We start from the raw sequence: 57,671 nt of genomic DNA on the forward strand, positions 1-57,671 counted from the left end.
TTTACTGATCCTAATTACAGATGTGGACGGTATCTACGATAAGAACCCAAATACTTATTCTGATGCGAAACGATATCAGCGTCTGGACGCGATTCCTCCAGAAATGCAGGCTTCCATTGAACAGACATCCGGTTCCAAGGTCGGTACGGGCGGCATGTATTCAAAGGTACTGGCTGCTCAAACTGCGCTTGAGTTAGGGGTGCCTGTATTCATCGGTACAACGAATGAGCGATCAACCTTGCTTGAGATTGCCCGAGACAATGGAGCAGGAACGTATATAGGAGACGAAGCAACAGAGGTGCAGCGCAAAACGAAGCAATGGCTCACGCATCATGCAAGAGCGACTGGCAGCCTTATAATCGATTCAGGTGCAGCAGAAGCTTTGCTTGAGCATGGGAAAAGCCTGCTTCCGATCGGAATCACAGAAGTACATGGCACTTTTTCCACGTCCGCTGTCGTGGAAATCAAGACAACAGATGGAGATATAATCGCCCGCGGTATCAGTGATATTTCATCTGCTGATTTGCGCGAAATGCTCACAAATCGCGAGACTGATCCGTCTTCCGTTTGGCATAAAGCTGTAGTCCATCGAAATTATATTGTATTCCTATGAAAGCCGCCAAGCCTGCCTGCTTGGCGGCTTGGGTGTATAATGAAGACCAGAAAGGAGTGGCAATGATGAAAGTAATCATGCTTGTCCAAACAATGTATAAAAATCAACTGCTTCGCGAAGGCGGTACATATGAGATCCCGGAGGAAACAGCAGCTCGCTGGATCAGAAGTAAAATCGCAAAAGCAGCAGATTAAGGAGTGATCATATGGATTTAGGATTAAAAGGCAAGACAGCACTGGTCGTAGCAGCCAGCAAAGGGCTAGGTAAGGCGACAGCCTTGCAATTAGCCAAGGAGGGCGCCTCTGTTCATATTGTCAGCCGTAATGAGCAGGCACTTAAACAGACACGAGATGAAATAATGAAAGAATCCGGGAATGATCTTGTTGCTTATTCGGTCTGTGACATAACTGATGCACAAGATATCATCCGCGCAGTCGAGGCAGCTAAGCTGCATACCGGATCAGTTGATATTCTTGTTAATAATGCTGGCGGACCACCGGCTGGTAAATTAATGGATTTCGCCGATGAAGACTGGCAGCAAGCTTTCGAACTGAATCTATTGAGTTTCGTCCGTTTCATTCGAGCTGCAGCTCCGATCATGAAGGAAAATCGAGGCGGCCATATTCTTAATATCGCTTCATCTTCCATTAAGCAATCAATCGATAACTTACTGTTATCAAATACATTCCGCGCGGGGATTGTCGGCTTGGCGAAATCTCTTTCGCAAGAACTGGCACCAGACAATATCCTGATCAATACGCTTGGTCCTGGAAAAATACATACCGATCGAGTCGATAAGCTGGATCAGAAGACTGCTGATCAACTAGGCAAAAGCTTGGAGGACGTTCAGCAGCAAAGCCAAGCATCTATCCCGATGGGGAGATACGGTACGCCTGAAGAATTTGCTAACATGGCCGTTTTCCTATGCTCTTCTGCCAATTCATATATTACCGGCCAAGCTTTCGTCGTGGATGGCGGAATGGTCAAAAGTATTGGTTAAGACTTTGCTTTGATTCGGTAATGACTTAAAGCAAGCAGCGGGAAGATATGCGGATAGCTCTCATAGCGAATATAAAATTGTCCAGGAAGACCAATTCCAGTAGGATAGTCAATCGAGGTTTTCAGCAAAGGCTCTGACAACAAAAAAGTGATGCCTTGCTGTACCTCCTTACTATCCTGTTCGCCGCTGGCTATTAAGGCATCAACGGCCCAAGCAGTCTGGACGATCGTACTAATCGGCAAGTCTACATATGTTCCTACTTCAGCGCTTCGGCACGATTCTCCCCAGCCGCCATCCTCATGCTGGACGGCTTTCAGCCAATTTACAGCACGCTTTATATGCTTTTCTGTCGGTTTTACACCAACTGCTGCAAGGCCAGTCAAAGCAGCCCACGTCCCATACAAATAACAGACTCCCCATCTTCCATACCATGAACCATTTAATTGCTGGTGTTTATAAAGCCAGCGGACAGCCTTTTTCATACTGGAATGATCTTTTTTCAAACTTGCATATGTTCCTAGGAATTCCATCACCCGGCCAGTCAAATCCGGAGTAGAAGGATCAATGGCTGCATCTTCTGCATTTTCAATCGGAAGCTTACCTAATACCCACCAGTCTGTATCCTTCTCGAAAGCTGCCCAGCCGCCGTCTTTATTTTGCATCGCCAACAGATAATCTGATCCTTTTTTCCAAGCTCGCTTAACAGTAAGGTTATGACGTGCCTGTCTTGTGAGGGCTCGAAGTGCGGCAGATGTATCGTCGTTATCTGGATGATTTGTATTGATATCTGAAAAACCCCAGCCGCCAGGCTCTGTACCAGGCTGATGAATCTGCCAATCTGCTTTCTTAACATGCTGCCGCTGCAGTAGATAATGATTGGCTGATTGAATCATATGATGTTTGGCAGGGGCGCCTGCCTGCTGAAGTGCATAACTGAGTAAAGCGGTATCCCAAACTGTTGATGTTGAATTTTCGACGTGGATACCGTTGCAGTTCTCATTGACAAGTCCGTGTATGCCTTTTAATGCCTGCTGTATTTTTGGACTGTTTTCCTCATATCCGAGCGCTAGATAAGCGTAAATCATGAAGAAAGTGGCACTTGCATAGCTGTATAGAGTCCCATCTAATTCGATTCTTTCTCCCATATATTGTTCCGCATATCTATAGCCGGCACGGTGCAGACGGGCCGGCAGCCGGGCGAGACGGCTCCATTCATCTGTGATGGTACGAAAGGGCGATCGAATATCCGTTAAATCATCCCATTCATCTTCATACAATAAATGCTCAAGCTGGACGCTATGCCGGCTGATTCGTTTAAACTTTTTATTCAGCAAAAGCAGCATCGGTACAAAATGGATTCTGGCATAAGAACTGAATTGAAAGAAATTTATTGGGAATGTGGTCGGTACAAGCAGCGCGGTCATAGGGAACTTCAAAAAAGGCGGCCATGGTATCATCCCGTGCACTGCCAGCATGAAGCGGATCATAAAATGGGCTTTGTTAATTCCTCCGTTCGTGCTGATAAAGCGTTCTGCTGCCCGCAGCTCTTGAGCGGTGACTCCAGAAAAACGCAGTGCAGCATAAGCCAATACAGTAGCCGATAAGTTGCCGTTTCTTTCGCCAGGATATGCTGTCCAGCTGCCATCGTCCCGCTGCTTTTTTAATAAATGGACTTTCAGCTTCTCTACAGTATCTGGTTCTTTGCCGAAAGAAGTGAAGGTGATTATATAGAAGCAGTCTGTCAAAATTGCACCTTCAAAGCACATACGCCAAGATCCATCCTCCTGCTGTAGCTCTTCAAGCTTACTTATACGCTTCTCAATTGCCATCTTCACATCTTCCATGTTGACCTGGCTCATGATACAGCTCCTTTTCCCGAGAGTTATTGAACGGAAAATATACTGCAATATGATAAAATATGCAGAGAATAGCTAATTATGACTCGTGCATCTATGTCCCAGCTAATAGGAGGATTATTATGCGAGCAATTGTAGCGGCAAGTACAGGCGGTCTGGATGTATTGGAATACAAAAAAGTTACTGTGCCTGAGCCATCAGCAGGTGAAGTAAGGATAAGGGTGTTAAAAGCAAGTGTTCATTTTGCTGATATAAAAAAGCGAAAAGGCATGAAAGGAGCAGGAAATCCAGGCATACTTGGATTGGATGCTGTTGGAATCATTGATAAGGTAGGACAAGATGTCAAAGGGATTCAAGTTGGAGAAAGAGTTATTGCATTCGTAAAAGAAGGTTCTTATGCGGAGTATGCCATAGCAAATGCAATGCTCGTTTATCCAGTTGCAGATCAAGTTGATACAGCTGTTGCTGCTGCCTGTCCGGTTCCTTCCTTTTTATCTTTCATGCTGCTCGAGCGCGTTGGGAGACTAGGAAACGGAGAAACAGTGCTTATTCATGCTGCATCAGGCGGGACAGGCCTTACATTGGTTCAGCTCGCAAGAAAGCTAGGTGCAGGCAAAATAATAGGGACAGTGAGCACAGATCATAAAGCGGATTTGCCTTTGAAGCTTGGTGCTGATCATTGTATTACTTATGATAATCTATCAGAGTCAGTCCAAAGCCTGACCGATGGAGCTGGAGCCAACCTCATTTTAGATTCGCTAGCCGGCTCTGTAATGGAAGAGAGTTTTACGTGTCTCGCGCCTTACGGTAGATTAGTAAACTACGGGAATGCTAGCGGTACTGCTGGTTCTATAAAAACATCAGATGTCCACGCAAGCTGCCGGTCACTGCTCGGCTATAGCTTAGGGACGACTCGTAAGAAACGACCAGAAGATTTAAAGCACATCGCTGAACAGGTTATCAGTTTTGTGGAGATGGGAGATATCACTTTCCCAAGCATACAAGAATTCAAGCTCGAGGATGCGAGTAAGGCGCATCAGCTAATGGAAAGCAGGACACATGCAGGAAAAATCATTCTGCGCATCGCAGATTAGAGACATACAACGGGGGAAATAGAGAAATGAAGTTGGTATCATGGAATGTGAATGGAATAAGAGCTTGTGTTAAGAAAGGCTTTCTTGGCTATTTTAAGGAACAAAATGCAGATTTTTTCTGCTTGCAGGAAACGAAGCTCCAGGATGGCCAGATTGAATTAGATCTGCCAGGATATTATCAATATTGGAATTACGCAGAGCGCAAAGGGTACTCAGGTACTGCTGTTTTCACGAAGCATAAACCTCTCCATGTCACATATGGACTCGATGAGGGCGTTATTGAACCTGAGGGCAGGATCATTACCTTGGAATATGACAATTTCTATTTAGTTACGGTGTATACACCGAATTCCAAACGTGATTTGGCGCGATTGGCTGAGCGTCTGGAGTGGGAAGATAGGATATTATCTTATGTTCAGGAGCTGGATAACCGGAAACCTGTCATCCTATGCGGTGATTTGAATGTTGCCCATCAGGAAATAGATTTGAAAAACTATAAGACAAATCACGGCAATTCCGGCTTTACGAAAGAAGAACGGGAAAAGATGACTGCCTTCCTTGCTTCCGGTTTTGTAGATAGTTTCCGATACCTTTATCCGGACCGTGAGGACGCGTACAGCTGGTGGTCGTATATGAATCAAGTAAGAGAAAGGAACATCGGCTGGCGTATCGATTATTTCATCGTCTCTGAACGTTGGAAAAACAAAATACAAGAAGCAGAAATACATGCTGATACAATGGGCAGCGACCATTGTCCGGTATGCTTGTATATAAAGGATGAAGACACCATGTGATGGTGTCTTTTCTTTATGCTCCGAACAATATTTTAAATAATCTGATAGTTTGTTACACTAAGATAGGATACATACACATACATTATAACGTGCAGGTTAAGTAGGATATGCAATAAGGAGAGATGCTTATGTTTCGCAAAGTTATGCGGATTTTAACCGCAGGACTGCTGCTTTTTGCTTGTATGGTTCCTCATACGCATGTCCACGTAGCCGGAAAAGAGGATAGGATGAAAGATAGATTATCAGAATATCTGGCAAGTGAAGAACATCTGCAAGGAGCTGCCTTTGCAATCCATATTACAGAAGAGCATTCAGGTAGGACAATTTTTGAAAAGAGTGCTGACCAGCGTATGCGCCCTGCATCCAATATGAAGCTTCTGACTGCTGCAGCAGCACTGGATGAATTAGGGGAAGAGCATAGGTTCGAAACGATAGTTGCAACAGATGGCCAAGTAAAGAACGGGCAGCTCAATGGAAACGTGTATTTGATTGGTAAAGGGGACCCTTCCCTTACATATGAAGATGTACAGCAGCTTGCAAGTCAGCTGCATGAATTAGGGATAAAGAAGATTAATGGTGATATCGTTGCGGACGATACGTATTTTGATCGGGAGCGTTACAGTGAAGATACAACCTGGAAAGATGAATCAGCTTATTATGGAGCAGCAATCAGTGCACTGACAGCAGCGCCTGATAGTGACCATGATACGGGAACAGTGAAGGTCATGGTAGAAGCAAGTTCGCCTTCAGGGAAACCGACGGTAAATGCGGTTCCAGAAACAGACTATGTATCGATACAAAACGATGCTGTCATTGTATCCAGTAATGAAGAAGCAGAATTAGAAGTGAAACGAATCCATGGAACGAATGATATTGTCATTTCTGGCTCGATTGCTGCAGGCGATAGCGAGCGGGAATGGGTAGCGGTCTGGGAACCAACAGAATATGTTTTGCATCTGTTTCAAGATTATGTGAAAGCATCCGGTATCCAAGTCACAGGTACTGCGAAAACTGCAAAAGCACCAGCAAATCGAACCGAGCTTCTGCGAAAGCAATCTGCTCCGCTCAAAGAACTGCTTCTCCCATTTATGAAACTGAGTAATAACGGGCATGCAGAAATGTTCCTCAAGCATATCGGAAGCAAGGAAAAAGCCGGGAACTGGGAAGATGGTATCAATTTAATGGAAAATTACCTGAGTGACATACAGCTGCCAAAGGAACAAATGGTCATAAGAGATGGGTCTGGTCTGTCACATGTGAATGGTATAACTGCAAGGCAGCTTACAACACTGCTTACACAAATAAAACAGGAGTCTTGGTTTCCAGCGTTCAAAACATCGCTTCCGATTGCAGGAAAGGCAGAACGCATGGTCGGCGGAACACTCCGCAATCGCTTTGTTGACACGGAACTCGCAGGAAAGATTAATGCTAAGACGGGCACACTTACAGGCGTTAGTTCGTTATCAGGGTATATGGAAACAAAATCAGGGGAACATGTTGCTTTCTCCATTCTGCTGAACGGACTGTTGGATGAAGAGGAAGGACCCCGGATAGAAGACCAGATATTGAAAATTGTTTATGAAGAGTTGAAAAGTATGCATACAAATTGAAGGTTATAGACAGGATATCAGCAAGCGGACAGCGAAATGTTCTAATTAGGAAGGGAATAATAGCGGAAGAAATCGTGCAGTAACGGAGAAGAAAGTGAGAAAGCTCGGAGCAGACGGACTTATCCTGTCGCTCCCGGTGTGTTTCTGGTTTCTGAAGCTAGATATTAGGAAAGAAGGAGATAACGTTGAAACAAAGCCGCATGGAAGCAGAGCTATATTGTATCCATTGTCGCGAGGAGTCTCCATTTACGATTACGTACATCAATGATAAGCTCAAAACGATTTGTTGTACGCAATGCCATCATGCTATTGATGTCAGACTGGATTTGCAAAAAGAATTCAAGGAAGAATGGCAAAATCGCATTCTTTCGAAACCTTCCCGAATGACGACGGAGTACAAAGATGACCTAAGCCAATTTCTCTTTACGCTGCCGATCCGGCTGGCGAGCAAGCCATATCGATTATATCAGGACATAAAAGAGTCGCGCATCATCATGCGGGATTTCAAGGATGTCAAGCATTGGTAAAGCGCCTGGACTTATGTTCAGGCGCTTGTTTTTTGCCCTTAGCAGAAGACGGAAGCTCTCGATAAGGAAACTTTGTAGTAGTACCGAATATATAACTCTATTCAAAATCACACTTTCCATTGAGGCCTTTTTGTCATCATATTAGCCTAGGTATAAGAATTATCGATAACCTGAAATGCATATTATATGATATTATATCGACACACGATATATATCGCATGTCGATATAACAAAGGAGGTGTAACAATTGAAGAAAACAGAGGAATTACTGCCTTTAACGCATACCACCTACTACATTTTAATGGTGCTGCGGCAGCCGCTGCATGGCTACGGCATAATGAAAGAGGTGGAAGTTATCAGTGAGGGGTTAGTGAAGCTTGGCCCAGGGACACTTTATGGAGCGCTCCGCAAATTAGAGAAGCTTCAGTTGATCACACAAGTGGAGCAGAAGGATACTAAAAAGTCTTATCAGCTGACGGATAACGGCAGAAGATTATTATTCGCTGAATATGAGCGGCTTCGCAAGCTTGTTGAAATCAGCGAAAAACAGTTAGGGGAAGAAATATGACAGAGAAAAAGAAGGTAAGAAAATTGTTTTGGGCATGGGAAGACCAGAAAGAAGAGGTTTGGCTCCAGCGAATGGCGCAGGAAGGCTGGGTGCTTGAACAATACAGATGGTTCACGTACACCTTTAAAGCTGCAGCACCTTTGAAACTAGTGTATCAGCTGGATTACAGACTAGGCATTCCTGACAAAAGTTATTTCGATTTATTCGAAATGGATGGATGGCATATGGTCAGTTCTTTTGGAGGCTGGTACTATTTCTGCAAAAAAGATGATGGAACAGATAAATTAGAGATTTTTACAGATGTCCATTCAAGAGCTGCTAAATACATACGTTTATCTAATTATCTTTTATTTATTCTGGCAATGCATGTGCTATCTTTCTGGTTACCGGCAATTACGAATCCAAGCCATATGCCTTTCTGGATAGGGGGAACTATTGCTCCAATAGCTATAATAGGTATTTTTGGTGTTTATATACTAAGAAGAAAAGCAAAGAAGCTAAAAGAGATTTTAATATAGAAATAGAGGTTATTCTGATCGGACAGAATAATCTCTATTGTTTTGGATAGAAATTGAAAGAAAAGCGAAATGCGTCGAAAACGACCGGAGGAGCCGGAGAAACAAAAAAGAAAAATTAATAAAAATACAAAATAACTTCAATTAAGCTAAAAATTGAAATGAATTGATGTAATTGAAATATATTTAGGCTTTTCTTTGATTTCTATCCATTTGACATCACAGAGAGAGTACGTCATAATGTATTTATCTCGAATTCGAGGTAATTCCATCATCAGGCTGGAGTGATAAAGATGAATCATTTAAAAGGTATTCACCATGTAACGGCAATTACGAGCAGTGCAGAAAAAAACTATGAATTCTTCACATATGTACTTGGCATGCGTCTTGTTAAGAAAACAGTGAACCAAGATGATATCCAAACATATCATCTGTTTTTCGCGGATGACAAAGGCAGCGCAGGAACAGATATGACGTTCTTCGATTTCCCTGGCATACCGAAGGGTACACATGGTACGAATGAAATCTACAAAACTTCATTCCGCGTGCCATCCGATGCTGCCCTGGATTATTGGGTAAAACGATTCGATCGTCTAGAAGTAAAGCATCATGGCATCAAAGAGCAGTTTGGAACCAAGACTTTATCTTTCGAGGATTTCGACGAACAGCAATACCAGTTGATCAGCGATGAAAATGATGAAGGTGTGGCTTCTGGAACACCATGGCAGAACGGTCCTGTACCTTTGGAGTTTGCTATCACAGGGCTCGGTCCGATTTTTGTCAGGACGGCACATATTGATTATTTCAAGGAAATGCTCGAAAAAGTACTTGTTTTCCGTCCAGTTGCACAGGAAGGGTCCTACTATTTGTATGAAGTAGGAGAAGGCGGTAATGGTGCAAGCATCGTTCTTGAGCACAATACAATTCTGCCAGACGGAAGACAAGGATTTGGCACAGTTCACCATGCTGCTTTCCGTGTCGAGGATCGAGCAGTATTAGAGGAATGGATTGAACGGATGCATAGCTTCCAATTCCAAACTTCCGGATATGTCGATCGACACTTCTTCGAATCGCTGTATTCCAGAGTAGCACCAGGGATTTTATTCGAATTTGCGACTGACGGTCCTGGTTTCATGGGTGATGAACCATACGAAACGCTAGGAGAAAAACTTTCCTTGCCGCCATTTTTGGAGCCAAAACGTGAACAAATCGAAAAGCTTGTCCGTCCGATCGATACTGTACGCAGCACAAAACAACTTGAAAAAGAATGATAAACCGACATCTGCTTATTTAGCAGATGTCTTTTTTTTAGCAGATTTCGTCAGGTAAGCGTATAATAAAGATGTAGCATTCATCCCATACAGAAGGAAGGCTTTTTTATGAAAGCAAAAGACTTCATGATAACAGATGTAATAGCAGCGAGCGAACAAGATACGGTCAAGCAGGTTTTAGAGACGTTTGTTAACCGGCGGATCAGTGGAATGCCGATACTGGATAAAGACCGGCGTATTGTAGGCGTCGTCAGTGACGGAGATATCCTGCGAGGGATCCAGCCGAAGGATACAGTCGTCTTCAACTATTTGCTGACTGTAAGCTTTAAAGCAGAGAAAATAGATAAAATTGTTGATGAATTAAAAGATCATCCTATATTGAATCTTGCTAAAAAACGAGGAATCGTCACCGTCCATGAAGAGGATGAAATGGAAGAAGTCGTGAACATACTGGCAAAACACCGGTTTAAAAAGATACCGGTTCTGAATGACCAAAAGCAAGTTGTGGGGGTAATCAGCCGCGGTGATGTTCTGCGTACGATTCATTCTAACTTACTGAACGCACTTTGATGGTAAAGCACTGACTCCAAAGAAAGAGTCAGTGCTTTTTTATGTTAGAATAGAAGTTATGAGCTTGATAGATTAAAGGAGTTTTATCTATATATGAGTATGATAGTTATATTGGCGGAAAAGCCCTCGGTTGCGAAGAATATCGCCGATGCATTGAAAATAAAAACAAAACAGGATGGGTTTTACGAGGGGCCTGGTTATATTATCACATGGGCATTCGGTCATTTGCTGCAGCTGTTTGATGCGAAAGACTATGATGCTGCTATGGCAAGATGGAAACTGGATAATTTTCCGTTTGTACCAGATGCTTTCCAATATAAAATCAAATCGAGTCCGCGCAATCGTGACGCTGCCGATCCTGGTGCGAAGAAGCAGATAGCAATCGTAAAGCGTCTCATGCAAAGAAGAGATGTAGAGAAAATTGTATCCGCATGTGACTACGACCGGGAAGGGCAACTGATTGGTGACAGCATCATCAACTATATCAAACCGGACAAGCCCGTTTACCGGCTGCTGTTGAATGAATGGACCGAACAGGAAGTACTTCGCGGTCTTCAATCACTCCGGCCGAACACAGAGCTCAGACCACTTTATGATGCTGGAATCGGCCGTCAGTGGGCTGATTGGGTTATCGGAATCAACCTTACCTCGGTAGCGACACTTCGTTATCAGAGCGGCCGCGGACAGGTTTTAAATATCGGGCGTGTACTGCTGCCGACATTGAAAATCATCTATGATCGTGACAAGGAAATCAGTGAGTTCAAACCAGAGCCTTATTTCAAGTTGCTTGCAACTTTCCGAACACCTGACAAGAAATTCTATGAAGGTGTTTACAAGGAAGGGAAGACGGACAAGTTTAAGGAGAGGGACCCGCTGCAGGATATCCTGCAGCGCATTCAAGGCAAACAAGGACAGATCAAGGACAAACAGACGGAAGAGAAAAAGGAATTCTGTCCGCCTCTGTTTAACCTCTCTGGTTTGCAAGGATATATGACAGCAAGATACAGCGGATGGACATCTGATAAGGTGCTGAAAGTGGCACAAACGCTATATGAGAAGAAGTATATAACGTACCCTCGTACATCCAGTACAGCTTTGGAGGAAAGCCTAGTATCCAAGGCTGCTGGCGTATTGAAGAAAGTAGCAGCAGGATTGCCTTATGAATCGGAAATCAAATTCAGCCGTTCGAAACGCGTGTTCAATAATAGCAAGGTATCCAGCCATAGTGCGATCATACCGACATATGTTCTGCCTAAGAGACTTACGCCTGATCAGGAGCTTGTATACAATGCGGTTAAAAACCGATTTATCATGCAATTCATGCCTGTCGCAGTGTATGAGGAGACGACTTTAGAAACCATCATTGCGGATGTCTCTCTATCTGGCAGTTTTATCTCAAAAGGCCGTATTCAGCTTGTAGATGGCTGGAAGAAGGTCGAGAAGCAGCAAACAAAGGAAACCTTGCTGCCGGATGTCCAGGAAGGCATGCTGGTGGATACATGGGAAACAACCGTCACTTCCCATATGACGCAGCCGCCGAAGCCTCATACGGAAAGAACGTTGTTGCGAGTTATGGAAACGTGCGGTAAAGGAAAACAGGATGAAGAGGATGTCGTCGAAGTACTGCGTGGTTTCAGTATCGGGACAGCAGCAACAAGGGCAGAAACAATCAAGAAGCTGAAAGACATTCACTATATTAGTAATAAAGGGAAAGAACTGCACGTAACCGATACCGGTAAGAAGCTGGTTGAAACGTTTCCGGTTAAGCCTTTGTTCGATTTGAACTTTACCGGAAGGCTCGAGAAGACGCTAGCTGATATAGAGGATGCGAAAGTCGGCCGGGAAGATTTTCTGGAGATGATTTTCTCCTTTACGAAGGATGCAGTGCAGACGATGAAACAAGACGAAGCAGCACCGATCCGGACTATTGAGAAGCAAACAATCACCCATGAAGTTCTCGGCAAGTGCCCAGCTTGCGGCGGAGATGTTGTAGAAGGGTATAAAGGATTTGGTTGTAAAAACTATAAGAAAACATGCAGCTACATCATTTGGAAGAATGATAAGTTCCTTTCGGCAGTGCGGAAGAAGCCAACGAAGACGATGGTGAAAGCACTCCTGAAAAGCGGTACAGCTCATGTAAAAGGTATGACAAGCAAACGCGGGAAGAAATTCTCGGCTTATCTTTCTTATGAAAAGAATCCAGACAATGACTATTACAGCTGGAAAATGGAATTCGAGAAGAAATAAAGAGAGCGATGTGTGGAACCCACACTTCGCTCTTTTTAGAATTCTTCGTAAACCGCTGGATCTTGATCAGCGATACGTCCATCTGAAGCTGTTAAGCTGTTGATCTTCTCCATATCTGCTTGATCCAATTCAAAATCAAAGATAGCAAGATTCTCTACCTGGCGGCTAGGGGTAGCAGATTTAGGTATAGCGATGCTTCCCAGCTGATAATGCCAGCGCAGTACAATCTGTGAGACACTTCTGCCATGATTCTGGGCGATTTCAGCAAGCAATGGATGCTCCAGCAGATTCGTTTTTCTGCCGAGCGGACTCCATGACTCTGTTACGATGCTATTTTCTTCATGGTATTGTCTTTGTTTCTCCTGGTTGAAGAATGGATGCAGTTCGATCTGATTGATAACAGGGAGTTCACCTGTTTCTGCCTTAAGTCTCTCTAAATGCTCCGGCAGGAAATTGCAAACACCGATAGAACGGATCAAGCCCCATTTACGAGCATCAAGCAAGGCCTGCCATGCTTCTACATAATGATCTTGTTTCGGGTTCGGCCAATGAATCAGATAGAGGTCATAATAATCGAGACCTGCACGGTAAAGGGATTCCTGTATCGTCGTAATCGCATTATCATGCTGATGATACCGACCTGGAAGTTTGGAGGTGACCAAAATCTCATCACGCGAAATACTGTGCTGCTTGATAGCCTGTCCGACAGTTGCCTCATTTTCATAATTATAAGCCGTGTCCAATAAGCGGTAGCCTGCATCGATAGCGCTGCGGATGGCCTGAACACCTCCACTGCCTTTCAAGCTATATGTACCGAAGCCTACAGCAGGAAGAATCGTACCGTCGTGCAGTTTCTTGGTAGGGATATGATTTTGCATTCTATACTCTCCTTTCCAATTCTATATTTTCAGCCTAGCATAAAAGGGAAAGATTGTCCTAAGTCAGCACCTTGCTCGAAATAAACATAGAGAGCACTTAGAATATTATTGATTAAAGCTTAAGCTTGATAGGAAAACAGCTTCTAATTAACCAGTTGTTCGCTTATACTTAAAAATACGGAATATCAGGAAGAACGTACCATGTCGAAAGTATGAGTTCAGGGAAATGAGGAAGCGTTTTGACAACTATTACGAAGCTTGAGTCAAAAGTGAAAGAATTATCAAAACTGCTAGAAGCCCTTAAAGAATTGAATGCTGCAATCGATTTGCAAGATATTTCTCAGGGGATACTCGATCAAATGGTAATGATCTCGGAAGCAAAAGGGGCATTATTATGGGTGCTTGAAAAAGAGAAGAACCGGGTAGTGGCAAAAGTGTCTTACGGAATTCCGATTGATTCATTACCAAAGCAAACCCTATCAGATGGGGAAGGCATCGTTAAAAAAGTGATGATGACTGGCAAGGCAGAAATGATAACAAATACGGAAAGTGTTATCGACAGCTCTGCTGCATATCCCAGCCTTGCTACCACCATACTTACTGTTCCACTTCAGGCAAAAGGGCAAGTTTTAGGTGCCATTCAACTCATGGATAAAGAAAACGGAAGCCACTTCGATACTCGAGACAGGGAGCTTGCTGCGATATTGGCGGAGCAGTCAGCCTTAGCTATGTATAACAGTCAAATGTACGATGAACTGTATAAGATGTTTGTCAGTATGATTCGTATGCTTGCAGAAGCACTGGATGCGCGTGACCCGCTTACAAAAGGACATTCAGAGAGAGTAGCCCGCTATGCCTGGCTGATCGGAAAAAGAATGAAGCTGGATGCCCAAATGTGCTTCGAGCTATATCAGGCTGCTATCTTACACGATATAGGGAAAATCGGTATTGAAGATCGAATTCTGCGGAAGACAACTGGACTTACCGAAAGCGAGTACGAGCTTATGAAGACGCATACCGAAATAGGTGCCCGTATACTGTCCGCCATCCAGCCGAACCGTTTCTTTCAGAAATCGATTGATACAGCGATGCTCCATCATGAAAGGATGGATGGCAGCGGATATCCAAAGCAGTTAAAAGGGAAAGAGATACCTTTATTTGCCCGCATCGTCGGCGTGGCAGATGCGTTTGACGCAATGACTACTGATCGCACCTACAGTGAAGGTATGTCAGTCCGGGATGCCGCAGCTGAATTGATTCGCTGCAAAGGCAGTCTTTTCGATACGGATATCGTTGACATATTTATCGAGATTCTTGAAAATTGTTCTTATGATCTTCAATTATTCCCAAATACAGATGATATGTAATAGTCAAAAAAAACCGCCTGGATAAGTTCCAGGCGGTTTTCATTTATTCAATTCTTACTGATGCAATGTCATATTATCTAGCATCCGCTTTTCTGATTTCATTTTGACTTGGTTTTGTGACTAGGTAAATCACATACCCGATAAGTGCTCCAACAATTGCTGGTATTAACCAGCCAAGACCAAGACTGTACATTGGCAGATTATCTGTTAGGAAGTTCTGTACTCCTGGTATAGGAAGTTTCGCAGCATTCAATCCTTCCATCAAGCTGACAGCGAAAGTGAAAAGCAAACTGATTAAGTAAACAGCTCTGCTTCCAGCAAAAGCATCATGCAGGAAAGTCAGGAAGATCAAGACGATTGCCAGCGGATAAATGATAGTCAATACTGGTACGCTGAAGGTGATGATGTTAGCCAAACCAGCATTTGCAACGACTGTACTAAATAAAGAAAGCACTATAGCGATAACTGAATAAGAAACTTTAGGAAGCAGACGGCTGAAGTAACTGCTGCAAGCAGTAACCAAACCGATACTTGTCGTCAAACAGGCGCCTAGTACTATCAATCCAAGCAAAACATTACCAAGTCTTCCATAGTACACTTCAGAAACTCCCGCCAGCACGGCACCGCCGTTATCCAGTAATCCAATTCCAGCTACACTGGTTGCACCAAGGTAGGAAATGGAAGTGTAGATCAAAGCAAGAAGTGCTGCTGCTATTAAGCCAGCTTTCCATGTAAATCCGAGAATTGCTTTACGATCGGTGACTCCGATATTTTTCACGGAATTGATGACTATGATACCAAAGACGAACGCTGCCAATGTATCCATTGTCAAGTAGCCTTCCTGGAATCCTTTGAAGAAAGCGTTGCTGCTGTATGCTTCCGTTGGTTCCTGAGGACTGCCTATCGGGTTGACAAGTACAGTAATGATCAATACTGCTATGGCAATCAGCAAAGCAGGTGTCAAGTATTTACCGACTATATCGACAATCTTGGCTGGTTTCAAAGAGAAGAAACAAGTAATTCCGAAGAATAAGATCGAATATATAATCAATGGCCATGGTCCGGGATCACCAGTTAAGAATGGCTGAATGCCAATTTCATATGATACAGTACCTGTACGCGGCAATGCAAAAAGCGGACCAATAGATAAATACAGAACGATTGTGAACACATAGCCGAATATAGGATGAACCCGGCTGGCTAAATCCTGCAAATCATTCTTACCGGAGAAACCAAAAGCCAATATCCCTAGCAGCGGCAAGCCTACACCGGTGACAATGAACCCTAGATTTGTGGTTAATACATTCGTTCCGGAACTTTGACCGAGCAAAGCAGGGAAGATTAAATTGCCTGCACCAAAAAATAATGCAAATAACATGAACCCTGTTACGATAACATAAGAAAACGGAATAGATTTTTTCACAGTGTTTACCTCCAAGATGAACTACGATTTCTAATTAATCAGATAATTTAAAAGAAAAAATAATTAGAATATTTAAACCTTGTTAGGAATTCTACCATAGTTCTTTTGTGGCAACAACTATAAATAATATTACATAAGATGTATATTTTCTGCTGCATTCGGCATATATAAGTAAAAAAGCCATTTGGAGGCAGTAATCGTGGACTTTACAGAAATGGATATATTCTACGCCGAACTAAAAAGACTTGAAGACGAGTTTAAACGATGTCCTGAACCGCAAATTCGCAGTTTAATTCATGATGATATCCTTCTGATAGAACAAGCTATTGCAAGTGCGGAGAAAGCATAAAGAAAAGGCGAAAAACACATCGGTGTTTTTCGCCTTTTTTCAGCTTTCTTGATTTCTTTGAACCGGTTGGTCCACAATCAAATCCTGTTTCTTCACACGCTCACTCAGGTATCTTACATAGCGATGATCTGTAACGAGGAAAGCGAGTTCTTCCCGTTTCAGATGCTTTTCAGCTTCCTCGAAGGAATCGAATCCGATTTCAGCAGGCTGCTGATTTTTCATAATATAAAATTTACGGTTTTGCTGTACAATGAGGAATTTGTCATTCTGCTCATTGACATACAGCGTCCCAAGATCGTTCTCGGGTACGTTGAATCTATTCTCTGTGGCATCTGGTCGCAATGTCTGCAGGTCGAAGGCATTCTTTACGAACAATTCAAATGCTTCATCAGTCAATGAAGCTCCGGAAGCTTTCTGGTGGCCGCCTCCACCGTAATTACCCGCAATAGCCGATACGTCTACATCGTCATGGATAGTCCTCAGACTCAATCGTTTTGTCCCCATCATGATCATAACGATCAAATCAAGATGCGGGAACGTTTTACCTAAGTCGTTACCCAATTCGGAGAGATAAGATTCGGCATGAACGACCCCGGCCAGATATGTACCTATCTTAACAGGAACAACTTGTTTTCTTTTCTTACGAATATAACGAGCTGTTTGTGCATCTTGTACTTGAAGCAGCTTCTCCTCCAAGTCGCTGAAGACGAATGTATCATTATGCTGCAGCCGTTGAATCATCTCATCAGCAAATTCTTCTATGCTTTGCAGGAAGAGCAGTGCATTCAGCTGCTTGGCAGCTTCATTATTCCGTTTCTCCCATTCCCATGTATCATACTGGCGGACAAGCTCGACAAATTCGCTTACTGCCTTTGTTTTTTCCAGATATCCTTCTTTAACAAGAACGTCATACAGCATACTTGTCGCTGACGTAAGTGTTCCATCTTCTTCCTTTGTCGCAATCCATGCCCAATCGTGGGCATTCAAGTGCTCACTTGTTTTGTGATGGTCCACAAGTCGGGCTTTTCCGCCTGATTGGATGAAATCGCTGATAGCAGCTTCATTTTCTTCATTCACAGCCAAATCCGTCACCCATAGTTCTTTCTCATGCTGTGTTTCATCAGCCAGGAATCTCTTTACTTCTTCGTTCAGACTGCTGATGGAATTATAGCGGATTTCAACATCCTCACCAAAAGCAAGTGTGGCTAAAATACCGCAGCCGACACCGTCCAGGTCATTATGTGTCAATAGTTTATACAATGTCTTCACCTCAATTACTAGTATAAGTATAACCCAGCGGAATTATCGGCTTCAAGCATGATTCTATTACAGTTCTTGTTTGAACAGTCTGAATCGGTGAAGTAGGAGCAAATAAAAAGTGGCAGAGACAAGTAATACACTGCTGAGCAGTACGTAACCATTAGAGATATACGTGTCCAGTGTCATATAAAGGAAGATCGCACATGATGCCATACAAACGATGGCAATAAGCAGCTTATAAAACCTGGCAAAACTAAAAGGAAAGCGCACAGCCTGGTAAAGACTCGCAAAGTGGAGTATTGTCCCGAGCACCTCTCCTAAGTTAAGCCCGAGTATGACTCCATTCACACCCATGCTTGGCTGAGAAGCAACGAAGTAGATCATCAGCAAGCTGGCAAGCGCCGCAATTAAATTATTGTAAAGCACGACACTGCTTTTCCCTATACCAATAAGAACTGCCTGCAGCGGAATCTGCAAATAACTGAGCATGAAACAGAAGATCATCTTCTGAATAAGCAGTCCAGCTTCTTCAGAGTGATAAAACAAACCTGTCAATTCGGTCGCGAAAAAGTAAAGAAACAGCGCCCACGGGATACAAATCATCATTGTAACGTTTATCACTTGGTTGATGTTACTGTACATCTGATGAAATTGACGACGTGCATATAAGTCGCTGATAGAAGGGAGCAGATTGGTCGATAAGGAATGAGTGATGAACGTCGGTACGAATACTAGCGGCATGACATAGCCCATTAAGAGCCCATACGTTTCGGTAGCTGTTTCTGCTGTAAGCCCTGCTGTCAGAAAGCTATGGGTAATAATTATTGGTAATAGAACCCCAGCAAAGCTATTGACCAAATGACTGCCGGTATTGGGCAATGCGACACGAATCAAATCTCTTGTATGCTGTTTACCGTCACGGACGAGATCCCGGATAATATGAAAGAAACGCCATTTGAATTCCTTTTGCCTGTTGAACGCTATGATCAATACACCTAAAGAGATTGCTTCGCCAATGACCATGCTGATCACAGCACCTGCAGCAGCAACACCTAAACCGTAAGGGAGCAAGTATTGAACGAGCATATACGTAACTACAAGCTGTACACTCTGCTCCAGGATAGATGCGAAAGCTCCAGGTGACATATACTGTTTGCCATGAAAATAACCTTTCAAGATAGAAGAAATCGCGACAATCGGTATAATTGGGATGATAGCTGTGAATGTGTATATGGCACGTTCATCTGCAAATAAAAGTCCTGGAATATAATGGACCAGTCCAAGCAGCAGCAAGGATGTGATAACTCCCAATGTCCCCGTTATCAGAAAGGAAAGGGAAAGGACGTGCCGCAGTCTTGTCCGATTATTCGTCGCATTATTCTCTGCCACCAGGTTGGCAACCGCTACTTCCAGTCCGAAGCCTGTAATTGCAATCAGCAGACCGGTTATCGGCATAGCCATCATCGCCAGTCCGATTCCTTCTGGTCCCAAAAGCCGTGACAAAACGATTCCGTTTATGAATCCGATCAGCTTACTGTAGCAAGCAGCAACCGCAAGGATGATCGTACCTTTCAATAATGATTGTTTACCCACATTGGTCACCTCAACTTGTCCATAGTTTAGATGTATGTGAGTAAGATGCTGTTTATGAATAGAGGAGTAAGCTACAGTTCCAATTAAGTAAGCTATATAAAGGTAAGTACCTATTAATCGATCTTATGTTTAATTTAGAGCTAAACAATCTTGGCCAATTCCGGGCTAGGTTCAGATAAGCTCTTTTTTATTGCTTTTAACGCATGAGAGCCAGCACCTAAAAGTTGTTAGCCGAACTGACCAGCGGAGCTTGTTACTTATCGGATGTCTCTTGATAAAGAAACTGACAAGTGATAGGTATGATTTCGTATTGATTCTTCTGCATCCTTACTCAGATAGGCCTGTTTTTCATAAAGGTTTTGACAGCTAAGGGCTACACAATTAACATAATAATCAGAATTATTAATTATATTTAAGGAGGCGAAAAATTGCAGATATCTGAGATCATGAACAGCGGTATTCTGTGGGTGTTCTGTCTGCTTGTCGTATCTATCGTTATTTTTCAAGGAGTCGTATTCATGCGATCTGCGTTTCAGGTGAAAGCCAGTGTTGGTATGACAGATCGAGAGGCCCGGAGTGCAATGAAGACAGGTGCTATTGCGGCAATTGGTCCTGCCTTAGGCAATATTATCATTGCCGTGTCACTGATGACGTTGATCGGGAATCCGCTTACGATGATGCGCAGTGCAATTATCGGATCCTCCGCTACCGAATCACTCGGTGCCCAAATGGCTTCGACAGCTTATGGCACAGAGCTAGGATCGGCAAACTTCGGTCCTGAGGCGTTCACAACCATCGCTTGGACATTGTGCATTGGCGGTACAGGGTGGTTAATCGTCACGTTTTTCTTTACGAAGTCGTTAGGCTCTTTCCAAAAGAAGATTACAGCACGTAAAAATGGTACGAAGAAGATGGTTATTATCTCAACCGCAGCCATGCTGGGCGCGTTCGGTTACTTCGCTGCAAATGAGGCAGTGAAGAGCAGCGGGCATACCTTGATCATCCTGACAAGCATTCTGATAACAATCGGCACCTTATTGCTAGCTAATAAGTTTCATCTGAACTGGCTGAAAGAATGGGCATTAGGCTTTGCTATCATCGGCGGACTGACCGTCGGCTACTTTATAGGTTAAGAAAGGGAGGGAAAGGAAAATGGCTAAAACAGCAGAACAGGTCATAGTACAGGAACAGCTGATGGAAACACAGCAGCAATCATTTGATGCTTTTCATGTAAATGCCCATTTCTGGGGCAGGCTCACGATTGGCTGTGTGATCGTATTATCGGCAGCATTGCCGCTTTACCTATCTTTCGTCGAGGGCTATCATCCTGGATGGCAGGCCATATTCGCAGCCTTTCTCGCATATATCGCCTTAGTTGGATTTGCCTGGGTAGTGGAGCCGGTCAGTTACTACGCAACACTCGGGGTCTCTGGTACGTACCTTAGTTTCCTGACAGGTAACATCGCTAACATGTGTCTTCCGTCTGCGGCTGCAGCTCAGCAAGTGATTGGCGCGGAACCAGGTACGAGAAAAGGAGAGGTAGCAGCAACTCTTGCTATAGCGGCAGCCAGCTTTATGAATATTGCCGTGCTTATTCCCGTCATTTTAGGAGGATCGTATATCCTATCCGTCATCCCGGAATCCGTTCAGGCTGCGTTCGCCTATATCATTCCTGCTATCTTTGGAGGCATGATTGCTCAATTGGCTATGAGAAAACCGCTTTTCGGTGTGATCGGCATCGTTTTCGGGATCCTGATGACACAGCTCCCCATCCCTATCTTCTTTAAAGGCTTAGTCTGTATGTTCCTGACAGTCATTATCTGTGTACTTTTGGAAAACAAGCAAGCATCTAAATCTAATAATAAAGGAGAGATGGTTCATGAGTAAAAAAGAGCTGGTTCGTAATCTGGAGGAGTTAGAGCACGTCACAGGAAGTTTAGCACTTGATATATGGCAGCATCCTCAAATCGCTTATGAAGAGACTTATGCGAGTGCAGCACAGAAGGGTGTGCTGGCAGATGCCGGTTTCCTCATTACAGATAACATCGGCGGTTTGCAAACTGCTTTTTATGCGGAATACGGGAGCGGGCATCCTATCATCGGCATATTAGGTGAATTTGACGCTTTGCCAGGTCTGTCCCAATCAAGCAAGCCCTATAAGGATCCTGTCAGTGAAAACGGACCAGGTCACGCGTGCGGCCATCATTTACTCGGAACAGCTGGTGTAGAGGCCGTGCTTGGGCTGAAGCAGCTTATCGATGAAGGAAAGGTGAACGGTACAATCCGCTATTATGGCTGTCCAGCTGAAGAGGTGCTCTCTGGCAAGACATTCATGGCAAGAGAAGGTGTATTCAACGACCTGGATTGCTGTCTCACCTGGCATCCAGGAACGAGTAACGTCGTCCACAATTATAGTACCCAAGCAATGATCTCCATCAAATTCCGTTTCCATGGTATACCGGCTCACGCAGCAGGCGCACCGCATGCCGGACGAAGTGCGCTTGATGCCGTGGAAATCATGAATATCGGGGCCAATTACCTTCGTGAGCATCTAGTGGATGGCACACGTATCCATTATGCTATCACCAACGGTGGCCAAGCGCCGAATATCGTTCCGGATGAAGCCGAAGTATGGTATTACCTTCGAGGTGAGAACCGGGATCAAGTAGAAGATATGCTGATGCGAATGTATGATATAGCAAAAGGAGCAGCATTGATTACTGGCACCTCAACTTCGCATGAACTTTTAGCGAATTGTTATCATATGCTGACAAATGATACATTGGATACGCTGAATTATCGCAATATGGAGGATTATCCGATGGAAAGCTTCACTTCGGATGAAGTTGCTTATGCTGCTATTCTGCGTAAGTCAATGGATCCAAAACTCATTGAGGAATCCCGTCGCCTGTTAGGCCTAGATTCTAATGACATACTGCCGACCAAGAATTTTTATAACATGACGATGAAAGATACGACGATGCCCGGCTCGACAGATGTCGCCGATGTAAGCTGGATAACACCACTTGCCAGCATCGGTACGACTTGCGGGCCGATTGGCACCCAAGTACACGCTTGGCAAGCTACAGCAGTATTCGGAACGAGCATCGGCCTGAAGGGCATGCATTATGCTGCAAGAATCATGGCTTTGACCGCATATGATCTTCTGACGGAACCGGCACTTGTTGAGCAGGCAAAAGCAGAATTCGCAGAAGCCACTGTCGACAAGCCTTATCAAGCTGGTCTAGATGGGACTGTATTAGCCCCGGGAACAGAACGTAAAGAGCAATTAATCTAATTGTAATTGACTTCCATTTCACTTTTGATATACTGTAACCAACAAACACGAGAGGATGATGGGTGGCCGATGATTGATTAATCTTGTTTTTAACGAATTGAAAAGTCATTTTCAACGCGTATAAAATAGGATTAGTCTGCCCATTTTCAAACTGAACGGAAACGTATACCTCTCCAAGGACGTATGTGTATTTCTGGTACGGCTAATCCTTCCAATTTATTTTGGGAGGATTTTTTTCTGTCCTCCTATGTTAAGGAGCGATTACTTATGAAAGAATTAATCAAAGTACAGCAAATGACCTACAAGTATGGTGAACGTCTTATCGTACAGCAAGCAAATGCTACAGTACACCAAGGTGATGTGATTGGTATAACCGGAAGGAATGGCGCAGGTAAAAGTACATTATTGCAGCTTATGGCAGGTAGTAAGCCTGTGACAGAAGGTTCAATATGGACGGCGGATTCGATAGGGATAGAATTAGTGGAACAGGAAAGAGAAAATTATTCTTCTGAATCAGTTCAGTTTGAAGCAGCTGTACTGCTCGGCAAATGGCGAATTCCATCCATTTCTTACCATAAAATGAGTGGAGGAGAGAAGCTGAAAGCAAGACTTGCGAACGGCCTTTCCAGCAGGGCAGACGTATTGCTCCTTGATGAACCAACTAATCATTTAGATGAAGACAGTGTGAACTTGCTTGTGGAAGAAATCAAAAAAACCAACAAAACAATTCTGATCGTTTCTCATGATCGCTATTTACTAGATCAAGTGGCTACAAAGATATGGTCTATAGAAGGACAGAGGCTTCATACTTTTGCAGGAAATTATACTGCTTATACAGATCATAGACAAAAAGAAAAAGCGGCACAGCAGCATGCCTATGAAAAGCAGCAGAAACGCATCCAGCAAGTAGAGAGTCAAATTGCTTCCCTGCAAAATTGGAGTACAAAAGCACATGCACAATCTACCAAACAAGAAGGCGCCAAGGAATATTATCGTAAAAAAGCAAAACGAATGGATAAGGCTGTGAAATCAAAGCAAAAGCGACTGGAAAAGGAATTAGAAAAAGAGAAAATCGAAGCAGCTGTACCTGATCATGGGGTATCCTTCGAATTAAGCTCCTCCCGTAAAAGGGGAAAACGATTTCTGGAATGTATAAATGTAACCAAGCAATATGATGATAAGATACTTTTTCAAGATGCTAATTTCACCATCAAGCATGGGGAAAAGATCGGTTTGCAAGGGCCAAACGGCTGCGGAAAAACAACCTTTTTCCGGATGATAACCGATAATGAACCGTATGCAGGAGAAATATGGATTTCGCCAACAGCTAACATCGGCTATCTCTCACAGGATGTCTATGATCTGCCCCTGAATAAGACACCTGGGGAGATCTTTCACAAGGAAACATTTGCTGAGAGGGGAAAGGTACAAACGCTGCTTCTGAATCTTGGGTTCGATAAAGAAAGCTGGATGCTTCCGATAGAAGGAATGAGTATGGGAGAGCGTGTGAAATTGAAGCTTATGCAGCATATCCTGGCAGATAAGGATGTACTTTTGCTAGATGAACCAATAAACCATATGGATCTTCCATCCAGGGAACAATTGGAACACACACTCACAGCTTACAGCGGGACACTTCTCGTTATCTCCCATGATCGCTATTTCAGAGAGAAAGTGACAGATACGCAGTTAATCATACAGGAAGGAAAGATAAGCAAGAATCTCAGTACAACAGCAGCTAAATCAGAAACAGAAGATGATATTCTTCTGATGCAGCTTGAAAATGAACGGCAGGAAGTATTAGGGAAGCTGAGTATGCTGACACCTGGAGATACAGCGTACAAGGATTTGGATGAGCGTTTTAATCAACTGACAAAAAGAATTAGACAACTGAAGAATTAGATGAAAAATAGAAGAGTCGTGTATTCAAAAACATGACTCTTCTTTCCTGCGACCTTATGTAAACAAAGAAGTACCACCAACTATTAAAAGGGCAAGTGGTCAGTTATAATCGATCTCTTCACATAAACTCTGTATGTTCAAAACACTAATTGACTACCGTAAACGGGAGTGTTTATATATGTAAAACATCAGTCCTATATAAAAGGTAATAGTCAAGTTTTCCTAAATTTAAAAGAAATTCTAATATTGAACCATCTTATAATGGAGTATGTTAAACTTGGGGAAAAATAGATATGGAGGTCATAATAACAGGAAATACTACCGCTTACTTTTAGTATATAGTTTACTGCCGATTCCCCCTCATAGTTTTCGGAATATTAATTATATTTGAACCTTCCTACTTCATTTAAGCACTCAGCTAAATAATAGCCCAATTCTTATTTATACGAACCAATATTCTTTATAAAAGTAATTCATGTTAATAAAAAACGTTGGTTTTTGTGCTTCAAATAAAGCAGCGAAGGCCCAACAGAAATTACTCCGCATTTATTAAGGTACAACAGCCTTACTATTAAGTATCTAATTGCAAGCTTGATAGCCAATGTAAAACTGGACGATGTCTCGTTCGCTGCCTCTTTTTCCTACAAAACAACGAAAATCCTTTAAGTGCTCAATCTTGTAAAGAATGGCGATATAACCATCGGACTTACTCGCTTTACTATGTAGTGAAAGCTATTTACAAAGCTTTGGTATCAAATAATTAATAAGGGGATGGGGATATGTTCAAAAAGAAATGGGCGGCAGCCGCTTTAGTTGCAGCGCTTTCAGTTACGGCTTTAGTTGGAATCAAACCTACAGATGTGAAGGCTGAAACAGATGTGAAGACAATTGTTGAAGGAATGTCGGTTGAAGAAAAAGTAGGTCAAATGCTTATGCCGGATTTCCGCAACTGGCAAAAGCAAGGGGAAAGCAAAGCAACAGGTTTTATAGAGATGAACGATGAAGTGGGAAGCATCATTCAGAAATATCATTTAGGGGGCGTTATCCTATTTGCTGAAAATGTCGTCGGTACTGAACAAACAGTACGTTTGATAGATGGCTTGCAAAATGCAAGCCCGGAACTACCGCTTTTCATAACTATTGATCAGGAAGGCGGAATCGTGACACGTCTGCAAACGGGAACGAATCTGCCAGGCAACATGGCGTTAGGTGCAACACGAAGTGAGAAATATGCCTATCAAACTGGCAAAATCATTGGGGAAGAATTATCGTCTCTTGGTGTAAATGTAAATTTCGGTCCGTCATTGGACGTAAACAACAATCCTGAAAATCCTGTAATCGGTGTCCGTTCATACAGCTCTGATCCAGAGCTTGTCTCAAAGCTAGGTATTAAGACTATAAAAGGACTGCAACGCCAGAATGTTGCTGCAACAGCAAAGCATTTTCCAGGACATGGCGATACCGCTACTGACAGTCATTACGGTTTGCCGCTTGTTACACATGACAAGGATAGATTACAAGCTGTAGAACTTCTGCCTTTTCAGAATGCAATTGATGAAGGCGTAGATATGATTATGACAGCTCACGTTCAATTTCCTGCTTTTGATGATACAACGTATATCAGCAAAAAAGACGGTCAGGAGATTTTGGTTCCAGCCACACTTTCCAAAAAAGTGTTGACAGGATTGCTGCGCGAGGAAATGGGGTTTGAAGGTGTAATTGTAACAGATGCTCTTAATATGAAAGCGATTTCAGACAACTTCGGCCAGGAAGAAGCTGTAGTATTAGCTTTAAAATCAGGTGTAGATATTGCGTTGATGCCTGCACAAGTGAACTCTTTGGAAATGGAAAAGAATTTGGCTTCCGTTTATAACGCAGTGCTAGAAGCAATCGAATCTGGAGAACTCCCGATGGAGCAAGTAAATGCATCAGTTGAGAGAATTCTAAAACTGAAAGAAAAACGCGGTATTTTGGATCCTGACAAATCACCAATTGAAGAAAAAGTAGCTAAATCGTTAAAAGTAGTAGGCAACAAGGAGCATTTGAAGGAAGAAAAGAACATGGCGGAGGATGCTGTTACGCTTTTGAAAAACGAAGACAAAACACTCCCTTTCAAACCAAAAAAAGGTGAGAAGGTTCTCGTGCTTGCTCCATTTAATGATCAAGTAGAAGCAATGACAAGAAGCATAAACGAATTAAAAGGCAAGAAGAAAGATGTTGAAGTTACTGGCTATGCTTTCTCGGAAAAGTCCTTCAATGAAGAGGTGGCAGCCATGGTTGATGAAGCAGACTATGTTATTACCGGTTCCTATGTTGTGAAAAATGATCCTGCTGTAAATGATGGCGTCATTGATGACAGTATTCAGGATTCAAGCAAATGGGCAACAGCTTTTCCAAGAGCTGTCATGAAAGATGCTGAAGCAAAGAATAAAAAGTTCGTGTTAATGAGTCTGCGCAATCCTTATGATGTCGGAAATTTTGAAGAAGCAAAAGCTGTGCTTGCGGTCTATGGTTTTAAAGGCTATTCAAATGGTGCATATAGACAGCCGAACATTCCTGCCGGCATTAAAACGATTTTTGGTGAATCAAAGCCAAAAGGTATATTACCAGTAGATATTCCATCTGTCACTCAACCTGAAGAGATTCTTTATCCATATGGTTATGGACTCGATATTCGTTCAGGGAAGCTGCTTAAATAATCCGAATTAAAGGGGAGGAGTACCATTGAAAAGAGTATTGTTGATGGTAATGATTCTGCTGCTTGCTTTAAGTGCTTTTCCTGCGGAAAAAGAGGTTGCTGCCCATAAGAGGAAGAAAGATAATAAAGTAACGCCTGGTGTTGAGGTCCTTTTAGATGATCAGAAAGAACTTTTAAAAGACAAAAAAGTTGGCTTAATTACCAATCCGACCGGTATTGACTCAAAAATGAACAGCATTGTTGATCTGCTGCACGAAGATTCGGATATTGAACTGACAGCTTTATTCGGTCCTGAGCATGGCGTACGCGGTGATGCTCAGGCAGGGGAATATGTTGAATCTTATATTGACGAAAAAACAGGACTACCTGTATACAGCCTCTACGGACAAACAAGAAAACCAACACCTGAAATGCTTAAAAACGTAGAGGTGCTTGTCTTTGATATTCAGGACGTCGGCACACGCTATTACACATACATCTATACAATGGCTTATGCCATGGAAGCAGCAAAAGAAAACAACCTTCCAATTATCGTGCTTGACCGTCCGAATCCGTTAGGCGGACTTTCAGTTGATGGTCCTGTACTCGAGCCTGATTTCTCTTCCTTTGTAGGGATGTACCCAATTCCAACAAAGCACGGAATGACAGTCGGAGAGCTTGCTTCCTTCTTCAACGAAGAATTTGATATTGGAGCAGATTTGAGAGTCGTCAAAATGAAAGGCTGGAAGCGGTCCATGGATTTCGATGCCACAGGACTTCCATTCGTCCTACCGTCACCAAATATGCCGACAGTTTCAACAACATTTGTTTATCCTGCAACCGGTCTGATTGAAGGAACAAACCTTTCAGAAGGGCGGGGAACAACTAAGCCATTTGAACTGATCGGCGCACCTTTTATCAACAGTACAAATCTTGCTGCAGAATTGAACTCACTCAGTCTGCCAGGCGTGAAATTCAGGGCTGCATCCTTTACACCGACATCTTCTAAACATGCTGGAAAACTCAGCCATGGTGTTGAAATTTATGTAACAGACCGCGCTGAATTCGATGCGGTAACTACAGGACTTTACATCATTAAAACAATTCATGACATGTATCCAGACGATTTCGAATTCCTTTCAAACAACTTCTTTGATAAATTGATTGGAAACGATTGGGTCAGAACAATGATTCTTGAAGGAGCATCCGTTAGAGAAATCACGAAAAAATATCAGAAAGATCTATATGAATTTAAGAAGGTTCGAAAAGAGTACTTAATTTATAAGTAATTGTTTCAAAAGGGTGAAATCATTAAGATTCACCCTTTTTTAGTATAGGGAAATTTCTCCAGAATTTGAGTGACGCAGCTGAAGTGAACGTTGGCATTTGTAATTAACAATAGAGATGCGATCAACAAGCGCACTATTAAAGACATTTTTTTATAAATCCTTTTAAGTTGTATTTCCACTAGAATTGTATACTTTTATAAGGCTGCTCAAAATAGGATACACTATAAAAATATTGCTGTAGATAAGGACAATTTAGAATCAAAAACTATGCCGCTTAAAACATTTGGTAACATAGTAGTTATCGACAGCCGAAATTAAAGGACATCAAGGAATAAAACTCGGTAGCAATGCGAGAAAAATTTATAATAAGCACAGGTGAACAACTGCAAATCATGGATAGTTAAAAAGAAGGCGTAAATAGAAGTAGAAAGTAAGTGAACTATTAGTACTCATTATTTTAAAATAACTTAGTTTACATAATATATATTATCGGAAGTAAATGAAAAACGCTGTATCATATCTCAAATCCTAAGTATTCTTAAGATAGTGAGACAAAATCAAAAAAATGGACTGTGCAAACAGCTTTGCTGCACAATCCATTTTTCTTATTAATCTGCCACGTGTAATACGATTTTTCCTGTATTCTTATTACTTTCCATATATTCATGAGAATCCGAGACTTCTGCTAACGGAAATACTTTATCGACAATCGGCTTGATTGCTTTAGATTCTAACAATGGCAATACATTATCAATTACATCAGCTGTCAGTCTGGCTTTGTAATCAATGCTTCTTGTGCTTAATAATGTTCCTTTTACATGTAAGCGCTTTGCAAGCAACGGCATTATGGATACATTCTCTAGCTCCGTACCACCTAAGAATCCAATTAAGATCAATCTGCCGTCAGTTTTAAGTGTTTTGATGTTCTGATCCCAGTATGTTGCTCCAATGAAGTCCAGAATAACATCAGCGCCTGTATCGGCAAGCTTCTCAGCAAAATCTTCTTCTTTATAGTTAATTGTGATGTCAGCCCCAAGCTCTTTACAGAAATCAAGTTTTTCCTGTGATCCTGCTGTAACTGCAACTGTTGCACCTGCTTGCTTCGCCAATTGTATGGCAGCAGTTCCAACACCACTTGCACCAGCATGGATCAAGACGGTTTCACCCTGTTTAAGCTCTCCGAGCCAATGTAGCGTCTGATAAGCTGTCAGGAAGACTTCCGGGACCGCCGCTGCCTCTTCATAGCTTAGATGCTCTGGAATTGGCATTGCCAGCTTACTGTTAAGCACAGCGTATTCAGCATAGCCGCCAGATGGAATGAGTCCAAAGATGCGGTCTCCCTTTTCCCATCCGTAGGCTTCCTCTCCTGCTTCTTCTACCACACCGGCAATTTCCAAGCCTAAAATAGGATCGAAATCACTGGATGGATAGTTTCCTTTGCGCTTTTCTATATCGGCACGGTTGATTGCTGAAGCCTTTACAGCGACAAGAATTTCGTCCGGTTTTATTTTTGGTTTATCAGATTCCTCCAGTTTTAACTTTTCTGGGCCTCCGAAACCTTGTAATGTGATTGCTTTCATAGTTAAGACTCCCTTTCTGCCTTTATTTTTATCCTTTACGGAAAAAAAGTAAATAAATCAGCACTATCCAGAATGGAAGAGCGAGCAAAATCCCGATTAGCAGACCTTTGAAGAATTTCATGCTGCTGCACCTCATTTCGTGTGCTTTTTCTTATTGTTAACCATATGATAAAAAGCTTAAACATGCAAAAACCCGGCTCCGTTATCTGGAGCTCGGGTTTTGCACTGCTTGATATACGGGGGATCTTGCTTGAATAGTCTCTAAATAGTAATCAAATAATTCACTGGAAGCATTCGTCCAGGAGTGCTTCTCAGCTTCTATTCGCACATTCTTCTTCATTATAGCTGCTAATTCCTGATTATCGAGTCTGCCAACCGCTTTACTCATGCTGGCTACATCCTCATTTTCAAAGAGGAATCCTGTCTTGCCTTCCTCGATTTGCTCCAGTGTCGGTCCGCTTTTAGCAGCAATGACTGGTATGCCGGATGCCATAGCTTCTAGTATGACCAGACCGAGTGTCTCGGTAACAGACGGGAACAGAAAAGCATCAGCAGAAGCAAACGCCTGTGATAGCTCTTCTCCATGAAGAAAGCCTGTGAACAGCGTGTTTGTTCCTGCAAATATCTTCTCCAGTTCTTTACGGGCAGGACCGTCTCCGATAATGGCTAATGCTAAGTCATCCCGTTCATCCAGCAATGGACGAATCTTATGGATTTCCTTTTCAATTGCCAATCTGCCGACAAAGATAAGCAGTTTCTTTCTATGATCTCCTTGCAAAAGCCGCTCACGCATACGTTCTGAATAAAAATTCGGATGCCGTTTCTCTATATCGACGCCTCTGCGCAACACATGCATCCGCTCGAAGCCGTGTTCGTCAAGCTCATGCTTGATGGCAGCAGACGTACACAGATTAATGTCAGCTGTATTATGCAACCTACGGAAATGCCACCAGAATAATGGTTTTAAAGGTTTATACAACTTGTAATAATCAAGGTATTTCGGTACATGTGTATGATAAGACGCCAAAAGCGGCAGTCCTTTCTTATGCGCGTAATGTATTCCCGCTACTCCGACCAAGGCTGGGTTCGCCACATGTACGAGATCCGGTTGATGCTTCTCCAGCAAGGATCTAATTCGCCTAGTCGGCAAGGAGAATTTCTTGGAACGGTAAAATGGCATCGTTACCGTTCCAACCCCTTCCACAAGAGCGCCTTCGTACTCGGTAACACCTAAATCCGGAGCGATGACGACGACTTCATGATTCTGGTTGCGCAGGAACTTGATCGCTTCGGTGAGCCGGGTGACGACACCGTCAGTCGATGGAAGAAATGTCTCGGTGATAATGACGATTTTCAATGTGTACTCCTATTTCCACGTAACTGTAGGAAGCACATTTTCTTTGATGACGCGATCTTTATGTTCAAGAGCCGTCTCCAGAATTTCACGAAGCACGTCATCTGTTAGCAGATTCGGTTCAAGACCAAGATCACGGAGCTTCGTATTCACCGCATTATAGTAATGCTCTTCTGCTTCCACTCTCGGATTTTCGATAGATTTGATCTGTGGATCAAGACCCTTCTCCCGGCTGACTTTCTGCACCTTCTCAGCAAGTTCTTTCACAGAGAAGCTTTCTGTGAATTGGTTGAATACCCGGAATTCCCCTGCATCTGCTGGATTCTCTGCTGCAATTTCCACACAGCGGATTGTATCCGTGATATTCAAGAAGCCACGTGTCTGTCCGCCGCTTCCATATACAGTGATGTCGTGGCCAGTAGCTGACTGAATGAGGAACCTGTTCAAAGCTGTACCAAAGACACCATCATAATCGAAACGGTTTGCAAGAACCGGATCGAGTTTCGTCTCTTCTGTATGAAGACCATATACGACACCCTGATTCAAGTCTGTTGCACGAATGCCCCAGATCCTGCAAGCAAGCATGATGTTATGGCTGTCATGAACCTTGGATAAGTGATAAAAAGAACCCGGCTGTTTCGGGAACGGCAGTTTATCCTTTCTGCCTTTATGTTCAATTTCGATATAGCCCTCTTCAATATCGATATTAGGGGTACCGTACTCTCCCATCGTACCAAGCTTAATCAGATGACAAGATGGAGCGAATTCCTTAATTGCATATAATACATTCAAGTTTCCGATCACATTATTCTGCTGCGTGTATACTGCATGCTCACGATCGATCATGCTGTACGGTGCCGAGCGCTGTTCCGCAAAGTGGACAAATGCGTCAGGCTGTGTCTGACGGAATACTTCCGCTAGAAAATCATAATGGTTCAAGTCGCCTATGTATGTCTTGATTTCCTTGCCAGTCTTCTCTTTCCACTTTGCGACGCGCTCTTCCAAGGAATAAATTGGTGTTACGGAATTGGATCGTAATTCTTCATCATACTTACGTCTTACTAAGTTATCGACGATTGCTACTTCATGACCTTGCTTGGACAAATAAAGGGCTGTCGGCCATCCGCAGAAACCATCTCCACCAGCTACAACAATTTTCATGACTCATCCTCCTGTGACATCAACATTTCTTGGTACGTTCGTTAATAATTATATGCTAACGATGCTGCAATGAAAAACAATATGGTGTTAAGGAAGATTTGAGAATGTGTAAATAAGTTGTTAACTGTTCAGCCCGCGATCCAATTTTTTCAACGGCTTTTTCGCCGGTCCTTCGAGGACATCACCTGTTCCAGAAAAACGTGAACCATGACAAGGGCAATCCCAGCTGGATTCAGCACTATTCCAATTGACTTCACACTTCATATGGGTACAAGTTGTATCGACTTGGTGAATTTCTCCGTTTTCGTCTTTATAGACACCAAGCAGCAGGCCATTAAACCGCACTTTGGTCGCTTCGCCCCGCTTCAAATTCGGGACATATTCATATGGCTGTTCCAATTTACCTAGCACAAATTCCTTCGCAACTTCCATAACATTCTTAGTTACACTACCCAAATCCGGGTCAGCCTGAAACCTCGATGGCTGATAAATATTTTTGTAGCGGCTGCTGCCTGCCGTAATAAGTGAACTGATTTCAAGACCTGCAACGATACTGCTAGTCATACCCCATTTACGATATCCAGTAGCGACAAAGATATTATCGTTGCCTTTGCTGATATGACCGATGTATGGCAGATTGTCCAATGTGACGATATCCTGGGCCGACCACATATAGATTGGAGTCTCTGTATCCAGATAAGCGGCAAAGTCCGCGAGTTCCTTATAATATGTTTCCTCAGGATGACCTTCACCTGTACGATGGGATTCCCCGCCTATGAGAAGTAAGGGGCCGTGCTCTTCGGTTTCAATGCTGCGCACGGATCTGGAAGGAGTATCTGCATTGATGTACATGCCGCCAGGATAAGACGTTTTTGGCTTAGCAGCCACTACGTAAGATCTATCCTGATACAGTCTGGCAAAGTAGAAGCCTTTTCCGTCGTAAAAAGGAAAATGCGAAGCAACGACTACCTTTTTGCAGTTTACCTTCAATCCGCTCTTTGTAACCACAACAGGTTCCTGTCCCTCTTCGATAGTGTCAACTGGTGTATCTGTATATACCTTACCTCCATTATCAAGAAATACTTGAAGTAAACCGTTAAGGAATTCCAGCGGATGATATTGGTACTGTTCTTTCATGATCAATGCCTTCTCTACATCAAAACCAAGCGGAATCGAGTCAGTCAGTTCTCCCTGTATACCAAGCTTCTGATATGCGTCGTATTCCTTTTCCAACTTATTGATGTTTTGTTTATCCTTTGTATAGATATAAGCGTCCTGTTCTACCAGATGGCAGTCGATACTGTGCGCGGAAGTCGTCTCTTTTACAAATCTGATAGCATCCATGCACGCTTCATAATGTGTCTTAGCTGTATCCTTATTAAAATGCTGGATATATTCATCGTAGATCAACCCATGCTGAGCAGTCAGCTTTGCTGTCGTATAGCCTGTAGTTCCGCTATAGAGACTGTCAGCCTCCAGAATGGTCACTTGCCGCCCTTCCTTTGCAAGCATGTATCCTGTGACAATACCGGTAATACCTCCGCCAACAATGACGATTTCACTTTCTGTATCGTAACGGAGTGTCTCAAACTGCGGAATCTCCGTCTTCTCCCGCCAATAGCTTTTATTATGTGTCATGATTATCCTCCATCTGTAGTAATAGCACCATTTTTGCCAAAGAAATGATGTGTTAATCAGATGTTTTTTGTATACGCTATCAGGGAAGACGTTTTGCAAGGAGGCGGTATAGGTATGAAATGCGTTCAGATGGTAGTTGGAGGTAAGGTTCAAGGTGTTGGTTTCCGGCTTGCTGCAGCTGAAATCGCCCGAAATCTTGAGTTAGTGGGTTTTGTCCGGAACGAGGCAGATGGTACTGTTAGAGTTGATGCTGAAGGTGATCCAGAAAAAGTAGAACAATTCATCCAGCAGATCCGCAAAGGTCCGAATAACTTTATAAAAGTGAAACAAGTTGATTTGAAATACTTAGAAAAACAGCAAGGCTTCAGACGTTTTGAAGTAAGGTAAATGAAAAACGCCCGGCATATAGCCAGGCGTTTTTTTAATCTATCTTTTTTAAGTCCTTTACTGCCGGTCCTTCAATAACTTCCCCGCTTGCTCTGAAGCGCGAGCCATGGCAAGGGCAATCCCAGGTTGTTTCTGCATTGTTCCAATGTACTTCACAACCCATATGAGTACATGTAGTGTCTACTTTATGGACAGTACCATCATTATCTTTATAGATACCAACCAGCTTGCCGTTTTGTCGTATTTTCCCTGCTTCTCCACGACTCAGTTCTTCGATGGTCTTTTCTGTTTTCTCAAGTTTTCCGGATACGAGCTCTTTACCTACTTCCACCATATTTTTAGCTAACGTACCGATGCCTTTGATCCCGTCCTGCCGTGCCTGATCGTAAATATCGTTATAGATACTTTTGCCATTTTCAATCAAAGAAGTGATTTCCTTCGCTGCGGTGATGCCCCCGGACATACCCCATTTGCGGAATGCGGTGGCAACATAAAGATTTTGAGTGCGTTTCGTTATACGGCCGATATAGAAAAGACTATCCAGACTCATGAAATCCTCTGCAGACCAGTTATAATCAAATTCACCTATATCGAATTCTGATCTGCCCCAATTGCGGAGATGACTATAATGTTCTTTCATATTATTTCCTTTACCGGTTCGATGCCCATCGCCACCGATCAGCCATAATGTATTCCCGCTCTTGTCCTTTGCACTTCGGACAGATCTTGATGGACTGTCAATGGATATATACATACCGCCTGGATAGGTATGCGGGCTTTTACCTGCAACAATGTAAGATCTAGCAATATCCAAACGTGCAAAGTAACCTCCTTTGAAATCATAAAACGGGAAGTGAGTAGCTATTACCACATGCTTGGCTGTTACACTCCCGCCATCCTTCAGCTTGACAGTAGCTGGTTCACCTTCTTCAATCGTTTCGGCACGAGTGTCTTCATAAATATGCCCGCCATGTGAGCTGATGTATTCTGCCATCGCTTGGAGGAAAAGAAGCGGATGGAATTGTGCTTGATTATCCATCCTTACCGCTTTTTGTACGGAAAGCGGCAGTGCTATTTCGTCTACCAATGCACCAGGTATGCCTAGCTTCTCATATGCTTGCCATTCCTTTTCAATTTGGCGGACATTTTTCTTTTCATCAGTGAAGACATAAGCGGGTTCCTGGCTTATTTGAAAATCTGCCTGTAAATCCTTTTCTGTTTCCCTTACAAAATCAATTGTTTCCATTGCTGCTTCAAAATGAATTCGAGCAGTTTCTTCGCCAAATTTGCTGATTAGCTGATCATAGATTAAATCATGCTGAGCTGTCAATTTGGCTGTCGTATAGCCTGTTGTACCATGCCCAAGTTTCAATGCCTCAATTAAAGTGACTTTATAGCCTTTTTTTGTAAGTAAGTAAGCAGTAGTGATTCCTGCGATGCCTCCGCCGACTACGCAAACCTCTGTTTCCGTATCCTCTTGCAGCTTCTCATAGTTCGGAAAACTGCTTGTTTCGATCCAATAAGATTCATGCTTGCCAGTCGACATATAGTGACAACTCCTTTTTTGTTACACTTAACCTCTTTGAGGAAAAGATAAACAAAAAAATCCACTGCCTCTTGGCAGTGGATCTGCTTAGTTTTCCTGGAAGAACTTGCGGTTGATTTCAATATACTTCGTTTCTTCCGCTGGTACCTCGTCTTCCATGAAGATCGCTTCAACTGGGCATACCGCTTCACATGCACCACAATCAATGCAGATGTCAGGATCGATATAGAACATATCTTTACCTTCCGCGATACAGTCAACCGGGCAAACTTCCATGCATTCGCCTGCCTTTTCCGCTTCACATGGGGAAGTAATGACAAAAGCCATGTGTACAGCCTCCTCTACTACTATAAATGAACCGGTCATTCGACACGGTTTTTATCCAGGTATACTGCGACTTCGCAAAATACAACGAACTATATGTATTTATACCCTATCGATTCAAATTATAACAACAATATTCGATAATAACAACGGGCGTACTCAATATTTGACAGCTTGCCTGTTCTGCCTAAAAACTTCATACTTGACATACACTGTAGCAAAGGAGGCGATCCATATGGAGATAACACTGCAGGAAAGCTGTCAATTAAGTACGGTGGCAACACTGTTCCACCTCCCGACGTATGTCCTGTTTGCTGCAAATCCGTTTCTGTCTACGCATGTAAAATCACAGCAGCCTATCCAGGTTCCTGGCTATGCTCCCAAGTCATTCACTCTCGATAAGGAGATGACAGATGCTGCCTTAGCATCTGCTTATAGGCTTCCGCTCAGACTGGTTCATCTATTGTATAACGCATCCCACTTCCCTGCAGGTACTGAGCTCATACTCCCGCAGCAGGTGACCTATCCGGTAACATGCTTCCGCCAGCACTATGATTATGCTACTTGTCTTCATGATATAAGAGCGCTTCATCAGCTTTTTCCGTATATCCGCATGCGTACAGTATACAAATCGGTACTGGGAAAACCAGTAACGGAACTCCAAATTGGCAAAGGGAAGAAAAAGATTCATATAAATGCAAGTTATCATGGCAATGAGTGGATCACTTCTTTAGCTCTCATGAGGTTCGTAAATGAATACTTGCTTGCTGTCACACATGACAAAAAGCTTTTCGGTTACCCTGCAAGCAAGTTATATCGAGAAGTGACGCTTTCAGTTGTACCTATGGTAAACCCGGATGGTGCTGATCTTGTTATTCATGGAAGTAAAGCTGCCTATGACTATGAAGAACTTGTCCAATTCTTGAATGAGGGCTTTCGTGACTTTCAAGGGTGGAAGGCAAATATAACAGGTGTTGATTTGAATAAGCAGTATCCTGCCAAGTGGGAATACGAGCAGCTGCGGAAACCAAAACTGCCTGGTTCTCGTGATTTTCCGGGGCTTACGCCTTTGACTGAACCGGAATCGATTGGTATGTATGAGCTCGTTCGCAAAGAAGATTTTGATTCAGTTGTGGCGCTGCACACGCAAGGAGAGGAAATCTACTGGAGCTTCGAGGAGAAAGAGCCGCCTTCTGCGGAAAAGCTAGTCGCTCAGATGGAACATCTAAGCGGATACAAAGCAGTAAAGGAACTCGATAACTATGCCGGATTTAAAGATTGGTTCATTGGATCCTATCAACGGCCCGGCTTTACGATTGAACTGGGCAAAGGACAAAATCCCTTGCCCCTAGAACAAGTCGATACAATTTATGAAAAACTGTGCACCATTTTAATGGTCATACTTACAAGTGATAGCATTTAGGCATTCCAGATTCGTTCGACCATATAACTGCCGCCAGTGCGCTGCACCAGAAATACATCCGGATTAGAAAAGCCTTTCCAATGAGAAAATCCAATATCAGTCTGGAATTCTTTCAAAAGGATTGCCAGAAGATTCCCATGTGTGACCAGGACTACAGTTTCCAGATGCTCTTCAGCTTCCAGTTCATCGAGCAGGGCGCGCACCCGGATTCTGGCATCATTTGATGATTCACCGCCCGGAAGGCGCAGATCAAAGTCGGCAAACGACTCTTCCAATACTTCCAGCCAATCATCAACAGGTTCTTCACTTAAGATTCGCTCCTGCAGCCGCCGGTCGAGCTCTATCGGTATATCTGCTGCATCGGCAAAAGGTTTAATTGTCTCGACGGCCCGGAAGAAGGGGCTGGAGAGGACACGCTGGATCGGATAGTCCAGCCGTTTCAAAAAAGCAGCAAGCGATCGGGCTTCATTTATTCCTTCATACGTTAGCGGCGAGTCTTTATGCTGTCCTTGTGCATTGCAATGACGAACAAGAATAATCCTTTTCACAAGCCCCATCTCCTTCTAGCTATGCTTAGCCTTATTATCGGTTAACAATCGGACAATTACAAGCATAGGAAAATACTAGCCAACAAAAAAGGCTAACCTCTACTAGGTTAGCCTTTACCTTGTTCATTTATTACACTTCTTTGAAATAATCTTTCCGAAAAGCACCGACGCGGTTTGTATTGTCGATAATAAAAATGAATTCTTCTGTTTCATTTTTAACATCATATATTTTTCCAGGTGTAAGTGTCGTATTCACGACATATTTTTTTGCATCTGTGTGGACACATTCCACTTGTTTGATTGTTTTCGTATCTTGCCAATGTTTATGGATCATCATGTTTCTTCCTTTCGTTGATGTTTCTCGAGCTTCGGTAGCGTCCATTGCAGCAGCAGCGGTAAAACAAGTACTACTAAAAGCAGCCTTATCGTCTGCAAAGAGCTGACAATGGATGGGTCTCCGCCAGTCGTCTGTGCTGTCAGCGCCATCTCGACGAGGCCTCCAGGCGCCATGCTGAGTACAGAAGTAGCCATGTTCAATGATGTGAACTTGCTGAACAAAAACCCTAGTCCAAAGCAAAGTAAAATAAGCAGTATAGACAGACCGGTATAATAGAGACAAAGTCTGCCAGCTTTTTTTAAATCTCTTATAGAAATAGAATGACCTAAATATACGCCGATTGTCAACTGTGCCGCGACGAAAAACAGATGCGGAAACTGATATAAATGCATCCCGCTTACTTGCAGTAAAGCTGTAAGCAGCATCGGAACGATAACAAGCGATGACGGTATAAATCTGTTTGTCAGACGGGCAACTATGTACATGAGGACATAAAACCCTATTGTCCACCAAGCTCCTTGCTCTGTCTGGGGCAGCTGTACTGCTCCTTGACTCCCAGTGTCCATGAAGAGATGTGTAGCAGCGAACGGAATAATGAAAAGGATGCTGACTAGGCGAATCGTCTGGAATATCGTCACGAGACCCGTATTAGCCTTCATGGATTCGCTAAGTGCCGATACGGCAGACAAACCGCCTGGTATACTGCCGAGCATGCTTGTTTTCATATCCACGTTCACCCATTTACTGACCATATACGCATTGACCATGCAAATGGCAATCAATAGTAATGTCAAAAGCGTATAGATTAATAGATATGGCTGTACGTTATGGAATGTATGCACCGTAAATGTGTTACCAATCTGGATACCAAGCAGCCAATAGCTCACTTTACGAAGTCGCTGTGAAGCAGCTGTCTTGTTATTCCAGATGATCTTGGAAAGCAAGAGGCCCGTTACCGGCCCAAGTATCCATGGAAGCGGCAAATGCAGCAAAGTGAAAAGGCCGCCACCTATCAAGGCGATCAGATAAGACTTCAGGATGGAACGTAATTGACCGTTTCCCCCCATGGAAGTCAGGCCCTTTCGCTTTTAGGTTTATAAAACCAGCCGCCGATGGCAATTACAGCCATTACGATCCAGAATGTAGCATTCCAGCCAGCAGAGTCAGGGAAATGCTCCGATATGATCTTCAATGCAGGATGTGCCAATGTGTGGATAGCCAATTTGATTGCTACCCAGCCGATGATCAAATACGCAGCTGCTTCGAGTCCAGGACGCTTGTCCAGGATTTTAACGATATAAGACGCAGCTATTCTGATTAAGATCAGACCGATCATGCCTCCTGCCAATACAACAAGGAATTGACCGCCATCCATTCCGCCGATGTGAGGAAGTGGTGTAGCCGATAAGGAAGCCGCAAGTGCAACTGCAGTAAGGATTGAGTCTACCGCGAAAGCAATATCCGCTAATTCCACTTTCAATACTGTCATCCAAAATCCAGAGTTTTTCTTGCTGAACGGACTCTCGGCATCTTCCCCGCTACCGTTTTTCTTTAATTTGATAAGGTTCGATATACAAATATATAGTAGATAAAGAGCACCTAAAGCCTGGATCTGCCAAATATTCACTAAGAAGCTGACAAAGAAAAGGGAAGCGAAACGGAAGATGAATGCCCCTCCCAGGCCATACAATAAAGCTTTACGCTGCTGTTCAGCAGGTAAATGTTTTACAATTAGCGCCATCACAAGCGCATTATCAGCTGCAAGCAATCCTTCCAGTCCAATCAATACTAGAAGAATCCAGCCGTATTCAATCCATAATGTAGAATCCATTCTCATACTCCTCGTCCAAAACAATGCTCTTGTTCCTTCATATAGCGAACAAGAGCAAAGCTGTTACTGTATTTATTTACTTGAAGAGATATAAATACTCTCCATAACCTTCTTTTTCCATTTCATCAACAGAGATGAATTTCATTGCTGCAGAGTTCATGCAGTAGCGCAGACCGCCTGTTGCTCTCGGACCATCATCGAACACATGACCAAGATGCGAATCACTTTCAGCTGCCCTTACTTCTGTCCGCACCATACCGTGTGAAAGATCCATATTCTCTTTCACTTCGTAAGAATCGAGCGGTCTTGTAAAGCTTGGCCAACCGCAGCCGGCGTCATATTGGTCCTTGGAAGAAAACAATGCTTTGCCGGATACGATATCCACGTAGATTCCTTCTTTGGTATTATTCCAATACTCGTTTTCGAAAGGACGCTCTGTTCCATTCTCTTGCGTAACGTGATACTGGATCGGAGTCAACATTTCTTTCAGCTTCGCTTTATCTTTTTTAGGACCCCAGTTTTGCTTGATGAAATCCTCCCGACCGGAACCACGCTTGTACATCTTGTAATGGTACCTGTTCTTCTTGTAATAATCCTGATGTTTCTCTTCTGCCGGATAAAACGGCTTGGCAGGCAGGATCGGGGTTACGATATCCTTCTGGAAACGTCCGCTCTCCTGCAGCTTCGCTTTGGATGCCTCTGCCACTTGCCGCTGGTGTTCATCGTGGTAAAAGATCGCTGTTTTGTAAGATTCGCCACGGTCATGGAACTGCCCCCCAGCATCTGTAGGGTCGATCTGCTGCCAAAATGTTTCTACCAGTTTCTCATAAGAGAAAATATCTGGATCGAAAGTAATTTGAACGGCCTCGACATGACCTGTCGTGTTCGAGCACACTTCCTCGTATGTGGGATTCGGTTTGTCGCCGCCAGTGTAACCGGAAACTACTGCTTCGATACCAGGTCGCTCCGTAAATGGTTCAACCATGCACCAAAAACAGCCTCCTGCAAAGGTAGCGTGTTGTAATGCCATAATAAATCCCTCCTTCATCGTATGCTATATATTTTCCTCTTTTGCGGAAAAAAATCAAGTAGCACGCTTAAATATACATTTTCGGAAGGGACTCTCCAGATTCGTTCTTCTTCAGTTTCTGTTTAGATGGTTCTTTTTTTTCCTTTTGGATGGAGGACAATGTCTTCTTGCTATCATCCTCGCTTTTATCCTTACCCTCATCTTTGACTTCTGTCTCAGACGCTTCTTCCTCATCATCATCAAAGTTGATGTCCTTCAAAGCTTTCATCATCTTGAGCATGGAAGGCAAGTTCTTCACCATCGGTCCATATTCCTGTACCATCGGCATGAAGGACTCAGCCGCCTTTAATGCGCTTTGTGTATGATTCAGCATGTCAAGTAACGATACTCCTCCAGAAGAACTGCTCGTTGCAGGAAGAGCTGCTCTGGCCGTTGTTTGTGCGCCTTTGCTTCCACGGTTCAGAATCTTTTGCAGAATACCAGGTAAGCCGCCTGGTGGGCGCTGTGGCTGATGCGGTGCGACTCTCGGTTGAGGAAGAAATGGATTCCTCCTTACAGGTGGCTGTGGCTGGCCTCGTCGCCCAAAGACGGAGGGACCAAATGGATTTCTTGCCATTCTCATACCTCTTCTCGCGTCAATATTTCTACCAGTCTACGCAAGCAAGAAGTCTTTTGTTCCATTCTATTCTAGATGCAGGCAATATATTTCCCTCTTTGGCCCTCTATTTCCCGGGCAAGCGCAAGATTCTCCCTCTATCTACTTTTAAAGTAGAATTTTATGTCGTTAATTGACGCTTGACAACGAAACTAGCTGATACGTACAAATAGTTTGTTCCTCTTTCAACGACAATTCGACAATGATTGCTTTGCCAATTTCATCTGTATCTTTCGCTCGCTTGATATCGATCGGCTGATGCAGGGGGAATAAATGATAACCCTGCAGTTTCAGCTGAAAAATATTTTCTTTGCTGTCAATGCGTTTTTCTTTTCCTTCTGTACGAAGGACCGTTTCAAAATTGATGGGAGTACCCAAAATTGTCTCCTCCTTATTGGAAAATGAATTTCGCTGACGAACCTGTCGGCGAAGTATCAATCTGCAGTTTCATATGAATCTCTTCTTTCAGCTGTGGTACGTGAGAGATGATGCCGAGTACACGATTGCTCGCCTGCAAACCTTTCAAGCTGTCAATTGCCTGCTCGAGCGATACTTCATCCAGTGTCCCGAATCCTTCATCAATGAATAGGGTTTCGAGTTCAACACCGCCTGCATGCGCTTGAACAACATCAGACATGCCGAGAGCAAGCGATAATGCTGCTTTAAAGCCTTCACCGCCGGATAATGTCTTGACTGGACGTTCCTGTCCAGTGTGATGATCGATCACCTCAAGATCCAAACCGCTTTGAGCGCCGCGTTTTGCGATCTGGCCGCTTCGTTTTAGCTGATAGCGGTGATCTGTCATTTCTTCTAATCGTATATTCGCCTGCAGGATGATTTCATCCAAGAAGCTTGTCAGCACATAGCGCTCAAAGGAAAGTCGCAGGCTGTTATCTCCTTTTGCCAAATTAGCTAGTTCGCCAATATCGTAATACTGTGCTTTTTGATCTGCCGCTTCTTCCTGAAGCCGTATCAGGGAAGTCATGATATCTTCATGATGGGAGGCATAGCTTCTTGCCATATTCAGACTGCTATTTTTCGCTTCAAAGATTTGCTCTGCTTCTGACACTGCTTGCTCGAACAAAATTAAATCTGGCTTTTCCTTCTGATTGGTTTGCTTACGCAAAGAGTCGATTTGTTCAGAAACACTGCGTTGCTGCTGTTCATGCTGCTCCAATTCTTCCTGAAGCTTTCTTACGTCCAGCTCCGAACCGCTGGCTTGCCTGAAAGCTTCCGTATCAGCAAATCCTGCATCTTCAAGCTTAGCGAGGAATGCTTTTTCCTCCCGGAAGTACGTTTGCTCCAAATCTGCTGCAAATTTTGCAGTTGATTCCAAAGCCGCTGCTATTTGCTGTCTGCTTATGGTGATTTCCTCGTACTGGTGCTGCAGAGCTTCCCATTCGCTGATCGCAGCTTCAATTGCAGCTTCCTCTTGTTTGATCTCGTGTTCCCATTCTGAATGGTTCTGAAGGACGTCAGGCAGCTGTTTACGTTGATAACTTACTTCTGCCTCGGCGCGAGTGTATGTTTCCTCGAGAGTGCGTAGGTTGTTTTGGAGCTCTTCAGCGGCCTTCAGCTCTTGTTCAAACGTTTGTTTAAGCTGCTCCAGTATCTGTCTTTTTTGTTCCAGCTTCTTACGCTCTTCCTGCTTCGTACGAAGGGAGGCTGTTGTTTTGTCCTTTTTCGAGTGTATATCATGTTCCAGCTCATCCAGTTTTGTCTGATCGTATGTTGCTTCTCCAGCGATGTTCCGATAAAGCTCATCTGTCACCTGCCGGATGGCCTGCCCATTCGATTTTGCTTCCACATATTTTTTCTGTACCTCATCATATGCACGCTGGGCATCTTCGAGCATCAATCTCTTTTGTTTCAGCATCTCAAATGATTGAAGATGCGTTGTTGTTTGAGCCGGTGAAGGATGTTCGGTGGATCCGCATACTGGGCAAGGTTCTCCAGATGCCAGCTGTCCGGCAAGATGTGCAGCGTGATGGGCCGCTTGCGCTCCTTCCATCTCCGAAATCTCCTGCCGCAGCTGCTGTACATGATGCTCTTTTTCCTGCAGAAGATTTTTGGTCTGCTGATAAATAGTGCGCATTTCCTGTAACTGACGGACAGCATCCTTCAATCGAGCTGCTTCCTCCAGTTGCCGATCAAGTTTCTCTAGAATTCCTTGATCCTCATAGAATGCTTGAATCAGTGCCGCTTCCTGGCTTAAATCTTGTTCCAGTATATGTTGCTGATTCTTCTTATCTGTGTGTGACTGTTTTAACTTCAGCAAACGCTGCTGCTTTTCTTCAAGCATCTTCTGAATTCGTGTTAACTCGAGTTTGCGTTTTTCATAGTCCTTCCACTGCTCAAGCTGCTGCTTCTGCTTTTGCAGCTGTTCCTGCCGGCTTCTTCGCTGCGGTTCAAGCTCTTTTGCTTTTGTGTAGGAAGTGGAGATTGCGAGGTACTGCTGTTCTAACTGATCTTTTCTTTCCTTCGTTTCCTGCTGCGCTTTTACCTGGCGCTGCCACTCCTGTTTGCGAGTCGCGAGCTGCTGCTCATAAGGTACTAGACGATTTGCTCGTTCCATATCCCGAAGGCGCTGCTGTTTTTGTTTGATCTCCGGCAGCTTGTGATCGAGTTGTTCTTTTTGGACAAGTGCTTGCTCCAGCTGTTTGAACGTATCAAGGAGCTGCTTTGCTTCGTAATATTGCTGCTGCCGTTCCTGCCAGATATTTTTATGCTTTTCAAGCTCCTGCTCTCCCTGTGTGACAGCAGCTTTTATAGCATCAAGTTCTATCTGCAGCTTCTTCATCGTATCTGGTACACTGTCTGTCTCAGCGGGCTCCTGTGTACGCCACTCGATTTTGCTGATTTGCTGCTGTTCTTTCCATTCTGTCTGCTGCAAACTTTCCTTCAGCTGTTTGGCTTCGTCCTTCAGAGCCTCTGTCATGCGTTCATAGAAGTATGTGCGGAAGATGCGCTGTAGAATTTCTTCCCTTTCTTTACTGTTCTCAGAGATGAGCTTTCGGAATTCTCCTTGCGGAATCATAATCATTTTACGGAATTGTTCATAATCGAGACCGATCTTCTCTTCGATTGTCTCGTTCACTTCCTTGATTCTGGAGCTGATCAGTACCTGCTCTCCATCTTTCCACTCATAAAATTCCGCTCTTGCCGGATCATCTGTAAAGCCGTCACCGCGCTCTTTCTTTTTCTGCTGTTTCGGGTAACGGATAACCTCATACTCCGTACCGCGAAGTGCGAAACGGTAGCGTACCTCCGTCGTTTCACCCGGTGCTGCGAAGTGGCTGCGAAGGGAATCTTGATCACGATCACTTCCGCTGGCACGTCCATACAAGCTGTAACATATTGCATCAAAGATTGTCGTCTTTCCTGCACCAGTCGGACCTGTGATCAAGAAGATGGATTCTGATCCAAGCTCCCGGAAATCTATCGTCTGCGGTTTGTGGTAAGGACCGAAAGCGGTCATATTCAATGTAATGGCACGCATATCAGCTTCTCCTCTCTTGCTCAACCAGACGCTGGATGATTGCTTCCATATGAGTCTGACGGTGTTCCGGTATTTCTTCACCTTTCATTTCTACATAAAAGGCAGCAAATAGCTGCATATGCGACATACGCTGCTTTTCCTTGATTTGTTTGATGTCGGACATCGAGCTCGCGCCTACTTTTGCCTTGCGCTCCAATCGAAGGATATTTGGATAAAGTTTGCGCAGTTTCCCCATAGGGTCCAGCAGCTGCCCATCATCCAAGAGACGTATATGCAGATAATCGTCCGGGTTTCCTGCCGTTCCTTCCATCAGTTCATCAAAGTATCCTTCTACAATACGCATGTCCCGCTCAGGTGTGAGATCGATCTTTTCAAAAGATTGGAATCCGTCAGCATCAAGCTCCACCATTGTCACTGATTTTTTATGGTTTGCCTCTGAAAACGAATATTTAAGCGGTGATCCGCTGTAGCGTATATGATCACTGCCGATCCGCTGCGCCTGATGCAAATGCCCAAATGCTGCATACGTGAATGGTTGGAAAAGAGCTGCATCCACATACGGACTCCCGCCGATCATCGAAAGCCGTTCCTCAGAGTCGGATTCCATACCGCCTGCAAGGAAAGCATGTCCAACAAAAACGTGACGTTCTGTCATGTCATACGTATCAGTAATATAGGAAATGATCTTTTCCATCGCACGTTGATGGGTTGTGATAGTGTCATCTCCGAAGAATGCACGTATGTCAGCAGGCTCTGTATACGGGATTAGATGAAAATGCACGGGACCATGTGCATCTTCCAGTGTGACCGGAGTCATTCCAGGCCGTAGCTTCGTTTCGATGTACAACTTACTTGCCTTGAACAGCTGACTGCCGAAATCGAGACGATCCGGGCTATCATGGTTTCCACTGATGGACAATACTGGTATTTCCTTATCTCCGATCAGCCAATTCCATGTGTTATTCAGCAGTTCCACTGCATCGCGGGGCGGAATTGCCCGATCATATAAATCGCCTGCTACGATGACTGCATCAGGCTGTTCTCTATCGATTATCGTTTTGATCTGCTCTAGGATAAGAGCTTGTTCTTCTGTCATATGTACGCTGTTGACGATCTTGCCAAGATGCCAATCAGCGGTATGCAATAGTTTCATACGAATTCCTCCTGCTATTATTCTAGCACGATTTAGAAAAGGGTGGTATGGGAAGAACCGGCAGGAAACTGCTAGTCTTGCTTTCTCCTATGAAAAGGGCAATTGGAAGGCGAGGTATTGTCATCATGGAGGAAGTACTGCTTCCATTCAAGATTATCCTCATTGCCGTATGCATTCAAATCAGGATGAATATCGCTAGAATCGTAATTGAGGATCCGTTCCCGGATTTTCTGTTTGATGCCAGCTGCAGCTTTCGGTTTTGATTCGAATGTCTCCAGCGCCCACCTTGGCGTAATGGCCAGCATCATACACGGAAAATGTCGGCTTTTCTTACTGGAATGTGCTGGAGTGGCACAATACATGAAATATTGCTCTCCTCCGAAACAATATTCCCATAATGCATCTTCCGGGTCTTTGGGAATATGAACTGGCCAGCTCTGTGAATCATAAGCGGTCGTCTTGCTGAGCAGGTCCCAAAAAATTTCAAAATAAGCAGGCACATCGAGGTGAAACTCCTGCTGCTTAGTTGTATCAAAGAAAATAATCAGGGAAGTATAAGAACCTAAATCCTTTGCTTGCCGTCCGTATGCGTACAGAAAATCTGCCAGCTGTTCAGCTGCAGCTGCTGTCGTCGGGTCAGCGGCAAAGCCATAACGGAATTGACCAGTCCTATGACCGACTGTGGCTGGTATGCAGGGGAAATGGGACTGCTGGTCGGATAATTTATTATGAAAGGTGAAAAGTGCTTCTTGCTGCCAAGAAGTCTTGGGGTGACTGTCAGCATCATAGCTGTCAAATAAGATCGTCATCACAGGGTCTCCTTTTCCTGGCTTAATCCCTAGTACTTTATTCAGGATGGAGATAGCAGGTGACTGACTGGAATTATGAAGACATCCGCCATAATTTACGCTGTGGCTGGATAGCTAGTATTCGATCCATCCGGAAGGTGCGCAGCTGCTTACGCAAATAACAATACCCTGTTACGGAGGACACATTGATTCGCTCGATCTTTACTTGACGCTTCGTTAAGGAACCATCCTTCGCCATATAAATCATTGTGACCTGCTGCTCTACGAATTTTGCCAATGCAATTCTATCCATTACGATCCCTGCCTTCTGTATAAGTTCATACACATATTATATACGAACTTATGTTCTGTGTCACTTGAAAAAGAACACATGTTCGACTATACTGTTTGCAGGAGGAATGACGTATGGTGAATGATCGCGGGAAAATCAAATGGACATCCCTGATGCTGCCCGAGCATGTAGAGATGCTGCAGCAAATGGGACGGGAAATTGGAAAAACAAAGCCCCCAATCATAGATGAACAGCAGTTGGAAGAACTGGAACAGAAGATGCGCTCTATCCAGGTTGGCAAAACAAAAGTCAGTATGATGTACAGAAAAGGGCGCGATGTAGAACATGCATCAGGCGTCGTTACAGGACTGAAGCAGTCTGGGCAATATTTGCTTCTGGACACAAAGGATAGCTTGTACCCTCTCCGCATTCCATTCGACCATATTATAGATATTACGCTTCATTAAAAAAAGCCGCTCTCGGTTGAGGCGGCTTTTTTCATAGTGGTCAGCTTAACGTGCCATGCTTTCCGCTGGTGTTTCATCAGAAGCATATGTTTTTGTGTCCAATTCGCCAAGTGTCCGGCTGGTTACGAGACCTGATACCATTGATCCGCTGACATTGAGTGCCGTACGTCCCATGTCGATTAACGGCTCAATTGAAATTAGTACGCCGGCTAAAGCCACTGGCAAATTCATCGTAGAAAGAACGATCAAAGAGGCAAATGTTGCTCCTCCGCCTACTCCAGCTACACCGAATGAACTGATCATAACAACTATTATCAAGGTTGCAATGAACGACGGTGATAAAGGATTGATACCTTGAGAAGGCGCGATCATAACCGCGAGCATAGCTGGATATATTCCAGCACATCCATTTTGTCCGATTGTGATGCCAAATGAGGCAGAGAAGTTGGCAATAGATTCTGGTACACCTAATTTATTTCGCTGTGCTTCCACGTTCAGCGGAAGAGTGCCGGCACTCGTACGGGAAGTGAAGGCAAAAGCCAATACTGGAAAGACCTTTTTTAGATACTGCTTTGGACTTAGTCCTAGTACAGCCAGCACTATAAGATGAACAATGAACATGGCAATCAGCGCCACATAAGAAGCGATAACAAATTTACCCAATGTTGCGATTGCGTTAAAATCACTGCCTGCGACCGTCTTTGCCATCAAAGCAAGTATGCCATATGGCGTTAGACGCAATACCAGTGTGACAATACGCATGACAAGACTATGCAGAGCTTCAATCATTTTTTTGAAGAAAGCTGCATGCTCAGGAGTCTTTCTCTTAATCCCAAGGTAAGCTACTCCTACAAATGCCGCAAAAATAACGACTGCAATCGTGGAAGTAGGTCTTGCTCCTGTCAAATCCAAGAACGGATTAGCAGGCAGGAATTCCAATATCTTCTGCGGAACTGTCGTGCTTTCCACTTCCGTCAGACTTGTTTCCAAATCTTCACCACGTGTTATTTCTGCATCGCCAGCAGTTACATCAATCGCTTTCAGGTCAAAACCTGCAGCAGCTGCAATTCCGATTGCTGCAGCAATTGCTGTTGTCACCATAAGTGTACCGATGACAAGTCCGCTTATTTTCCCAAGATTAGAAGACTTCTCTAGTCTCGTAAAAGCAGCTACAATCGAGATGAAAACAAGCGGCATGACGATCATCTGTAAAAGTTTCACATAACCGCTTCCTACCAAACTAAACCAATCATTCGTCATGACGATGGTTTCAGAGGCCGGGTCATAAACTAACTGCAGTACCACTCCATACACAATACCGAGACCCAACCCGGTCAGTACCCGTTTGGAAAAGGAAACATGCTTTTTTTGCATGTAAAAGAGTACGCCGATTAAGACAATAAGAATAATAATGTTCACAAAAGTGAATAAGTCCACACAAATCATCCTCCTCATTAAAATATATAATTCCAATCAACTAAGTATGAATTGACCTTATACACAATAACATGATGGAAAGATTATGTAAATATGAATCTGTGTTACTAAAATGGCGGTAAAGTATTGGATGCTGTAACAAATATATGAATTCACTCAACAAAAATCCGGTTCCCCAACCGGAACCGGATTTTATCAATTGGCGAAACGAAGAAGATCACCATTCAGGATAGCGTCTGAATAATATAAATCTTGATTCCGTTTCTCGAAGTATGGAGAGCATTTGTCCATTTCTGTTTGTTCTGCAGATGCTTTGTCATAGCAAAGCTGTTTTGTGTAAATAACTTTCTCGGAAACAAAATCACCATCTCGGAACACAACGAACGGATCACGATCAGGTGCCAGCAGATCTTGGCCAAAATTCGGATAAACAGCAGTATCAACGCCAAGCAGATGCAGGATCGTCGGCTGAATATCAATTTGTCCTCCAGGGCTATGGAAGGTTTCTCCCTCCTGTCCTGGTACATGAATGATTAGCGGAACCCGCTGTAAGTCGATTTTCTCCGGTGTTGATAGATTCTCATCCAGATAAACTTCTATGCCATCATAATAGTTTTCTGATATACCATAATGATCACCAACGAGCACAATGATGGAATCCTCGTATAAACCGGTTCGCTTCAGTTCAGCAAAAAATTCCTTGAGTGCTTCATCCTCATACCTAACTGTCTGGAAGTAGCGATCCACGACATCCAAACCTGTGTTTGCTTCATCTAATAATATATCCTCTTCATCCAAAAGAAATGGAAAATGGTTCGTTAGCAGCAGGAACTTGCTGTAAAAAGGCTGTTTCAGTTCTTCGAGATAAGGCATTGATTGTTCGAGAAAGGCCTCATCCTTTATACCATAATTAACGGAATTTTCTTCGGAGACTTGATAATAATCCTTTGAGAAGAAATCGTCATAGCCGAAAGCATCGTATGCTTCTTCCCGATTCCAGAAACTGCCGACATTGCCGTGGAAAGAAGCGCTGTGATAGCCGGATTTTTCAAGGATTTCCGGCATGGCGATAAACTCATTCTCCGGTCGTCTCACATAAACAGAACCGCTAGCTAACGGATAGAAAGACTGGTCGAACATAAACTCTGCATCTGAGGTCTTCCCTTGGGCAGTCTGATGATATATCTGGTCAAAATAGAAACTTTCCTTCGTTAAGCTGTTCAGGAACGGCGTGATTTCCTCTCCCCTTACTTTTCTTCCGATGACAAATTGCTGTGTGGATTCCAAATTAACTAGGATGACGTTCTTTCCTTCTGCAGCACCAAAATATTCTGATGTTACATCTGTATCAGCAGCTTCCAAATACGCTGCAGCCTTCCTATAATCCTGCTCTGTCGCGAACGTACTGCTGAGCTCTGCGCGCGCAGTTTGGTAAATATCATACCCGTGATAATAGACAGGACCCAGTGTACTCACCATTGCTGAGCGGTTATAACTTCCATCATGCTGATCTCCTCCAATATAGGAGAACCCTACATTAACACAAATTAATAATGCCGCACATATAGCGAAGACGCCCTTTCGGCTCCATTTAAAGGCTGCAGGAAGCGGCCGTTTAAAGATCCACCATAAAAGAAGAATCACAGCATCTGCGAAAAGAATTAAATCCAGAGGGTCCATCAATTCAGCAGTACTTTGACTGAGTCCCCCGACGTTTTTGAACTGGAAAAGAATAGGGAGTGTCACAAAGTCGATATAAAATCGAAAATACAATAGATTTCCGTACAAAATTCCCGATACGATGATATGTAATAGTAAGAACGCGCCAGCACGAAGTTTTTTGGCAAATAGATACAGCAAGACAATCAATACGGCAATCGACGACATACAGGACAGGAACAACCGGATGTAATCAAATGGCTCATATAGAGGCAAATCGAAATAGATGATACAAATAAGGTACATTTTACTTAATAGGAGAACTGCTCCTGCCAAACAGAATCCTTTAGCGGAAGTAAAAAAATTCATCAGGCGAATGTTTCCTTCTTTCCGATTAGAACGGCAAGCGCATCTGTCACACGCTCCAAATCCTTCTCCTTATGATGTCCCATGACGGAGATTTGCACCCAATTACGTTCGATCAGGTAACTGCTATTACAGCTGATCAAATAGCCTTTCTTTGCGAGTTCCCGACCGACGATATCTGCACGCTGCTCCTTTGGCAGAACGATAGTAACAATCCCCGGGGCCCACGCTACTTCAGCTAAAAGCCTCAGTCCCTTCATTTTACAAAGCTTGATCAGTTTTTTTGTCAATTCGCTGACCTGCTGCAGCAGTTTTGCATCTTCCCATTGATCGATTGCCGCGGATAAAGCGCTGATCAAGTTAGATGAATGCGTGAACGGGGCACTGTCATATGTATGGTAAAGACCCAGATCCAAATAACGAGGAATGCTCTTGGTTACTTCAATTGTATGATGATAAAAGACGAACGCCAAACCAGCATAAGAGGCCAGTCCCTTCCCGCTTCCGGCAGTTGCCAGGAACACATCTCGCAAATCGATTGGTACGTTGCCAAGGGAACTGCAGCAGTCCAGAACCAGCTTGCTGTCTGTTTTCTTTGCTATGTACTTCAGCTGATCTATGTCTTGCAGCACACCGGTTGAGGTTTCTACATGGACAGCCCATATCCAGGCGGCATCACATGCTCTTGCCTCTGTCAATATATGTTCATAATCAAAGCTTTCACCCCAAGGAATTTCCACTGTGTTGAAACGCAAACCTGCCCGTTGCGCATGATCTGTCAGCCTTGAGCCGAACTCTCCATTAACAAGAATCAACCCCTGCTGATCCAATATGCGTAACTGAGCTGCCACGGCATCGTTTCCTAGTGTTCCGGTTCCCAGCAATATCTGGACATGCGCTGCCTGAGTAAGACTTCTTAGTCGCCCTTGCAGCTGATGAAGGTGATCAAGAAACGCAGGTGCACGATGCGAACATGCTGTCTCACCCATTACTTTTTTTACTTGATCTGCCATTGGAACAGGACCTGGCAAGAAACTTATCGGATCTTGACTTTGCAAAAGAATGCGCTGAAAAGCCCGCGCTTTGCGCTGGAACAATTCTTCCGTCACATACATCGGCTGGAACTGTGCATCTCCTGATCCAGTCAACGGCCCGAAAGCTACGAATCCCATATGCTTGTACAGCTTTTGCTGCCGTAAGACGCCAGAAATAACGGCCATATCAAATCCATTTTCGAGACAGTATTGAATAAGCGCTTCTGCTAGCCTGAAAAATACGAAACTGTCACGATAGGCTTTTTCGACTGCCAGTAATCTGATCTCACATTTTGCATTATGAGGAGGCAGATAGTCATCCAGTCCCTCTATTTTTTCATCAAGCGAAAAAGGCCTGACTGAACGGATGGCTATCATTGCAACGACCGTTTCCCCATCCAAGCCGATAATATATGTATTTTCCTGATTGAACCTATCTATTCTTTTGCGCTCCTGATTGGTCTCGTGCTGTGGAATTTCCTCTGTGAAGGTACGATAATTAAGCGCATGCACCTGTTCAAATTCCCACGGCTCGGTAGCAATCTTGTACTTTAATTGTGTCGAATTCATCGTATGTCACCTTTCGTTACGTAATAGCAAATAGCTCCAAGCAGCTTTCAAATGTGTATGATGGGCTGCCAGGATAAGGACGGTCACTACAACGTAAACAGCAATAGTTGTCATGTCCAATCGTAAAAATGGAAGCAGCATGGCTGTAGAGGCATAAGCAAGTAATCCTGAAATGCTGAATTTTTTAACAAAAAGATAGATAACTAGAAAAGCAGCGATCAGCAGAAAGGTTGCCTGGTAAGAGAAAAATACAAGTGCCCCAAGGGACACTGCTATTCCTTTTCCGCCTTTAAAACGAAGCTGAATCGGGAATATATGACCCAGCACTGCTGCAATCACACTGATACCTGCAATAATTTCAGTCTGGCCGCTCCATTTGACGAGCACTACAGCTAGCATTCCTTTGGCTATATCGAACACAAGCACCCAAAAGAAACCTTGCTTACCCATTGCTCTGCCAGCATTCGTTGCTCCTGCATTCCCGCTTCCAGTCGTACGGATATCGATTCCATGCTTCCATTTCATCATATAATAGGCTCCATTCAGTGAGCCGAGCAGATATGCTAATATGATTGTTAGTAAAGCAAGCCCTACGGCTTCCATAAACTTACACCACCTTGCATTAGTTCCATAGTATAAATAAATATCTGAACTTTCAATGACATTTGACAAATTTCTACCTAAATATGGCATAATAAATGCCTGTATCTGCTGATACAGGCATTTATTTCATTTATTCTGTTGTTTCGTAAGCCCGCCATAGACGATCGAAAACCTGCAGCGCTCCATGAAAAGGACTGTTCCATTCCAAGTATTCACTGATTTCGTCATAAGACGAGCTGTGCTTAGGAAAATTATGATCCCCAAACATCCAGTCTGCCAACTTGCTCTCATCCGTTGGCTTCTTCCGTCCTCGATATGTCATCATAAAATGATAAAAAGAACGCATTCATTCACCTTCTTTCGGTTGTACTTCGTTCTTCTTCCTCCACACTGGGTAATAAATTGTCAGCACAATCAATAAGAAGAAAAAAACAGGCGGCAAAAATACATGCAGCATTTAGTGCCTCACCCGATCATATTGTATAAAGTAATAATCGTAAGGATTGCGTTCGTCCTTGGTACCTTTTTCCCGAGAGATTTCCTGCCACTCATCCACCGGAAAGTCAGGAAAGTGTGTATCTGCCGGAAAGCTTTCCTCTATATACGTCATATAAATACGATCAGCGATCTCCAACGTCTGGGAAAAAATCTCACTTCCACCGATAACAAAAATCTCTTTTTCAGCGTGCTTGTCGGCCAATTTGTTTATGTCAGCCACATCATGCAAAACTGTGACACCATCTGCTTGAAACGCTTCATCCCTCGTAAGCACAACATTCGTCCGATTCGGCAGCGCACCATTCATGGAATCGAGTGTCTTTCTCCCCATAACGATAATTTGACCGCTCGTCTTCTCCTTGAAGAATCGCAAATCCCTTGGCAGCCGCCACGGAAGGTCATTTTTATACCCGATACCTCGGTTTTGATCCATCGCAAATAATAATGAAATCATGCTTGTCCCTCCTTATACGGCAACTGGCGCTTTAATGGCAGGATGCGGTTCATATCCAATGATTTCTAAGTCGTCCATAGAAGCATCGAATACTGAGCTGAAGCTATCTTTAATCTGCAATGCTGGCAATGGTTTTGGTGTACGGTCAAGCTGTGTCTTCACTTGCTCAAGATGATTCGTATATAAATGCGCATCTCCAATTGTATGGATGAATTCTCCGACTTCCAACCCGCACTCTTTGGCAATTAAATGCGTCAGCAGACTATAGCTTGCAATATTGAACGGGATGCCAAGGAAAATGTCGCCGCTGCGCTGGTACAGCTGACAAGAAAGCTTATTGTCCGCTACATAGAACTGGAACATCGTATGACAGGGTGGCAGCGCCATCGATGGGACATCCTCTGGATTCCATGCAGAAACTATCAATCTTCTTGAGTCTGGATTTTTCTTTATTGTTTCAATTATGTCTTGCAATTGATCGATGCTTTCACCTTGTGAAGTCTTCCAGTTTCGCCACTGCTTCCCGTATACGTCTCCAAGATGACCAAATCGTTCGCTGAAGGCATCATCAGTCAGAATCAGCTGTTTAAATTGTTCCATTTGCGTTTCGTATGTTTTTCGGAAGTTATCGTCTTGCAGAGATCGGCGGCCAAAATCGGTCATATCCGGTCCGTCATATGCGTCACTTTCCACCCAATTCTTAAACGCCCATTCATTCCAGATGTTATTGTTATGCTCTAACAAATAGCGGATATTCGTATCTCCCTTTAGGAACCAAAGCAGCTCACTGGCAATCAGCCGGAAAGGGACTTTTTTTGTTGTAAGCAGCGGAAAACCTTTCTGCAGGTCAAAACGCATCTGGTAGCCGAAAACGGAAACTGTGCCTGTGCCTGTGCGATCTTCTTTCTTAGTGCCATTTTTCAGAACATATCTGCATAGATCCAGATAAGCTTGTTCAGAGGTTGTCATATAATATCATTCCTTTATCGTATATCATCACACGGCATCTCCCATTCCTCAAAAAATCGGTTCAGGAAGTCCTGCATGTAAGCATGTCTCGATTCAGCCATATGCAATGCTGTTTTCGTGTGCAGTGTTTCTTTCAATTTTAACAGTTTATCATAAAAATGCTGAACGCTCGAATGCTTCGGATCATTCGGCCAATGGATAAGGCGGCTCGCTGCCCCTCCAAACGCGAACGTACGGGCGATCCCGATAGCTCCTATAGCATCAAGACGGTCCGCATCCTGAATGATCTTACCTTCCAATGTATCAGGAGTACGTCCTTTACTGAAGGAAATATTGCGGCATGCTTGGAATATATCTTTAATCGCGCTTTCATCCAAACCGATACGCCGGAGAAAACCTTGGGCCTCAGCCACAGCATCAGCTGGCTCATCAAACAGTTTGTGGTCCCCAATATCGTGCATCCAGCCGATTGCCTCTGTCAGGAACGGATCTGCGCCCTCTTCAAATGCTATTTTCCTTCCCATCTTAGCTACCCGCTTCATATGATAAAAGTCGTGCCCTGTCGCATCTTTGCGGAAAATGGTATATGCATAACGCTCCATTTCTTCCAATTGTCTTTTCTGGTCCATCGTTCATCGCCCTTCCTGGTCAAATAGGTTCAGCTGTTCTGGCGGAGGATCCGGCAGCTTCTGACCAAGGAGCTGCATCATCTCCTTGGCATTATCACTGGCATCACCGCCGGAATTATTATTGAACAGTAAGATGACACGTGTGCTGGAATGCTCCAGCTTTAAAGCCTTATCCCGCCACTCCTTCAATTCAGCTTGATTGTATCGATAAAGAAAGCGGACCTTTCGCCAGTCCTCGCGACCGTTTTGATTCCAGCCATGCACATTCCGCCCATGAAAACGTACTAGCGTCAAGTGGTCATTTGTAGCTTCGGAAACAGCCGGAACTGAACCGCTCCCTGCCTGTGGTTCATCGCAAACTGTATGTATGAATTCTAGCTCACGCAACAGATGAAGTGTCCTATCCCTGTATTCGTCCGCATACCAAGACTGATTTCGAAATTCAATCGCTACTGGCAGTCCTTTCATCAGCTCACGAATAAACCGGAGCCGATCGATACTTGTCTTTTCCACTTGGAACCAAGGAGGAAACTGGAAAAGGACCGCAGCTAGCTTATCTGCTTCTATAATGGGCTGGATCGATGTCAGAAAGTCATCAAATAGTAATGCTGCTTCTGCCCGTGTCATCTTTTTCCGACTCTGGCCAGTCATGTCCTGGTGCGCTTTTATGATAAAGGAAAAATGATCCGGTGTTTCTTCTGCCCATTTCGTATAATTACTGACAGACTGAATGGCGTA

54 protein-coding genes (2 of these 54 running past the window's edge) are annotated in these 57,671 nt (G+C 43.7%); 23 read left to right on the plus strand and 31 right to left on the minus strand.

Annotated features, from left to right (window positions below; all coding sequences use genetic code 11):
- From proB to ABXS78_RS08830, 3 genes are all read left to right on the plus strand, one after another.
- Nucleotides 1-613 carry the 3' portion of a glutamate 5-kinase gene (proB, locus tag ABXS78_RS08820; RefSeq protein ID WP_366249745.1) on the plus strand. The gene continues 479 nt to the left of window position 1, outside the view, so only the last 613 of its 1,092 coding nucleotides appear in the window; its start codon lies beyond the left edge, outside the window; it ends in the stop codon at nucleotides 611-613.
- Between the two features lie 62 nt (nucleotides 614-675).
- Entirely contained in the window at nucleotides 676-807 is a 132-nt protein-coding gene (locus ABXS78_RS08825) for a hypothetical protein (protein WP_366249746.1), read from the plus strand.
- A gap of 11 nt (nucleotides 808-818) precedes the next feature.
- Complete coding sequence (locus tag ABXS78_RS08830) at nucleotides 819-1,613, plus strand: SDR family oxidoreductase (RefSeq protein ID WP_366249747.1); 795 nt, start codon at nucleotides 819-821, stop codon at nucleotides 1,611-1,613.
- Here ABXS78_RS08830 and ABXS78_RS08835 read toward each other — a convergent pair.
- Nucleotides 1,610-3,472 (minus strand): prenyltransferase/squalene oxidase repeat-containing protein, encoded by a 1,863-nt coding sequence (locus ABXS78_RS08835; protein WP_366249748.1) that lies wholly within the window; start codon nucleotides 3,470-3,472, stop codon nucleotides 1,610-1,612. The genes ABXS78_RS08830 and ABXS78_RS08835 overlap by 4 nt on opposite strands.
- Nucleotides 3,473-3,591: 119 nt before the next feature.
- Here ABXS78_RS08835 and ABXS78_RS08840 point away from each other — a divergent pair, with 119 nt between their 5' ends.
- From ABXS78_RS08840 to ABXS78_RS08880, 9 genes are all read left to right on the plus strand, one after another.
- Nucleotides 3,592-4,563, plus strand: a complete 972-nt coding sequence (locus ABXS78_RS08840) for a zinc-binding dehydrogenase (RefSeq protein ID WP_366249749.1) — start codon at nucleotides 3,592-3,594, stop codon at nucleotides 4,561-4,563.
- A gap of 26 nt (nucleotides 4,564-4,589) precedes the next feature.
- On the plus strand, nucleotides 4,590-5,357 hold the full coding sequence (locus ABXS78_RS08845) for an exodeoxyribonuclease III (RefSeq protein WP_366249750.1): 768 nt from the start codon (nucleotides 4,590-4,592) through the stop codon (nucleotides 5,355-5,357).
- Nucleotides 5,358-5,485: 128 nt separating this feature from the next.
- On the plus strand, nucleotides 5,486-6,967 hold the full coding sequence (gene dacB, locus ABXS78_RS08850; RefSeq protein WP_366249751.1) for a D-alanyl-D-alanine carboxypeptidase/D-alanyl-D-alanine-endopeptidase: 1,482 nt from the start codon (nucleotides 5,486-5,488) through the stop codon (nucleotides 6,965-6,967).
- 185 nt (nucleotides 6,968-7,152) lie between these two features.
- Entirely contained in the window at nucleotides 7,153-7,494 is a 342-nt protein-coding gene (locus ABXS78_RS08855; RefSeq protein ID WP_038560718.1) for a hypothetical protein, read from the plus strand.
- 301 nt (nucleotides 7,495-7,795) lie between these two features.
- Nucleotides 7,796-8,062: a PadR family transcriptional regulator gene (locus tag ABXS78_RS08860; RefSeq protein WP_366249905.1), complete on the plus strand. Its 267-nt coding sequence runs from the start codon at nucleotides 7,796-7,798 to the stop codon at nucleotides 8,060-8,062.
- Nucleotides 8,059-8,580, plus strand: coding sequence for a DUF2812 domain-containing protein (locus ABXS78_RS08865; RefSeq protein ID WP_366249752.1), 522 nt, complete (start codon nucleotides 8,059-8,061; stop codon nucleotides 8,578-8,580). The genes ABXS78_RS08860 and ABXS78_RS08865 overlap by 4 nt, the downstream gene beginning before the upstream one ends.
- Nucleotides 8,581-8,870: 290 nt before the next feature.
- On the plus strand, nucleotides 8,871-9,848 hold the full coding sequence (locus ABXS78_RS08870) for a ring-cleaving dioxygenase (protein ID WP_366249753.1): 978 nt from the start codon (nucleotides 8,871-8,873) through the stop codon (nucleotides 9,846-9,848).
- Nucleotides 9,849-9,956: 108 nt separating this feature from the next.
- Nucleotides 9,957-10,418 (plus strand): CBS domain-containing protein, encoded by a 462-nt coding sequence (locus ABXS78_RS08875; RefSeq protein WP_366249754.1) that lies wholly within the window; start codon nucleotides 9,957-9,959, stop codon nucleotides 10,416-10,418.
- Nucleotides 10,419-10,517: 99 nt separating this feature from the next.
- Nucleotides 10,518-12,665 (plus strand): DNA topoisomerase, encoded by a 2,148-nt coding sequence (locus ABXS78_RS08880; RefSeq protein WP_366249906.1) that lies wholly within the window; start codon nucleotides 10,518-10,520, stop codon nucleotides 12,663-12,665.
- A gap of 35 nt (nucleotides 12,666-12,700) precedes the next feature.
- Here ABXS78_RS08880 and ABXS78_RS08885 read toward each other — a convergent pair whose 3' ends face one another.
- Nucleotides 12,701-13,543, minus strand: a complete 843-nt coding sequence (locus tag ABXS78_RS08885; RefSeq protein ID WP_366249755.1) for an aldo/keto reductase — start codon at nucleotides 13,541-13,543, stop codon at nucleotides 12,701-12,703.
- Nucleotides 13,544-13,782: 239 nt separating this feature from the next.
- On the opposite strand from ABXS78_RS08885, the gene ABXS78_RS08890 reads away from it, so the two are divergent.
- The gene (locus ABXS78_RS08890) at nucleotides 13,783-14,910 is read left to right on the plus strand and encodes an HD domain-containing phosphohydrolase (protein WP_366249756.1); all 1,128 of its coding nucleotides are present in this window, start codon (nucleotides 13,783-13,785) and stop codon (nucleotides 14,908-14,910) included.
- Nucleotides 14,911-14,983: 73 nt separating this feature from the next.
- Here ABXS78_RS08890 and brnQ read toward each other — a convergent pair whose 3' ends face one another.
- Nucleotides 14,984-16,333, minus strand: a complete 1,350-nt coding sequence (gene brnQ / locus ABXS78_RS08895) for a branched-chain amino acid transport system II carrier protein (RefSeq protein ID WP_366249757.1) — start codon at nucleotides 16,331-16,333, stop codon at nucleotides 14,984-14,986.
- Between the two features lie 199 nt (nucleotides 16,334-16,532).
- Here brnQ and ABXS78_RS08900 point away from each other — a divergent pair, with 199 nt between their 5' ends.
- The gene (locus tag ABXS78_RS08900; protein WP_176465710.1) at nucleotides 16,533-16,682 is read left to right on the plus strand and encodes a hypothetical protein; all 150 of its coding nucleotides are present in this window, start codon (nucleotides 16,533-16,535) and stop codon (nucleotides 16,680-16,682) included.
- Nucleotides 16,683-16,721: 39 nt separating this feature from the next.
- Here the strand turns inward: ABXS78_RS08900 and ABXS78_RS08905 are convergent, their stop codons facing one another.
- The gene (locus tag ABXS78_RS08905) at nucleotides 16,722-17,942 is read right to left on the minus strand and encodes a DHHA1 domain-containing protein (RefSeq protein ID WP_366249758.1); all 1,221 of its coding nucleotides are present in this window, start codon (nucleotides 17,940-17,942) and stop codon (nucleotides 16,722-16,724) included.
- 66 nt (nucleotides 17,943-18,008) lie between these two features.
- Nucleotides 18,009-19,535 (minus strand): stage V sporulation protein B, encoded by a 1,527-nt coding sequence (gene spoVB / locus ABXS78_RS08910; protein ID WP_366249759.1) that lies wholly within the window; start codon nucleotides 19,533-19,535, stop codon nucleotides 18,009-18,011.
- Nucleotides 19,536-19,963: 428 nt separating this feature from the next.
- On the opposite strand from spoVB, the gene ABXS78_RS08915 reads away from it, so the two are divergent.
- The 6 genes from ABXS78_RS08915 (at nucleotide 19,964) to ABXS78_RS08940 (ending at nucleotide 28,701) form a co-directional block, all read left to right on the plus strand.
- Nucleotides 19,964-20,668: a DUF5058 family protein gene (locus ABXS78_RS08915; protein WP_366249760.1), complete on the plus strand. Its 705-nt coding sequence runs from the start codon at nucleotides 19,964-19,966 to the stop codon at nucleotides 20,666-20,668.
- A gap of 19 nt (nucleotides 20,669-20,687) precedes the next feature.
- A complete protein-coding gene (locus ABXS78_RS08920) occupies nucleotides 20,688-21,422 on the plus strand; it encodes a small-conductance mechanosensitive channel (RefSeq protein WP_366249761.1) in 735 nt (244 codons plus the stop codon).
- Complete coding sequence (locus ABXS78_RS08925) at nucleotides 21,415-22,833, plus strand: amidohydrolase (protein WP_366249762.1); 1,419 nt, start codon at nucleotides 21,415-21,417, stop codon at nucleotides 22,831-22,833. The genes ABXS78_RS08920 and ABXS78_RS08925 overlap by 8 nt, the downstream gene beginning before the upstream one ends.
- A gap of 267 nt (nucleotides 22,834-23,100) precedes the next feature.
- Nucleotides 23,101-24,735 carry a ribosomal protection-like ABC-F family protein gene (gene abc-f / locus ABXS78_RS08930; protein WP_366249763.1) on the plus strand — a complete coding sequence of 545 codons (1,635 nt, stop codon included), beginning with the start codon at nucleotides 23,101-23,103 and terminating at the stop codon, nucleotides 24,733-24,735.
- Nucleotides 24,736-25,514: 779 nt separating this feature from the next.
- Nucleotides 25,515-27,434: a glycoside hydrolase family 3 protein gene (locus ABXS78_RS08935; RefSeq protein WP_366249764.1), complete on the plus strand. Its 1,920-nt coding sequence runs from the start codon at nucleotides 25,515-25,517 to the stop codon at nucleotides 27,432-27,434.
- Between the two features lie 49 nt (nucleotides 27,435-27,483).
- Nucleotides 27,484-28,701: a DUF1343 domain-containing protein gene (locus tag ABXS78_RS08940; protein ID WP_366249907.1), complete on the plus strand. Its 1,218-nt coding sequence runs from the start codon at nucleotides 27,484-27,486 to the stop codon at nucleotides 28,699-28,701.
- Between the two features lie 608 nt (nucleotides 28,702-29,309).
- On the opposite strand, the gene ABXS78_RS08945 is transcribed toward ABXS78_RS08940, so the two are convergent.
- The 4 genes from ABXS78_RS08945 to ABXS78_RS08960 all read right to left on the minus strand — a co-directional run bounded on the left by ABXS78_RS08945 (nucleotide 29,310) and on the right by ABXS78_RS08960 (nucleotide 34,434).
- Nucleotides 29,310-30,281, minus strand: coding sequence for an NAD(P)H-quinone oxidoreductase (locus tag ABXS78_RS08945; protein ID WP_366249765.1), 972 nt, complete (start codon nucleotides 30,279-30,281; stop codon nucleotides 29,310-29,312).
- Between the two features lie 202 nt (nucleotides 30,282-30,483).
- Nucleotides 30,484-31,638: a glycosyltransferase family 1 protein gene (locus tag ABXS78_RS08950; RefSeq protein WP_366249766.1), complete on the minus strand. Its 1,155-nt coding sequence runs from the start codon at nucleotides 31,636-31,638 to the stop codon at nucleotides 30,484-30,486.
- 9 nt (nucleotides 31,639-31,647) lie between these two features.
- Nucleotides 31,648-32,796 carry an NAD-dependent epimerase/dehydratase family protein gene (locus ABXS78_RS08955; protein ID WP_095222730.1) on the minus strand — a complete coding sequence of 383 codons (1,149 nt, stop codon included), beginning with the start codon at nucleotides 32,794-32,796 and terminating at the stop codon, nucleotides 31,648-31,650.
- Nucleotides 32,797-32,916: 120 nt separating this feature from the next.
- The gene (locus ABXS78_RS08960) at nucleotides 32,917-34,434 is read right to left on the minus strand and encodes an FAD-dependent oxidoreductase (RefSeq protein ID WP_366249767.1); all 1,518 of its coding nucleotides are present in this window, start codon (nucleotides 34,432-34,434) and stop codon (nucleotides 32,917-32,919) included.
- 114 nt (nucleotides 34,435-34,548) lie between these two features.
- Here ABXS78_RS08960 and ABXS78_RS08965 point away from each other — a divergent pair, with 114 nt between their 5' ends.
- The gene (locus ABXS78_RS08965; RefSeq protein WP_176465708.1) at nucleotides 34,549-34,821 is read left to right on the plus strand and encodes an acylphosphatase; all 273 of its coding nucleotides are present in this window, start codon (nucleotides 34,549-34,551) and stop codon (nucleotides 34,819-34,821) included.
- A 34-nt stretch (nucleotides 34,822-34,855) separates the two neighbouring features.
- Here the strand turns inward: ABXS78_RS08965 and ABXS78_RS08970 are convergent, their stop codons facing one another.
- Together ABXS78_RS08970 and ABXS78_RS08975 are read right to left on the minus strand one after the other, a co-directional pair.
- On the minus strand, nucleotides 34,856-36,367 hold the full coding sequence (locus tag ABXS78_RS08970) for an FAD-dependent oxidoreductase (protein ID WP_366249768.1): 1,512 nt from the start codon (nucleotides 36,365-36,367) through the stop codon (nucleotides 34,856-34,858).
- An 87-nt stretch (nucleotides 36,368-36,454) separates the two neighbouring features.
- Entirely contained in the window at nucleotides 36,455-36,694 is a 240-nt protein-coding gene (locus tag ABXS78_RS08975) for a ferredoxin family protein (protein ID WP_093728423.1), read from the minus strand.
- Between the two features lie 232 nt (nucleotides 36,695-36,926).
- On the opposite strand from ABXS78_RS08975, the gene ABXS78_RS08980 reads away from it, so the two are divergent.
- Nucleotides 36,927-38,114, plus strand: a complete 1,188-nt coding sequence (locus ABXS78_RS08980; RefSeq protein ID WP_366249769.1) for a M14 family metallocarboxypeptidase — start codon at nucleotides 36,927-36,929, stop codon at nucleotides 38,112-38,114.
- On the opposite strand, the gene ABXS78_RS08985 is transcribed toward ABXS78_RS08980, so the two are convergent.
- From ABXS78_RS08985 to ABXS78_RS09035, 11 genes are all read right to left on the minus strand, one after another.
- On the minus strand, nucleotides 38,111-38,662 hold the full coding sequence (locus tag ABXS78_RS08985; protein WP_366249770.1) for a histidine phosphatase family protein: 552 nt from the start codon (nucleotides 38,660-38,662) through the stop codon (nucleotides 38,111-38,113). The genes ABXS78_RS08980 and ABXS78_RS08985 overlap by 4 nt on opposite strands.
- 130 nt (nucleotides 38,663-38,792) lie before the next feature.
- Nucleotides 38,793-38,996 carry a DUF6501 family protein gene (locus tag ABXS78_RS08990; RefSeq protein ID WP_095222724.1) on the minus strand — a complete coding sequence of 68 codons (204 nt, stop codon included), beginning with the start codon at nucleotides 38,994-38,996 and terminating at the stop codon, nucleotides 38,793-38,795.
- Nucleotides 38,996-40,066, minus strand: coding sequence for an AbrB family transcriptional regulator (locus ABXS78_RS08995; protein WP_366249771.1), 1,071 nt, complete (start codon nucleotides 40,064-40,066; stop codon nucleotides 38,996-38,998). The genes ABXS78_RS08990 and ABXS78_RS08995 overlap by 1 nt, the downstream gene beginning before the upstream one ends.
- 5 nt (nucleotides 40,067-40,071) lie before the next feature.
- Nucleotides 40,072-40,830 carry a TerC family protein gene (locus tag ABXS78_RS09000; protein ID WP_366249772.1) on the minus strand — a complete coding sequence of 253 codons (759 nt, stop codon included), beginning with the start codon at nucleotides 40,828-40,830 and terminating at the stop codon, nucleotides 40,072-40,074.
- Between the two features lie 76 nt (nucleotides 40,831-40,906).
- Complete coding sequence (gene msrA / locus ABXS78_RS09005; protein ID WP_366249773.1) at nucleotides 40,907-41,860, minus strand: peptide-methionine (S)-S-oxide reductase MsrA; 954 nt, start codon at nucleotides 41,858-41,860, stop codon at nucleotides 40,907-40,909.
- Between the two features lie 67 nt (nucleotides 41,861-41,927).
- Entirely contained in the window at nucleotides 41,928-42,476 is a 549-nt protein-coding gene (vrrA, locus tag ABXS78_RS09010; RefSeq protein ID WP_366249774.1) for a VrrA/YqfQ family protein, read from the minus strand.
- A gap of 168 nt (nucleotides 42,477-42,644) precedes the next feature.
- Nucleotides 42,645-42,893: a DUF2584 family protein gene (locus ABXS78_RS09015; protein ID WP_366249775.1), complete on the minus strand. Its 249-nt coding sequence runs from the start codon at nucleotides 42,891-42,893 to the stop codon at nucleotides 42,645-42,647.
- Between the two features lie 13 nt (nucleotides 42,894-42,906).
- The gene (locus ABXS78_RS09020; RefSeq protein WP_366249776.1) at nucleotides 42,907-46,014 is read right to left on the minus strand and encodes an AAA family ATPase; all 3,108 of its coding nucleotides are present in this window, start codon (nucleotides 46,012-46,014) and stop codon (nucleotides 42,907-42,909) included.
- A gap of 1 nt (nucleotide 46,015) precedes the next feature.
- The gene (locus tag ABXS78_RS09025) at nucleotides 46,016-47,167 is read right to left on the minus strand and encodes an exonuclease SbcCD subunit D (RefSeq protein WP_366249777.1); all 1,152 of its coding nucleotides are present in this window, start codon (nucleotides 47,165-47,167) and stop codon (nucleotides 46,016-46,018) included.
- 71 nt (nucleotides 47,168-47,238) lie between these two features.
- Nucleotides 47,239-47,976, minus strand: a complete 738-nt coding sequence (locus tag ABXS78_RS09030; RefSeq protein ID WP_366249778.1) for a YqcI/YcgG family protein — start codon at nucleotides 47,974-47,976, stop codon at nucleotides 47,239-47,241.
- Nucleotides 47,977-48,049: 73 nt separating this feature from the next.
- A complete protein-coding gene (locus ABXS78_RS09035; protein WP_366249779.1) occupies nucleotides 48,050-48,268 on the minus strand; it encodes a transcriptional regulator in 219 nt (72 codons plus the stop codon).
- A 113-nt stretch (nucleotides 48,269-48,381) separates the two neighbouring features.
- Here ABXS78_RS09035 and ABXS78_RS09040 point away from each other — a divergent pair, with 113 nt between their 5' ends.
- On the plus strand, nucleotides 48,382-48,714 hold the full coding sequence (locus ABXS78_RS09040) for a YolD-like family protein (RefSeq protein ID WP_366249780.1): 333 nt from the start codon (nucleotides 48,382-48,384) through the stop codon (nucleotides 48,712-48,714).
- Between the two features lie 45 nt (nucleotides 48,715-48,759).
- On the opposite strand, the gene ABXS78_RS09045 is transcribed toward ABXS78_RS09040, so the two are convergent.
- The 9 genes from ABXS78_RS09045 to ABXS78_RS09085 all read right to left on the minus strand — a co-directional run.
- Entirely contained in the window at nucleotides 48,760-50,151 is a 1,392-nt protein-coding gene (locus tag ABXS78_RS09045; protein ID WP_366249781.1) for an L-cystine transporter, read from the minus strand.
- Between the two features lie 195 nt (nucleotides 50,152-50,346).
- A complete protein-coding gene (locus ABXS78_RS09050; RefSeq protein WP_366249782.1) occupies nucleotides 50,347-52,179 on the minus strand; it encodes an LTA synthase family protein in 1,833 nt (610 codons plus the stop codon).
- On the minus strand, nucleotides 52,179-53,780 hold the full coding sequence (locus ABXS78_RS09055; protein ID WP_366249783.1) for an aminotransferase class V-fold PLP-dependent enzyme: 1,602 nt from the start codon (nucleotides 53,778-53,780) through the stop codon (nucleotides 52,179-52,181). The genes ABXS78_RS09050 and ABXS78_RS09055 overlap by 1 nt, the downstream gene beginning before the upstream one ends.
- A gap of 6 nt (nucleotides 53,781-53,786) precedes the next feature.
- The gene (gene plsY, locus ABXS78_RS09060; protein ID WP_366249784.1) at nucleotides 53,787-54,383 is read right to left on the minus strand and encodes a glycerol-3-phosphate 1-O-acyltransferase PlsY; all 597 of its coding nucleotides are present in this window, start codon (nucleotides 54,381-54,383) and stop codon (nucleotides 53,787-53,789) included.
- A 130-nt stretch (nucleotides 54,384-54,513) separates the two neighbouring features.
- The gene (locus ABXS78_RS09065; protein ID WP_366249785.1) at nucleotides 54,514-54,729 is read right to left on the minus strand and encodes a YozE family protein; all 216 of its coding nucleotides are present in this window, start codon (nucleotides 54,727-54,729) and stop codon (nucleotides 54,514-54,516) included.
- A gap of 111 nt (nucleotides 54,730-54,840) precedes the next feature.
- Nucleotides 54,841-55,335, minus strand: a complete 495-nt coding sequence (locus ABXS78_RS09070) for a dihydrofolate reductase (RefSeq protein ID WP_366249786.1) — start codon at nucleotides 55,333-55,335, stop codon at nucleotides 54,841-54,843.
- Between the two features lie 12 nt (nucleotides 55,336-55,347).
- Entirely contained in the window at nucleotides 55,348-56,304 is a 957-nt protein-coding gene (locus ABXS78_RS09075) for a thymidylate synthase (protein WP_366249787.1), read from the minus strand.
- Between the two features lie 14 nt (nucleotides 56,305-56,318).
- A complete protein-coding gene (locus ABXS78_RS09080) occupies nucleotides 56,319-56,933 on the minus strand; it encodes an HD domain-containing protein (RefSeq protein WP_366249788.1) in 615 nt (204 codons plus the stop codon).
- Nucleotides 56,934-56,936: 3 nt separating this feature from the next.
- A protein-coding gene (locus ABXS78_RS09085) for a DUF72 domain-containing protein (RefSeq protein WP_366249789.1) crosses the window boundary here: on the minus strand, nucleotides 56,937-57,671 show its 3' portion. 129 nt of this gene lie beyond the right edge of the window; 735 of the gene's 864 nt are visible here — the last part of the coding sequence; its start codon lies off the right edge, out of view; its stop codon occupies nucleotides 56,937-56,939.

It is taken from the genome of Terribacillus aidingensis (genome assembly GCF_040703035.1).
Classification (GTDB): Bacteria; Bacillota; Bacilli; order Bacillales; family Amphibacillaceae; genus Terribacillus.

Bases quoted from the DNA above. Each gene is read 5' to 3' on its own strand.
- plsY (WP_366249784.1), bottom strand. From the start codon at position 54,383: ATGGAAGCCGTAGGGCTTGCTTTACTAACAATCATATTAGCATATCTG.
- ABXS78_RS08980 (WP_366249769.1), top strand. From the start codon at position 36,927: ATGGAGATAACACTGCAGGAAAGCTGTCAATTAAGTACGGTGGCAACA.
- ABXS78_RS09000 (WP_366249772.1), bottom strand. From the start codon at position 40,830: ATGGATTCTACATTATGGATTGAATACGGCTGGATTCTTCTAGTATTG.
- ABXS78_RS08995 (WP_366249771.1), bottom strand. From the start codon at position 40,066: ATGGGGGGAAACGGTCAATTACGTTCCATCCTGAAGTCTTATCTGATC.
- ABXS78_RS08925 (WP_366249762.1), top strand. From the start codon at position 21,415: ATGAGTAAAAAAGAGCTGGTTCGTAATCTGGAGGAGTTAGAGCACGTC.
- ABXS78_RS08880 (WP_366249906.1), top strand. From the start codon at position 10,518: ATGATAGTTATATTGGCGGAAAAGCCCTCGGTTGCGAAGAATATCGCC.
- msrA (WP_366249773.1), bottom strand. From the start codon at position 41,860: ATGGCATTACAACACGCTACCTTTGCAGGAGGCTGTTTTTGGTGCATG.
- ABXS78_RS08860 (WP_366249905.1), top strand. From the start codon at position 7,796: ATGGTGCTGCGGCAGCCGCTGCATGGCTACGGCATAATGAAAGAGGTG.
- ABXS78_RS09080 (WP_366249788.1), bottom strand. From the start codon at position 56,933: ATGGACCAGAAAAGACAATTGGAAGAAATGGAGCGTTATGCATATACC.
- ABXS78_RS08975 (WP_093728423.1), bottom strand. From the start codon at position 36,694: ATGGCTTTTGTCATTACTTCCCCATGTGAAGCGGAAAAGGCAGGCGAA.
- abc-f (WP_366249763.1), top strand. From the start codon at position 23,101: ATGAAAGAATTAATCAAAGTACAGCAAATGACCTACAAGTATGGTGAA.
- ABXS78_RS08845 (WP_366249750.1), top strand. From the start codon at position 4,590: ATGAAGTTGGTATCATGGAATGTGAATGGAATAAGAGCTTGTGTTAAG.
- ABXS78_RS08990 (WP_095222724.1), bottom strand. From the start codon at position 38,996: ATGATCCATAAACATTGGCAAGATACGAAAACAATCAAACAAGTGGAA.
- ABXS78_RS08965 (WP_176465708.1), top strand. From the start codon at position 34,549: ATGAAATGCGTTCAGATGGTAGTTGGAGGTAAGGTTCAAGGTGTTGGT.
- dacB (WP_366249751.1), top strand. From the start codon at position 5,486: ATGTTTCGCAAAGTTATGCGGATTTTAACCGCAGGACTGCTGCTTTTT.
- ABXS78_RS08875 (WP_366249754.1), top strand. From the start codon at position 9,957: ATGAAAGCAAAAGACTTCATGATAACAGATGTAATAGCAGCGAGCGAA.
- ABXS78_RS09030 (WP_366249778.1), bottom strand. From the start codon at position 47,976: ATGACGATCTTATTTGACAGCTATGATGCTGACAGTCACCCCAAGACT.
- ABXS78_RS09070 (WP_366249786.1), bottom strand. From the start codon at position 55,335: ATGATTTCATTATTATTTGCGATGGATCAAAACCGAGGTATCGGGTAT.
- ABXS78_RS08960 (WP_366249767.1), bottom strand. From the start codon at position 34,434: ATGACACATAATAAAAGCTATTGGCGGGAGAAGACGGAGATTCCGCAG.
- ABXS78_RS08955 (WP_095222730.1), bottom strand. From the start codon at position 32,796: ATGAAAATTGTTGTAGCTGGTGGAGATGGTTTCTGCGGATGGCCGACA.
- ABXS78_RS09025 (WP_366249777.1), bottom strand. From the start codon at position 47,167: ATGAAACTATTGCATACCGCTGATTGGCATCTTGGCAAGATCGTCAAC.
- ABXS78_RS09020 (WP_366249776.1), bottom strand. From the start codon at position 46,014: ATGCGTGCCATTACATTGAATATGACCGCTTTCGGTCCTTACCACAAA.
- ABXS78_RS08885 (WP_366249755.1), bottom strand. From the start codon at position 13,543: ATGCAAAATCATATCCCTACCAAGAAACTGCACGACGGTACGATTCTT.
- ABXS78_RS08920 (WP_366249761.1), top strand. From the start codon at position 20,688: ATGGCTAAAACAGCAGAACAGGTCATAGTACAGGAACAGCTGATGGAA.
- ABXS78_RS09050 (WP_366249782.1), bottom strand. From the start codon at position 52,179: ATGAATTTTTTTACTTCCGCTAAAGGATTCTGTTTGGCAGGAGCAGTT.
- vrrA (WP_366249774.1), bottom strand. From the start codon at position 42,476: ATGGCAAGAAATCCATTTGGTCCCTCCGTCTTTGGGCGACGAGGCCAG.
- ABXS78_RS08940 (WP_366249907.1), top strand. From the start codon at position 27,484: ATGATTCTGCTGCTTGCTTTAAGTGCTTTTCCTGCGGAAAAAGAGGTT.
- ABXS78_RS08825 (WP_366249746.1), top strand. From the start codon at position 676: ATGATGAAAGTAATCATGCTTGTCCAAACAATGTATAAAAATCAACTG.
- ABXS78_RS08830 (WP_366249747.1), top strand. From the start codon at position 819: ATGGATTTAGGATTAAAAGGCAAGACAGCACTGGTCGTAGCAGCCAGC.
- ABXS78_RS08970 (WP_366249768.1), bottom strand. From the start codon at position 36,367: ATGTCGACTGGCAAGCATGAATCTTATTGGATCGAAACAAGCAGTTTT.
- ABXS78_RS08945 (WP_366249765.1), bottom strand. From the start codon at position 30,281: ATGAAAGCAATCACATTACAAGGTTTCGGAGGCCCAGAAAAGTTAAAA.
- ABXS78_RS08835 (WP_366249748.1), bottom strand. From the start codon at position 3,472: ATGAGCCAGGTCAACATGGAAGATGTGAAGATGGCAATTGAGAAGCGT.
- ABXS78_RS08865 (WP_366249752.1), top strand. From the start codon at position 8,059: ATGACAGAGAAAAAGAAGGTAAGAAAATTGTTTTGGGCATGGGAAGAC.
- ABXS78_RS08840 (WP_366249749.1), top strand. From the start codon at position 3,592: ATGCGAGCAATTGTAGCGGCAAGTACAGGCGGTCTGGATGTATTGGAA.
- ABXS78_RS08935 (WP_366249764.1), top strand. From the start codon at position 25,515: ATGTTCAAAAAGAAATGGGCGGCAGCCGCTTTAGTTGCAGCGCTTTCA.
- ABXS78_RS09065 (WP_366249785.1), bottom strand. From the start codon at position 54,729: ATGCGTTCTTTTTATCATTTTATGATGACATATCGAGGACGGAAGAAG.
- ABXS78_RS09055 (WP_366249783.1), bottom strand. From the start codon at position 53,780: ATGAATTCGACACAATTAAAGTACAAGATTGCTACCGAGCCGTGGGAA.
- ABXS78_RS08870 (WP_366249753.1), top strand. From the start codon at position 8,871: ATGAATCATTTAAAAGGTATTCACCATGTAACGGCAATTACGAGCAGT.
- ABXS78_RS09035 (WP_366249779.1), bottom strand. From the start codon at position 48,268: ATGGATAGAATTGCATTGGCAAAATTCGTAGAGCAGCAGGTCACAATG.
- ABXS78_RS09075 (WP_366249787.1), bottom strand. From the start codon at position 56,304: ATGACAACCTCTGAACAAGCTTATCTGGATCTATGCAGATATGTTCTG.
- ABXS78_RS09040 (WP_366249780.1), top strand. From the start codon at position 48,382: ATGGTGAATGATCGCGGGAAAATCAAATGGACATCCCTGATGCTGCCC.